The 54145-nt window shown below is 70.8% G+C and carries 39 protein-coding genes and 2 pseudogenes; 28 read left to right on the top strand and 13 right to left on the bottom strand.

The genetic code is table 11. The features are described 5' to 3' along the window. Positions 1-186 precede the first annotated feature (186 nt). Genes WH07_RS21620 through WH07_RS21635 form a run of 4 tightly spaced genes read left to right on the top strand, consistent with a single transcriptional unit; the run spans position 187 to position 3879 of the window. Positions 187-1149 carry a dihydrodipicolinate synthase family protein gene (locus WH07_RS21620; RefSeq protein ID WP_046502621.1) on the top strand — a complete coding sequence of 321 codons (963 nt, stop codon included), beginning with the start codon at positions 187-189 and terminating at the stop codon, positions 1147-1149. Between the two features lie 5 nt (positions 1150-1154). Next, positions 1155-2222, top strand: a complete 1068-nt coding sequence (locus tag WH07_RS21625) for a proline racemase family protein (protein WP_046502552.1) — start codon at positions 1155-1157, stop codon at positions 2220-2222. After that, positions 2219-3187, top strand: coding sequence for an ornithine cyclodeaminase family protein (locus WH07_RS21630; protein ID WP_079023427.1), 969 nt, complete (start codon positions 2219-2221; stop codon positions 3185-3187). The genes WH07_RS21625 and WH07_RS21630 overlap by 4 nt, the downstream gene beginning before the upstream one ends. After that, entirely contained in the window at positions 3184-3879 is a 696-nt protein-coding gene (locus WH07_RS21635) for a GntR family transcriptional regulator (protein ID WP_232789004.1), read from the top strand. Before WH07_RS21630 ends, WH07_RS21635 begins: the two co-directional genes overlap by 4 nt. Before the next feature lie 321 nt (positions 3880-4200). Here the strand turns inward: WH07_RS21635 and WH07_RS21640 are convergent, their stop codons facing one another. From WH07_RS21640 to WH07_RS21655, 4 genes are all read right to left on the bottom strand, one after another. Next, positions 4201-4854 carry a DUF305 domain-containing protein gene (locus tag WH07_RS21640; protein WP_046502555.1) on the bottom strand — a complete coding sequence of 218 codons (654 nt, stop codon included), beginning with the start codon at positions 4852-4854 and terminating at the stop codon, positions 4201-4203. Positions 4855-4952: 98 nt separating this feature from the next. Further along, positions 4953-5351, bottom strand: coding sequence for a DUF6153 family protein (locus WH07_RS21645; protein ID WP_046502630.1), 399 nt, complete (start codon positions 5349-5351; stop codon positions 4953-4955). 85 nt (positions 5352-5436) lie between these two features. Next, a complete protein-coding gene (locus WH07_RS21650; protein ID WP_232789005.1) occupies positions 5437-6492 on the bottom strand; it encodes a FecCD family ABC transporter permease in 1056 nt (351 codons plus the stop codon). After that, positions 6489-7658 (bottom strand): FecCD family ABC transporter permease, encoded by a 1170-nt coding sequence (locus tag WH07_RS21655; protein ID WP_079023432.1) that lies wholly within the window; start codon positions 7656-7658, stop codon positions 6489-6491. Before WH07_RS21655 ends, WH07_RS21650 begins: the two co-directional genes overlap by 4 nt. A gap of 31 nt (positions 7659-7689) precedes the next feature. Here WH07_RS21655 and WH07_RS21660 point away from each other — a divergent pair, with 31 nt between their 5' ends. Then, positions 7690-8748, top strand: a complete 1059-nt coding sequence (locus WH07_RS21660) for an ABC transporter substrate-binding protein (protein ID WP_046502558.1) — start codon at positions 7690-7692, stop codon at positions 8746-8748. A 125-nt stretch (positions 8749-8873) separates the two neighbouring features. On the opposite strand, the gene WH07_RS21665 is transcribed toward WH07_RS21660, so the two are convergent. Further along, positions 8874-9521, bottom strand: a complete 648-nt coding sequence (locus tag WH07_RS21665; protein WP_046502561.1) for a TetR/AcrR family transcriptional regulator — start codon at positions 9519-9521, stop codon at positions 8874-8876. Positions 9522-9735: 214 nt separating this feature from the next. On the opposite strand from WH07_RS21665, the pseudogene WH07_RS41285 reads away from it, so the two are divergent. Continuing rightward, a pseudogene (locus tag WH07_RS41285) lies at positions 9736-10212 on the top strand (peroxiredoxin-like family protein); the annotation flags it as partial. Positions 10213-10439: 227 nt separating this feature from the next. On the opposite strand, the gene WH07_RS21675 reads toward WH07_RS41285, so the two are convergent. Further along, complete coding sequence (locus WH07_RS21675; RefSeq protein ID WP_046502564.1) at positions 10440-11024, bottom strand: TMEM165/GDT1 family protein; 585 nt, start codon at positions 11022-11024, stop codon at positions 10440-10442. A 477-nt stretch (positions 11025-11501) separates the two neighbouring features. Here WH07_RS21675 and WH07_RS21680 point away from each other — a divergent pair, with 477 nt between their 5' ends. Then, positions 11502-12119 carry a COG4315 family predicted lipoprotein gene (locus WH07_RS21680; RefSeq protein WP_046502567.1) on the top strand — a complete coding sequence of 206 codons (618 nt, stop codon included), beginning with the start codon at positions 11502-11504 and terminating at the stop codon, positions 12117-12119. Between the two features lie 472 nt (positions 12120-12591). Here WH07_RS21680 and WH07_RS21685 read toward each other — a convergent pair whose 3' ends face one another. Continuing rightward, entirely contained in the window at positions 12592-13536 is a 945-nt protein-coding gene (locus WH07_RS21685; RefSeq protein WP_106409648.1) for a PRC and DUF2382 domain-containing protein, read from the bottom strand. A gap of 360 nt (positions 13537-13896) precedes the next feature. On the opposite strand from WH07_RS21685, the gene WH07_RS21690 reads away from it, so the two are divergent. The 4 genes from WH07_RS21690 to WH07_RS21705 all read left to right on the top strand — a co-directional run bounded on the left by WH07_RS21690 (position 13897) and on the right by WH07_RS21705 (position 17422). Then, positions 13897-14961 (top strand): NAD(+)/NADH kinase, encoded by a 1065-nt coding sequence (locus tag WH07_RS21690; protein ID WP_046502573.1) that lies wholly within the window; start codon positions 13897-13899, stop codon positions 14959-14961. Positions 14962-15027: 66 nt separating this feature from the next. After that, positions 15028-15702, top strand: coding sequence for an ArsR/SmtB family transcription factor (locus WH07_RS21695; RefSeq protein WP_079023428.1), 675 nt, complete (start codon positions 15028-15030; stop codon positions 15700-15702). A gap of 95 nt (positions 15703-15797) precedes the next feature. Further along, entirely contained in the window at positions 15798-16526 is a 729-nt protein-coding gene (locus WH07_RS21700) for an SRPBCC family protein (protein WP_046502636.1), read from the top strand. 221 nt (positions 16527-16747) lie between these two features. After that, positions 16748-17422, top strand: coding sequence for an HAD family hydrolase (locus WH07_RS21705; RefSeq protein ID WP_046502576.1), 675 nt, complete (start codon positions 16748-16750; stop codon positions 17420-17422). 78 nt (positions 17423-17500) lie between these two features. On the opposite strand, the gene WH07_RS21710 is transcribed toward WH07_RS21705, so the two are convergent. From WH07_RS21710 to WH07_RS21720, 3 genes are all read right to left on the bottom strand, one after another. Next, complete coding sequence (locus tag WH07_RS21710; protein WP_046502579.1) at positions 17501-18601, bottom strand: PHP domain-containing protein; 1101 nt, start codon at positions 18599-18601, stop codon at positions 17501-17503. Between the two features lie 319 nt (positions 18602-18920). Then, complete coding sequence (locus tag WH07_RS21715; protein WP_046502582.1) at positions 18921-19571, bottom strand: LAETG motif-containing sortase-dependent surface protein; 651 nt, start codon at positions 19569-19571, stop codon at positions 18921-18923. 525 nt (positions 19572-20096) lie between these two features. Continuing rightward, positions 20097-21329: an FUSC family protein gene (locus WH07_RS21720; RefSeq protein ID WP_232789006.1), complete on the bottom strand. Its 1233-nt coding sequence runs from the start codon at positions 21327-21329 to the stop codon at positions 20097-20099. A 191-nt stretch (positions 21330-21520) separates the two neighbouring features. On the opposite strand from WH07_RS21720, the gene fdh reads away from it, so the two are divergent. The 4 genes from fdh (at position 21521) to WH07_RS21740 (ending at position 27271) form a co-directional block, all read left to right on the top strand. Then, positions 21521-24847 (top strand): formate dehydrogenase, encoded by a 3327-nt coding sequence (gene fdh / locus WH07_RS21725; RefSeq protein WP_046502584.1) that lies wholly within the window; start codon positions 21521-21523, stop codon positions 24845-24847. Continuing rightward, complete coding sequence (locus tag WH07_RS21730) at positions 24844-25860, top strand: 4Fe-4S dicluster domain-containing protein (RefSeq protein WP_046502587.1); 1017 nt, start codon at positions 24844-24846, stop codon at positions 25858-25860. Before fdh ends, WH07_RS21730 begins: the two co-directional genes overlap by 4 nt. A gap of 71 nt (positions 25861-25931) precedes the next feature. Then, a complete protein-coding gene (gene nrfD, locus WH07_RS21735; protein ID WP_046502640.1) occupies positions 25932-26894 on the top strand; it encodes an NrfD/PsrC family molybdoenzyme membrane anchor subunit in 963 nt (320 codons plus the stop codon). Between the two features lie 71 nt (positions 26895-26965). Further along, complete coding sequence (locus WH07_RS21740; protein WP_046502590.1) at positions 26966-27271, top strand: hypothetical protein; 306 nt, start codon at positions 26966-26968, stop codon at positions 27269-27271. 58 nt (positions 27272-27329) lie between these two features. Here WH07_RS21740 and WH07_RS21745 read toward each other — a convergent pair whose 3' ends face one another. Beyond that, positions 27330-27839, bottom strand: coding sequence for a GNAT family N-acetyltransferase (locus tag WH07_RS21745; RefSeq protein WP_046502643.1), 510 nt, complete (start codon positions 27837-27839; stop codon positions 27330-27332). A 572-nt stretch (positions 27840-28411) separates the two neighbouring features. Between WH07_RS21745 and WH07_RS21750 the strand changes: the two genes are divergently transcribed. From WH07_RS21750 to WH07_RS21760, 3 genes are all read left to right on the top strand, one after another. After that, positions 28412-32698 (top strand): LamG-like jellyroll fold domain-containing protein, encoded by a 4287-nt coding sequence (locus WH07_RS21750; protein ID WP_408645887.1) that lies wholly within the window; start codon positions 28412-28414, stop codon positions 32696-32698. A 206-nt stretch (positions 32699-32904) separates the two neighbouring features. After that, positions 32905-39294 (top strand): RHS repeat-associated core domain-containing protein, encoded by a 6390-nt coding sequence (locus WH07_RS21755; protein ID WP_079023434.1) that lies wholly within the window; start codon positions 32905-32907, stop codon positions 39292-39294. 160 nt (positions 39295-39454) lie between these two features. Next, complete coding sequence (locus WH07_RS21760) at positions 39455-39835, top strand: hypothetical protein (protein WP_157877406.1); 381 nt, start codon at positions 39455-39457, stop codon at positions 39833-39835. 59 nt (positions 39836-39894) lie between these two features. Here the strand turns inward: WH07_RS21760 and WH07_RS21765 are convergent. After that, positions 39895-40104 (bottom strand): annotated as a pseudogene (locus WH07_RS21765) (DUF1348 family protein); the annotation flags it as partial. Between the two features lie 164 nt (positions 40105-40268). Next, positions 40269-41627 carry a DUF2252 domain-containing protein gene (locus WH07_RS21770; protein ID WP_046502594.1) on the bottom strand — a complete coding sequence of 453 codons (1359 nt, stop codon included), beginning with the start codon at positions 41625-41627 and terminating at the stop codon, positions 40269-40271. Between the two features lie 380 nt (positions 41628-42007). Here WH07_RS21770 and WH07_RS21775 point away from each other — a divergent pair, with 380 nt between their 5' ends. The 10 genes from WH07_RS21775 to WH07_RS21825 all read left to right on the top strand — a co-directional run bounded on the left by WH07_RS21775 (position 42008) and on the right by WH07_RS21825 (position 54122). Continuing rightward, positions 42008-43252 carry a methyltransferase gene (locus tag WH07_RS21775; protein ID WP_046502597.1) on the top strand — a complete coding sequence of 415 codons (1245 nt, stop codon included), beginning with the start codon at positions 42008-42010 and terminating at the stop codon, positions 43250-43252. A 70-nt stretch (positions 43253-43322) separates the two neighbouring features. Next, positions 43323-43715 (top strand): TOBE domain-containing protein, encoded by a 393-nt coding sequence (locus WH07_RS21780; RefSeq protein WP_046502599.1) that lies wholly within the window; start codon positions 43323-43325, stop codon positions 43713-43715. 202 nt (positions 43716-43917) lie between these two features. Beyond that, the gene (gene modA, locus WH07_RS21785) at positions 43918-44730 is read left to right on the top strand and encodes a molybdate ABC transporter substrate-binding protein (protein ID WP_046502601.1); all 813 of its coding nucleotides are present in this window, start codon (positions 43918-43920) and stop codon (positions 44728-44730) included. Between the two features lie 284 nt (positions 44731-45014). Continuing rightward, positions 45015-47051 carry an ABC transporter permease gene (locus WH07_RS21790; RefSeq protein ID WP_046502604.1) on the top strand — a complete coding sequence of 679 codons (2037 nt, stop codon included), beginning with the start codon at positions 45015-45017 and terminating at the stop codon, positions 47049-47051. Between the two features lie 83 nt (positions 47052-47134). Further along, positions 47135-48178 carry a LysR family transcriptional regulator gene (locus WH07_RS21795; RefSeq protein WP_079023431.1) on the top strand — a complete coding sequence of 348 codons (1044 nt, stop codon included), beginning with the start codon at positions 47135-47137 and terminating at the stop codon, positions 48176-48178. Positions 48179-48280: 102 nt separating this feature from the next. Further along, on the top strand, positions 48281-49441 hold the full coding sequence (locus tag WH07_RS21800; protein ID WP_046502606.1) for an NAD-dependent formate dehydrogenase: 1161 nt from the start codon (positions 48281-48283) through the stop codon (positions 49439-49441). Positions 49442-49561: 120 nt separating this feature from the next. After that, positions 49562-51487 carry an NAD(P)-binding protein gene (locus WH07_RS21805; protein ID WP_046502608.1) on the top strand — a complete coding sequence of 642 codons (1926 nt, stop codon included), beginning with the start codon at positions 49562-49564 and terminating at the stop codon, positions 51485-51487. 724 nt (positions 51488-52211) lie between these two features. Beyond that, a complete protein-coding gene (locus WH07_RS21815) occupies positions 52212-53096 on the top strand; it encodes a helix-turn-helix domain-containing protein (protein ID WP_046502613.1) in 885 nt (294 codons plus the stop codon). Between the two features lie 128 nt (positions 53097-53224). After that, positions 53225-53671, top strand: coding sequence for a hypothetical protein (locus WH07_RS21820; RefSeq protein WP_046502615.1), 447 nt, complete (start codon positions 53225-53227; stop codon positions 53669-53671). 250 nt (positions 53672-53921) lie between these two features. After that, positions 53922-54122: a hypothetical protein gene (locus WH07_RS21825; RefSeq protein ID WP_046502618.1), complete on the top strand. Its 201-nt coding sequence runs from the start codon at positions 53922-53924 to the stop codon at positions 54120-54122. The last annotated feature ends 23 nt before the right edge of the window (positions 54123-54145 follow it).

Consider the following 54145-nt stretch of genomic DNA (forward strand, 5'->3'; position numbering starts at 1 on the left):
GCCCCCGCCCCTGATCCCGACGACTCCGCCCCGGACGACTCCACCGTCGACGACTCCGCCCCGGGCCAGAAATCCGGTCAATAGAATGTCACATGCCGTATTGCACCCACCCTCAGTGGAATGTCACACTGCACACGCCCGGGGGCTCCCGGACACCGGAACGGGAACCATGGAGGTCGCATGAGCATGGGCACGAGCGTGCGCGCGCAACCGTGGCACGGCGTATTGGTGGCGACGGCGCTCCCCCTGCGCGAGCGCGCGGAAGGGCGGTTCGAGGTCGACTACGACGGCTTCGCCGCGCATGTCACCTGGCTCGCGGAGAACGGCTGCGACGGTGTCACCCCGAACGGTTCGCTCGGCGAGTACCAGACCCTCTCGCCCCAGGAGCGCTCCCGTGTGGTGACCACGGCGGTCGAAGCGGCCCGCCAGGCCTCCCGGGCGGCCGAAGCAGCAGCCCCGGCCGGCACCGCAACGGACCCCTTCACCGTCATGCCCGGCGTGGCCGCCTACGGCGCCGACGAGGCCCGCCGCTGGGCCGAGCAGGCCCACGAGGCCGGCGCCCACGCCGTGATGCTCCTGCCGCCCAACGCGTACCGCGCCGACGAGCGTGCGGTGATCGCCCACTACCGCGAGGTGGCCAAGGCGGGCCTGCCGGTCGTCGCGTACAACAACCCCTTCGACACCAAGGTCGACCTCGTCCCCGAACTGCTCGCCGAACTCCACGCCGAAGGGCTGATCGTCGCCGTCAAGGAGTTCTCCGGCGATGTCCGGCGCCCCTACCGGATCGCCGAACTGGCCCCCGGTCTCGATGTCCTGTGCGGCGCCGACGATGTCGCGCTGGAACTGGCCGTCGCCGGTTCCCCCGGCTGGGTGTCCGGTTACCCCAACGCCTTCCCGCGCGCCTCGGTCGCGCTCTGGCGGGCGGCCTCGTCCGGCGATCTGGAGACCGCGCTGCCCCTCTACCGGACGCTGCACCCGCTGCTGCGCTGGGATTCGAGGACCGAGTTCGTACAGGCGATCAAGCTCAGCATGGATCTCGCCGGCCGGTACGGCGGCCCGTGCCGCCAGCCGCGCGTACCCCTGACCCCCGAGCACGAGGAACTCGTGCGGCGGGCCACCGAGAAGGCGCTCGCGGAAGGGCTCGGGTAACAGGCATGCGCAGCAGCAGGGTCTTCCACGCTGTCGACTCCCACACCGAGGGGATGCCCACCAGGGTGATCACCGGCGGCGTCGGAGTCGTACCGGGCGCCACCATGTTCGACCGGCGCCGGTACTTCGTCGAACACCTCGACCACATCAGGAAGTTCCTGATGAACGAGCCCCGCGGCCACTCGGCGATGAGCGGAGCCATCCTCCAGCCGCCGACCCGCCCCGACGCCGACTACGGCGTGCTCTTCATCGAGGTCTCCGGCTGTCTCCCGATGTGCGGACACGGCACGATCGGCGTCGCCACCGTCCTGGTCGAGACCGGCATGGTCGAGGTCGTGGAACCGGTCACCACCATCCGTCTCGACACCCCGGCCGGACTTGTCGTCGCCGAGGTACGGGTCGAGGGCGGGGCCGCGAAGGCGGTCACCCTGCGCAATGTGCCGTCGTTCGCGCTCGGTCTCGACCGTACGGTACGGGTGGAGCCCTGGGGCGACGTCCCGTACGACATGGCCTTCGGCGGCAACTTCTACGCCATCGTCGCCCTGGAGAAACTGGGCATCCCCTTCGAACGTGCCGAGAAGCAGCGCCTGCTCGACGCCGGTCTGGCGATCATGGCCGCCATCAACGAGCAGGACCTTCCCGTCCACCCGGGCAACCCCGAGATCAGCGGCTGCCACCATGTCTATCTGGCCGCCCCCGGCTCGGACGCCCGGCATTCGCGGCACGCGATGGTCATCCACCCCGGCTGGTTCGACCGCTCGCCGTGCGGTACGGGTACGAGTGCCCGCATGGCCCAGCTCCACGCGCGCGGCGAACTGCCCCTGGACACCGACTTCGACAACGAGTCGTTCATCGGGACGCACTTCACGGGCCGCCTCGTCGAGCAGGGCCAACTCGGCGGACAGGACGGGCAGGAGCCCGGTGGACAGGCCGGCGGGCAGGGCGACGGGCCGGGCGCACCCGGCACGCTCACCACCGTGACACCCCTCATCACCGGCCGCGCCTGGATCACCGGCACCGCGCAGTACCACTACGACCCGGACGACCCCTTCCCCGAGGGCTTCGAACTGTGAGTGCCACGACGGCTGTCACGGCCGAGAGCGCGCCCCGGCTCCTCGGCGCCGCCGATGTCCTCCGCGCCATGCCGATGGCGTCGGCGGTCGAGGCGCTGCGGCGCGCGCTGCGGGGCGGACTGGACCCGGAGTCCGATCCGCCCCGTACGGTCGTGCCCGTGGCGTACGGCCAGCTCCTCCTGATGCCCGCGCATCAGCGGCGGTACGCCGGGGTCAAGATCGCCACCGTCGCACCGGGCAATCCGGCGGCGGGGCGGCCCCGTGTCCAGGGGCAGTATCTGCTTCTGGACGCCCCGACCCTCACCCCGCTCGCGCTGCTCGACGGGGGCGCGCTGACGACCGTACGCACCGCCGCGGTCTCGGCCCTCGCCGCCGATCACCTCGCGGAACCCGGCGCGGGTCACCTGGTGCTGTTCGGTACGGGGCCCCAGGCCCGAGGCCATCTCGACGCGCTGCGGTCCGTCCGCCCGCTGAACCGGGTGACCGTGGTGGGCCGTACGCCGGGCCGTGCCGCGGAATTCATCGAAACCGCGCGCCGGGAAACCGGGCTCGACATCGGGCCGGGGGTTCCGGCGGATGTCGCGGGCGCCGACCTCGTCGCGTGCTGTACGACCGCCAGGGCACCGCTCTTTGACGGCGCGCTGCTCCCGCCCCGTGTGACCGTCATCGCCGTCGGCTCCCATGAACCGGACGCCCGCGAGGTTGACCCGGCCACGGTCCACCGGTCGACGGTCGTGGTCGAGTCCCGCGCGGCGGCCGTACGGGAAGCAGGGGACCTGATCCCGGAGCTGGCGGACGGCAGCATCGGCCCGGACAGCCTGGTGCCACTGGCCGACCTGGTCAACGGCACCGTCCCCGTGGACGGCCGACGCCCCCGGCTCTTCAAGAGCGTCGGCATGGCGTGGGAGGATCTGGTCGTGGCCAGTGCGGTGCACGAGGCCATCAGTGAAGGAGACGGAAAATGAGCGTGGGCGACCCCATGACACCGGTACTGCCCTCGTTCAGCGCCCGGCGCAATCTTCGCGAGGAGATCATCGAGACGCTGCGCGCGGCGGTGATCTCGGGGCAGCTACGCCCCGGCGTGGTCTACTCGGCGCCCAGCCTGGCCGAGCAGTTCGGTGTGTCCTCGACGCCGGTGCGCGAGGCGATGCTCGATCTTGTACGGGAAGGCCTGGTGGAGGCCGTTCGGAACAAGGGTTTCCGGGTCACCGAGCTGTCGGAGCAGGATCTCGACGACATCACCCATCTGCGTGCCCTGATCGAGATCCCGACGGTGCGGAGGATCGCCGAGGACGGGGTCGATCCGGCGGTCGTCGAACGGCTGCGCCCGCTGGCCGCGGGTATCGAGGACGCGGCCCGCAGGCAGGACCTGATCGCGCATGTCGCCATCGACATGGAGTTCCATCTCACGCTGCTGGGCCTGACGGGCAACAGCTATCTGGTCGAGACGGTCCGCTCTCTCCGCTCCCGGTCGCGGATCTACGGCCTCAGCATCCTGGCCGCCCATGACCAGCTCGTCCCCTCCTCGCAAGAGCACGCGGAACTGCTCGACCTGATCGAGGCGGGCGACACGGACGGCGCGGAGGAACTGATGCGGCGTCATATGGGCCACGTACGAGGCATCTGGGCCGGCGAAAGCGGCGCGGAACAGCACTGACAGCACAGAGAGCACCGACCGAGCGCGGGCCCGGCGCCGGGGACCGCGGCTTGTGCGCGGCCCCCGGCCCTGCGGCTGGTACTACCCGCTAGGTCCTGTCCGGTCGATCTTCGTGGATCAGACCGCGGCGTCTGGTGGAGGGGGTCCCTCCCGTGCCGTTCAGGCCACGGGGGAGCATCGCAAGGCGGAGGATCGCCCGTGTACTGGACGTACTCGGGCGACTCCGACAACGCAGCGAGGTGCCGTGCCAGGCGTCGCGGGCCCGCGAAGATCGGCCGGACAGGGCCTAGGTGCTGTCTGCTCCCCGCCGCTTGCTCATCGCTACCGGTCGAGGAGACCGTTCATACGGGTGATCTCGGCGCTCTGAGCGGTGACGATACGGCCGGCCAGGTCCTTGGCGGCCGGGTTGGCGCCCTGGGACTGCTCCGTCTTCGACATGGTGACTGCGCCTTCGTGGTGCTTGACCATCAGCTTCAGGAACGCGGTGTCGAACTCCGCGCCCGACGCCGACTCCAGCGCGGACATGTCGTCCTCGCCCATCATCCCGGCCATGCCGTGACCGGAGTGATCCGCGCCTGCGGCCGGAATCTGTTCGCCCCAGCCCTTGAGCCAGCCCGACAGGGTCTTGATCTCCGGGTCCTGGGCCTTCTTGATCTCGGCGGCGAGTGTCATGACCTCCGCCGCGGAGGCGCGGGTGGCGGCGAGATCGGCCATCTCGACCGCCTGCTGGTGGTGCGGGATCATGCTCTGCGCGAACGCGGTGTCCGCGGCGTTGTGGGCCGTGTCCGGTGCCGACGCGGACCCCGGGGCCGCCGCCGTACCGGAGGCCGAGGCCGAAGCGGAGTGCGACGAGCCGTGGCCGGCCTGTCCCGATGGGTTGGTGTCGTTGCCGCCGCAGGCGGCCAGTGCCAGTACGGCGCCGGTGACGGCCGCGGTGGCCGCTGCCCGGCGGGCGGGGGTGCGGAATGAGGTCATGGTGAAGCGACTCCTGTGCGAGAGGTACGAAAAGGCGGAATGAACGCATGCCGAGTCGGCCCACGGCCCGGAGAACGGGGGTCGGCCGTGGTGCGGGCCTATATGCGCAGGAGTTGGAGTTCGCTCAGGGACGGCGGGGCCGGGCCGGCCGAAGCGGCTCCGGACGCCTGCCGCGGGCCGGTCGCCGGATCGGCTAGGCCCGAGGGGAGACCGGAGGCCGCCAGAGTGGAGAGCGCGGGTCCGGTACTGGTACCGGCCGCCGCGCACAGGCCGTCCGCGTGATCGAGATGCCCGCCGTCCTCATGGCCCGGCTGTACGCAGTCCCGCGCACCGTCCGGCATGACATGGGCGGTCGGCGGTGCGGCGGTGGACGAGGCCGCCGGAGGAACCGGGGCCAGGCCGTGCATGGCCAGCACTCCCGCCGCCAGGGTCAGCACCAGCAGCAGAAGGGCACGCACCCGAGCGGGCCGTACCAATCCGCGTGGTGGCCGTCTCATGCGATCATCGTAAGCCGAGACCGGATGCTTCGCCGAACCGCGCACCTCGTTCCGGAAGGCCCGACGGCCGGCCAAGTGCCTTGCGTCACGCAGGGCGTACGTTCTTCCGCTCCCTCGACAGCAGCCACAGCAGATAGACACCGCCGAGCGCCCCCGTGACCAGGCCGACCGGGATCTGGAAGGGCGAGAGGAGACGCTGGGCCAGCAGATCGGCCAGGGCCAGCACGAGCGCTCCGGTGAGCAGGGCCGAACCGATCGGGGCACCGGGGGAACGAGTGATCCTGCGGGCCAGTTGAGGCGCCGCCAGCGCGAGAAAACCGATGGGGCCCGCGACGGCGATGGCCGTACCGGCGAGCGCGACACCGAGCAGCAGCGCGAGCGCGCGGACCCGGGTGACATTCACCCCCAGCGCGCCCGCGGTGTCGTCCCCCATCTCCATCAGCCGCAGCGGCCGTCCCAGAACCAGCGCCATCACCGCGAGAACCGGCAGGGCCAGCGCCAAGGGGGTGACCTGCGGCCAGGACACGGCGTTGAGGCTGCCGAATGTCCAGGCCTTCGCACTCTCGGCCGACTCCAGATCGGCCCGGGTGAGAAGGAAGTCGTTGACCGACGCGAGCATGGCGCCGACGGCGATACCCGCCAGCACCAGCCGGCTGCCGGACACCCCGCGCGACGCGGTGAATCCGTACACGGCCCCGGCCGTGACCAGACCGCCCAGCACCGAGCCCGCCCCGACACCCGTACCGGCCGCGCCGCCTGCCCCGCCGCCCGTCAGGATCACCACGAGCGCGCCGCTGGTGGAGCCGGTGGTGAAGCCGATGACGTCCGGGCTGCCGAGCGGATTGCGCGACAGGCTCTGGAACAGCGCCCCGGACAGCCCGAGGGCCGCCCCGACGAGCAGCGCCGCACAGACGCGCGGCAGCCGCTGGCCCATGACGATGAACCGGTCGGTGCCGGAGCCGCCGCCCGCGAACACGTCCAGGATCCGGCCCGTACCGATCCGGTACGTACCGGTGAACACGGCGACCACCCACACCGCCGCGCAGGCCAGCAGCAGTACGGCCATGACGGCCGCCGTCCGCGCCGACCAGCGGAGCGTGAACCCGCCCGGAACCCGCAGCACACGCGTCGGGGCACTCACGCGGCCACCTCCCGGCGCCGTACGACGAGCCACAACAGCACGGGGGCGCCGATGAACGCGGTGACGATGCCCGCCTCGATCTCGCCCGGAGGAGCGATCACACGTCCGGCGATATCGCTGACCAGGAGCAGCACGGCCCCGCCCGGCAGTGAGAAGACCAGCAGCCGCCGGAGATCGGGGCCGATGAGCAGCCGCAGGACATGCGGAACGACCAGGCCCACAAAGGCGATCGGGCCCGCGGCGGCGGTCGAGGCACCGCACAGCAGCATGATCGAGAGAAAGCCGGCCGCGCGGACCCGGCTCACCCGGAGCCCGAGCGCCGCGCCCGTCTCGTCGCCCAGCGCAAGGGCGTTGAGGGCCGGGCCGAGCGCCAGCGCGATCAGTGTTCCGGCGGCGACGAAGGGGACGGTGGCGGTGAGCGCCTCCGTACCGCGGTTCTCCAGCGCGCCGACCACCCAGAAGCGGTACGAGTCAAAGGCCTCCGTGTCGAACATGGTGAGGATGCCCGTACAGGCCCCGAGACTCGCCGAGAGCGCCGCCCCCGCCAGTACGAGCCGGGTGTGATGGTGGCCGCGGGCGGCGCCGGAGGTCAGCGTGTACACGAGCAGGGCGGCCAGAATGGCGCCCGCGAAGGCGAACCAGACATAGCCGGACGCGCCGGTGACCCCGAATCCGGTGATCGCGATCACCACGGCGAACGACGCGCCGGCGTTGACCCCGACGAGCCCCGGTTCGGCGAGCGGGTTACGGGTGACGGCCTGCATGACGACACCGGCCAGCGCGAGCGCCGCGCCGACGACCACCGCCAGGACGGTACGGGGCATCCGCAGCCGCCGGACGATGATGGCCTCCGGACTTCCGTCGTCATGGACCAGGACATGCGCCACGGTTCCCGGCGGGATGCTCCGCGCGCCGACCCCCAGGCTGACCAGGACGAGCAGTGCGACGACACCGAGACAGAGCACGAGCGCCAGGAACAGCCGTGCGCCGCGCGGCAGTTGAGGCCTCTGTTCGGGCTTCCCCTCCGCCGCACGCCCGGCCTGCTGCTGTGCCGTCTGCTGCTGCCCCGCCGTCGGCTGCTCCGTCTCCGCCCGTTCTGTCTCCGGCTGTGCGGAGTGCGCGCTTCCGGATATGTGATCTATCGCATTGCTGCCATACCTACTCATCGACACTTAGGGAAGCCTAAGCTAAGCGCTCGTGTACCGCTTCCGTGATCTTCATCTCACCCGTGTTGTCCGTGGTGTCGCCCTGGCCGGAGCCCTGCTGCTCACCGGCTGCTCCACCGACTCGGCCGGCTCTTCGGCCACCGAACCGGCTCAGTCGGCCGAACCGGCCGACACGTCGGTCCATACCGCGCCACGCTCCGTGCCCAAGGGCATGGGCAGCGGCAGACCGGACGGCGAATTCCCGCGTACGGTCGCCCACTTCGAGGGCCGGACCACCGTCAAGGCCGAGCCCAAGCGGGTCGTGGTCATCTCCACCGGCCAGGCCGACGCGCTGCTCACGCTCGGTACGGTGCCGGCGGGCTCCACCCGGGGTGACGGCGCGGATCTCGTACCCCGGTATCTGATCGACGACTTCCCGCAGTACGCCGCCCAGTTGGCGAAGGTCGCCGATGTGGGGTCGCGGGTGGATCCCGATCTGGAGACCATCGCCAATGTCAAGCCCGATCTGATCCTGATGAACATCGCGGGCAAGAACGCCAAGGGCCTCTACACCGCGCTGAGCGCGCTGGCGCCCACCATCGCCACCCAGGGCACCGGGCTCTACTGGAAGCAGGACTTCCTGCTCGTCGCCGACGGGCTGGGCAGGACCGCCCGGGCGCGGGCGATCCTCGACGGCTTCCACACGGACGCCGCAGAGCTGGGCAAGAGTCTCGACAAGCCGGTCACGGTGTCCTTCCTCCGGCTCAACGGCGACCGCCTGCGGGTCTTCGGGGTGCCCTCGTTCACCGGCGGCATCGCCGAGGACGCCGGACTGGGGCGGCCGGAGAGCCAGCGGTTCGACGAGACGTCGGAGGACATCAGCAACGAGCAGCTCGACCGGGCCGACGCCGACTGGCTGTTCTACGGAGTCCAGGACGCCGGAGCCAAGTCCTCCGCGCTCACCGGGGCGCCGCTGTGGCCGACCCTGTCCGCCGTCGCGGGCGGGACGGCGGTCCCGGTGGACGACGATGTCTTCTATCTCAACACCGGGCCCACGGCGGCCCGCGATGTGCTGGCCGTACTCAAGAAGCACCTGGCCACGAAGGGCTGAGCCCTTAACGTCTCACCGTCCCTGGACCCGCCCACTGAGCCATGCCCGGCGGGCGGGTCCGGCCCCTCGACCCCCGATTGCTTCCTTACTTACTTCGGTACCTACTTCGGTAGCTACTTCCGTACTTACGGTCCGGTCGGCTCCGGTGCGGTCACGCACAGCGCGGCGATATGGTCCAGCATCGCGTCCAGCCCCGCTTCGAGCGCCACCGTGTCCCGGCGGATCTGGGTGAGCAGCAGCCCGCCCTGGAGTGCCGCGAGTGTGGCGAGCGCCAACTGGCCCGGATCGGCGTCACGGCGCAGCTCGCCCCGGTCGTACATGGCCTGCAGTCCGTCGTGGATGGACTGCCCCCACCGCGCGAAACCGGCGGCGACATCCTCGCGTGCCGCCTGGTCGGTCTCGGCGAGTTCACTGCCCAGCGAGCCGATCGGACAGCCGCCCGCGCAGCCCCGCCCAGCCTGGAGCGCGACCACGAAGTCCCGCCACGCCCGGAGTGCCTCCAGACTGTCGAGCCGGCTGAGCAGCGGTTCCTGCGCGTCCAGTACGGCATCGGTCGTAACCGCGATCACGGCCCTGACCAGGGCGCCTTTGTCCCCGAAGTAGTGGTAGACCTGCGAGGGGCTCACCCCGGCGGCCTTCTGGACGTCTTCGAGACTCGTCCCCGCCACCCCGCGTTCGAACATCAGCTCAGCCGCGGCCGTGACGATCCGGCCGCGCGTCGCCATGCCCTTCCGGGTCAGACGAGGGGCGGCGGTGGCTTCTTCGGTGGACATGAACTCAGGATAACCGCGCTTTGGAGTTGACCCTCCAGAAAATGAGTGACAACACGCTGAATGGAGTAAGCGGTCCATTAACTCGGCCGGCCGGAGTCTCCGTACCGCCCCTACCGAAGGGCCTCCTGTGCGCAGCGAGCAGACCAACAGGCAGAGCGGCGATCCGACCATCGCCCCGACCATCGCCGAGCAAGTCGCCGTCATGACCCAGGAAATGGCCGCACAAGTCCCGGCCGAACTGCTTGTCCCCTTCGTCGAGGAGCAGACCGGCCTCGCCGCGGCGGGGCGGCCCGCCGGCATTCCGGCCCCCGGCACCGCGATGCCCGACGGAAACCTCCTCGATGTCCATGGAGATCCGACGACCCTCGACGGAGCACGGGGCGGGCGCGCCGCCGTTGTCGTCTTCTACCGCGGTGCGTGGTGCCCGTACTGCAATCTGGCGTTGCGCGCCTAAGAGCATCAGCTCGTACCGGCCCTCGCCGAGCGGGACATCGCCCTGATCGCGATCAGTCCGCAGAAGCCGGACGGCTCGCTCACCATGCGGGAGACCAATGAGCTGACGTATACGGTCGTCTCCGATCCGGGCAACCAGATCGCGGGCAAGCTGGGCATCCTCACCGCGCCCACCGACGGCAGCCGCGCCTCCCAGGCCGCGCTCGGCCTTGATGTCGTCGGCGGGAACGCGGACGGTACGGACACCCTCCCGATGCCGGCCACTGTCCTGGTCGACGCAGGCGGAACGATCCGATGGATCGATGTCCACCCGGACTACAGCACCCGTAGCGAGCCGGCGGAGATCCTCGACGCCGTCGCGGCCCTGATCGGCCGACTCGCTGATCCTTCGCCCCGTCGAGCCGAGTACGAGCCCCCGTCCGGCGTGCCGGGCGGGGGCTCGTGGCTCACACGCGTGAGCGGGTGTCAGCCGATGAAGATCTCGACCACCGACCAGACCGCCAGCCCGAGCATGCACAGCCCGCCTATCCGCTGGACCGTCCTCAGCGGGACACGCGTGGCGATGAAACGGCCCGCCAGCAGCGCCAGTGCCGAGACCGACATCAGCGCGGCGGCCGAACCGATCGCGGTCGACCAGGGCCCGTTGCTTGCCGCGAGGTTGGCGGTGGTGATCTGGGTGAGGTCGCCCCACTCACTGATGAACACGGCCATGAAAGCGGTCGAGTAGACGGGCCAGAACCCGGTGACCGTCCTCGGTGCCGACTCTTCGCCCTCCTCACCGCCCCCGCCGCGCAGCAGCATGAAGGCGCCGAAGGCGAAGAGCAGTGCGGAGACGAGCTTGACGATCCAGCCGGGAAGCAGCCCGAGGAGACCTCCCGCACCGACGGCGATGGCGACATGCACGAGGAACGCCGTCGACGTACCGAACCAGACATAGAGCGGACGCATGCGCGTGCCCATGGCCAGGGACGCGAACATGGTCTTGTCGGGCAGCTCCGCAAGGAAGATGAGCCCGAAGGCGGTGACGATCGCCAGGGGGTCGAGAGACATTCCGGGTGGCTTTCTCTGAGGGCCGGACCGGGGTCCTCGTGACGCGCCGTACGGAGCGGGACGACCTCTCGGTCCGGCACGACGGCGCGCCCGCGGGATACGGGTGCGTCATGCCTGACCGAAGGTCTCGCCCGCCCGCCGCAACGACGGGCCCGGCCACCGGGAACCCGAAGGCTCCAGTGTGTCGACGACCGGTTCGCGGGGCTACTCCCCTTCGCGGTCAACAACACTACCCCACCGCCCGAGGCCGTCTCCCGGCCGGTACGGCACGGAGGCCGTGGCCCCACGAGCACCGGGGCACGACCGGGGCACCACGCCTCCGCCATCGGCGCTCCACGCCGCCGCCGCCCGCGGTGTGCCACCCGGACGGCCCTGTCCGGTGGCCCGGTATCGGGGTCTGTCGTGTAGTGGGTGCTGTGGCCGCGATCTGGCGGTCGGACTTGCTGCCCCTGTGGCGGCCGGACCAAAGGAGTCTTGATGAGGACCAACACCAGGACAGCCGCGGCCATGGCCGCCGCCGCACTCTGTGTCGCGGCGCTCGCAGGATGCTCGGGCAGCGGCGACAGCGGCGCCGAGTCCCAGGCCGAGGCTCCCGCGGACTTCGCGGCGGCCCCGACCACCCCCGCCCCCACGAAGACACACAGTCCCTCGGTGAACCCCTCCGACGAGGTGGGCACCATCTCCGCCAAGCGCGGGCCGCTCGGGGACATCCTCGTCGACGACAAGGGCCGTACGCTCTACCTCTTCGAGGCGGACAAGACCAAGCAGTCCACCTGCAAGGACGCCTGCGCCAAGGCCTGGCCTCCCGGACTCGTGCTCACCGGTACGCCGAAGGCCGGCACCGGCGGGGTGCGGGAGAACCTGCTCTCCACCATCACCCGCAGCGACGGCACCAAGCAGGTCACGTACAACAACCACCCGCTGTACCGGTTCGAGGGCGACAAGAAGCCCGGTGAGACCAACGGCCAGGGCCTGACCGACTTCGGCGCCAAGTGGTACGTCGTCGACACCGCGGGCAAGGCCATCACCACCCCGGTCTCCAGCGCCACCAAGAGCCCGGGCGCCACCCCCACCACCACCGCAACCGAATCCTGACCGTCTCCATGGGGCCGACAGCTCGGACACACCACGCCGCTCTCGCACGGCACCGGCCGGACATCCCCGGCCGCCCTGCGTGCCGCAGTCCGCGTGAGCGCCCTGGCCGGCTGTTCCAACAGCGACGGCGGCAGGCAGACAGGCTCCGCCACTCCCTCGCTGGGTACGGCATCCCCCTTCGGCGGCGGGCAGGAACAGGTCGTCAGCGGCGATTCCGGGTACACGCCCGGCACCCTCACCGTCGTGCCGGCACCGGTACCGTCCGCTGACCCTCCTCAAGACCTCCGGTCTCCCCACGGTGTGTGAGCCCCGCCGTGCGGACCGCCGAGTCAGTCGTACGGCAACGGACCGACCAGGCCCCCGCCGGCCACGGGAACCGTGGTGGAGGCGGGGGCGTGGAGGTACGGCACAGGTCCCGGCGTACGGCGTCAAGGAAGCTCAGGCTCCACAGGGAGCCCGGCGCCCAAGGGCCTCAGCGCCCCCGGCCGCGCCGGCCGCCGAAGTCCTGGCCCGTCTGGTCGGTGTCGTACTCGATCCGCTCCTTGCGGACGTCCGCCGAGACCTCCTTCTGCTCGGTGACCTTCTCCGTCTCCATGCGTACGCGCTCGACGGGGATGGTCTCCTTGCTGATGACCGGCTGCTCGGCGTGGAGCGTCACCTCGGTCTGGGCCTCGCTGATGGCGGAACGGCCCATCCGGGAACGGTCCTCGGGCGCGATCGCCTCATGGATGACCCGGACCTCCTCATGGCTGAGCGGCACGGACGTGGTCACGCTCTCGGTCACCACGATCTTGCGCAGCCGCGCGTGGCCGATCTCGTGCTCCTCGGTGCTGACATGGAGCTGCTCCTCGGACCGGATGAGTTCCTCGGTCTGCGGTGCCTTGCCCTCGCCCGGTTCGGCTCCGCGCATCCCCGCCATGGCCCTGTCCTGGCTTCCCGCGGTGGCCTGCCCGGTCCCGGCGGGCGTGCCCGCGCCCGCGGCGGTGCCGGCCATACCGGGGCGCGGCGCCGTACTCATCCCCGTACCCGCACCGGACTCCGTCCTGGTCCCGGCGGCCGTGCCCGGGCCCTCCGCCATGCTCATGCCGGAGTCGGCTGTCGCCAGGCCGTAGTGCTGGTAGAGCTGCTTCTCCTGGCCCGGGTCGAGATGCTCGTCGGCCGCCAGGCGCGGTGCCTCCTTGACCGTCTCCCGGGCGTACGGGACATGGATGTCCTCACCGGCGCGCCGGGCGCCGGCCAGCGGAACGAGTGTCTCGTTCATACCGAACAGACCGGTCTTCACGGTCACCCACTCAGGGCGGCCCGTGCGGTCGCCCACATAGACCTGGCCGACGTTGCCGATCTTGTCGCCGTCCTTGTCGTACACGGGCAGCCCCGTGAGCCTGCTGGGGTCGTTGAACACGCCATCGGCTGACATCAGCGATCACTCCTCGCGTGGGGGAAGCGCGTCTGCGGGTCTGGCCCCTCACGGTCAGGCGCGCACGACACCATCGCGCCTCCGTCGGGCACGGGCGGCAACCTGGGGAGAGCCGGGACGTCAAGTCCATACAGCCCGTTTACGCCGTTCGAGCGGTGTTCACCGGGGGTGGCGACACGTTGGGGTTATCGGCCATTCGGGTGAATTAAAAGCGATTGATCCGTATTCTTCAGTTGATGTGACCAATCGTCCCCGGCGTGGTGATCCTGGACGGCGGGGCGGCCGGATTCCGAGCCGACGGGCACCGCGCGTGACGGACGGAGCCCGGAGGCGGACGCATGGAGGACGGAGAGCGGGAACATGGCTGTGCAGCGGATCGGTCTGATCGTCCACCACGGCCGCTCCGAGGCCGTCGAGGCGGCCCGCGCCGTCCACGCCTGGTGCGGCGCGCAGGGCGTCCCGTACAAGGAGATCGACGTGTGGCGGGGGCACGAGCGGCGCCATGACAGCCAGGAGGAGGCGTCCTCGGCCGGCAACCCGGACCTGGTCGTCACCCTCGGGGGTGACGGTACGTTCCTGCGCGGCGCGCGGATCGCCGCCGAGAACGGCGCCGCCGTGCTGGGGGTCGATCTGGGCCGGGTCGGCTTTCTGACGGAGGTTCCGGCCGAGAAGGTCACACGGGCGCTGGACGCCGTCCATGAGGGGCGCGCCACCATCGAGGAGCGGATGACCCTCACCATGCGGGCCTCGCGCGCGCTGGAGATGCCGACCGGCATGGAGGCGCTGCTGCGCTACGGCCGCGGGCCCGCCCTGCCTCCGCCGCATGTCAGGCCCGACACCACGGAGGGCGAGGGCTGGGGCGTGGCCCTGGACATCACCGCCGTCAACGATGTGGTGGTGGAGAAGCTCGCCCGGGACCGCCAGGTCAATCTGGGGATCTATATCGCGGGCCGGCTGCTCGCCTCGTACTCCGCCGACGCGGTCATCGTGGCCACCCCGACCGGTTCGACGGCGTACAGCTTCGCCGCCGGGGGACCGGTGCTCTCCCCGCACATGGACGCCGTGGTCTTCACGCCGGTGGCCGCGCACATGACCTTCGACCGCACGGTCGTGGCCGCGCCGGACGAGCCGGTGGCGGTACGGGTGCTGCCGCACTCGGGGGAGGCGGCGCTGAGCATCGACGGCCAGCTCCGGGGCGTACTGGACCCGGGCGACTGGGTCGGGGTGTACGGGGCGGCGTACCGGCTGCGGCTGGTGCGGCTGGGGCCGGTCGACTTCTACACCAGGCTGCGTGAGCGCTTCCGGCTCTCGGACGCGCCCGCCACCGCGCCGGACGGCGAGTCGGCGCCGCTGTTCCGGCCCGACAGCCCGGTCCCCGACGACCTCGCCCATCTGCGGCTGCCGCCCGCTCCCAGCCGCCCCTGAAGGACCGCTCTCACCGACAATCAATCCGTCGTGGACAAAAAAAGTTTTCGGTGAGAGTGTGGGGCCATGCTGGATGTGACCGTGATCGAGGACGCGGCGGCAGCAGCCGTCTCACTGGACCCCATGCGGGCCCGGCTGCTCGCCGAGCTGGCCTCGGGGCCGGCTTCCGCGACGATGCTCGCCGGCCGGGTCGGACTGCCCCGGCAGAAGGTCAACTATCACCTCAAGGCGCTGGAGCGGCACGGCCTGGTCGAGCTGGCAGGCGAGCGAAGGAAGGGCAATGTCACCGAGCGGCTGATGCGGGCCACCGCGGCCTCGTACGTCATCTCGCCGCTCGCCCTGGCCGACGTGCAGCCCGACCCGGGCCGGTTCCGCGACCAGCTCTCCGCGCGCTGGCTGCTCGCGCTCGCCGCGCGGCTCGTACGGGATGTGGGCGCCCTGATCACCGGGGCGGCGAAGGCCCGCAAGGGGCTCGCCACCTACGCGCTCGACGCCGAGGTGCGGTTCCGCTCGGCGGCCGAACGCGCCGCGTTCGTCGAGGAGCTGACCCACGGCCTCGCCGCGCTGGTCGCCAAGTACCACGACGACCACGCCGAGTCCGGCCGTGACCACCGGATCGTCGTCGCGCTCCACCCCACTGTGAAGATCGACCCCGCCGTCGACACCGCCGGACCGGGCGTCGAACCGGGCGGCGCCGTGCCGGCCGTGCCGCCGGAAGGCGCCGCCACGACGGCCGGATGAGCGCCTTCGCCGGCGTTCGGCTTCAACGGTGTTCAGCACATCACCCACGCGCCACGGCGCGCCCGTAAGGAGTCACCTTTATGTCCGAGGAAGACATGTCCAAAGAATTCGAGATCGTCCGTGAGTTCGACGTCGACGCGAGCCCCGAGCAGGTCTGGGAAGCGGTCACCGCGGGTACGGCGGGCTGGCTGTGGCCCATGGAGTACGAGCCCCGCGAGGGCGGCGCCGCGCCGTTCGGCGGCACCCTCACCGCCTGGGACCCGCCGAGGCGGCTGACTGCCCGCACGGAGGACGTGGAGGGCATGTCGCAGCAGACGCTGAACCAGCTCGACCATGTGATCCGGCCCCGTGAGGGCGGTGGCTCCCATGTGCGCTACGTCCACAGCGGCATCCTCGTCGAGGACTGGGACAACCAGTACGACGGTGCCGACAAGCACACCGACTTCTATCTGCACACCCTGCGCCAGTACCTGCTGCACTTCACCGGGCGGCCCGCCGTGTTCGCCGGCGCCGAAGGACCGGCGGCCTCGACCGCGCCGGACGCGCTGGAGGTGGCGAGCCGGGGCCTCGGGCTGCCGGACGACGTGGCTGAGGGCAGCACCGTACGGGTCGAACTGCCCGGAGAAGCGGCTGCCGACGCGGTCGTGGACTACCGCAACCGGTACTTCATCGGGCTGCGTACCGACACGGCGATGTACCGGGTGTTCGGCAGGAACCACTTCGGCGCGCCGGTCGGGATCAGCGTGCACGACTTCGCCCCCGGGGCCGACGCCAAGCGGATCGAGGGGGCGTGGCAGAGCTGGCTCGACGGGGTGTTCGCGTAGACCACATGGAACCGCCTCCCGGCTTCCGTGCCCCGAGGTCCTTGCGTGACCCGAGGTCAGGGAGCGGGGAGGCGGCTGCCGGGGTGGCCGGGTGGCCGCCCGCCGGGGACGCGCCGAAGCGGTACGGGATGAGGGCGTCCCGGCCGGGGGAGGCGGCATGATCGAGGTTCTGCTCCAGGCCCGGGGCCCTGGGGCCCTGAACCGGAACGGGAGCGACACCCATGGCCACGCGCGCGGCGCTGTTCGACGTCGACGGAACCCTGGTCGACACCAATCATCTGCACGTGACCTGCTGGTGGGAGGCGTTCCGGCAGGCCGGTCACACGGTGCCGATGTCCGAGATCCACCGGTCCGTCGGACTCGGCGCGGACGAACTCATCACGCATCTCCTCGGCGACGAGCGGGATCCCGACCAGGACGCCTGGATCAGCGCCGCGCACACCACCCTCTACGGGACCTACCTCGGCCGGCTGCCGGCACTGGAGGGCGCGGGCGATCTTCTGCGGTCGCTGGACGACCGCGGCTGGCGGGTCGTACTCGCCACCTCGGCCGGAGAGGCCGAACTGACCGCGCTGCGCCGGGCCATCGACGCCGACGAGGTGATCTCCGCCGCCATCGGCTCCAACGGCGGCGCCACCGGCAAGCCCCTGCCCGACCCGGTCCACCGGGCCCTGGAGTTGGCCGGGGTGCCGGCCGAGCGCGCGGTGTTCGTCGGGGACACCGTCTGGGACATGGAAGCGGCGGGCCGGGCGGGGGTCCGCGCCGTCGCCCTGCTGTCGGGCGGTGTTCCGCGCGACGCCCTGGAGGCGGCGGGCGCGGCGGCGGTCTACGAGGACCCGACCGAGCTGCTCGCCCGCCTCGACAGCAGCCTGTTCGCGGAACTCGAAGGCCACTGAACTCGAAGGCCGCTGAATGCGAGGGCCGCTGAACCTGAAGGCCATTGAACCCGAGGGCCACCGAGGGCGCGACGGCACTCAGTCGGAGGACGAGGCCTCGCGGGACGGGGCCTCACGCGACGGCGCCCGCCGGGTGCGTGTCCACTCCCGCAGCCCGTCGGCCGTCCAGGTGTTGATGACCCGGTCCGCCGGTACACCGCACTCCTCCGCCCGCGCACAGCCGAGCAGTTGCCAGTCGAGCTGCCCCGGCGCGTGCGCGTCCGTGTCGATGGCGAAGAAGACCCCCGCCGCGACCGCCTCGCGCAGCAGCCGGCGGGGCGGATCGAGCCGCTCCGGACGGCTGTTGACCTCCACCGCCGTACCGGACTCGGCACAGGCCGCGAACACGGCCTGCGCGTCGAACACCGACTCCGGCCTGGTGCCGTCGCCCTGAGCGCGCCGGCCGCGCTGCCCCGTACCCCGGCGCGGTGTCAGCAGACGTCCCGTGCAGTGCCCGAGGACGTCGGTCAGCGGATCCCGTACCGCCGCGATCATGCGCCTGGTCATCGGGGCGGAGTCCATCCGGAGCTTCGAGTGCACCGACGCGACCACCAGATCGAGCCGGTCCAGCAGTTCCCGCTCCTGGTCCAGCGAACCGTCCGGCAGGATGTCGCACTCGATCCCGGTGAGCAGTCGGAACGGTGCCCACCGCTCGTTCAGCTCCGCGACCACGTCGAGCTGTTCACGCAGCCGCTGGGCCGTCAGGCCGCGTGCGACGGTCAGCCTGGGGGAGTGGTCCGTGAGCACCGCCCACTCATGGCCGAGCGCGGCGGCCGTACGCCCCATCTCCTCGATCGAAGCGCCGCCGTCCGACCAGTCCGAGTGGAGATGGCAGTCGCCGCGCAGCGCGGCGCGCAGTGCCTGCCCATGGTCCGCGAGCGGCGCGCCCGCCTCCCGTTCCAGCCGTTCCAGATACCCGGGGACGGAGCCCGCGACCGCCTCCGCCACGACCTCGGCCGTCCTGGGGCCGATGCCCCGTACCCGGCCCAGTGTCCCGGCGGCGGCTCGCCGCGCGACCTCGTCGGAGGGCATGCCCGCCACTGCCGCGGAGGCGGTACGGAACGCCCGTACCCGGTAGGTCTCGGCCAGCGAGCGTTCCAGCAGAAAGGCGATCCTGTCGAGAGCCTCCACCGGATCCATGGGCGCCCCCAGCCTGTCGGTCGCGTCCCGCCCATTCTCGGCGGGGGCGGCGCTCCGCGCATGGCAAGGCCCCGCAGACGGGGGATTGCCGCGGGGCCTGCCTCGACCGTGGCCCGTCGTTCACCGAGGTGGTGCTACGACGCGCACGCGTCCCGCCGTACGGAGTCCGGGCCGACACACCACAGGCAGGGCCTGGTGGCGGTCATCGGCCGGTCCATGCCTCTCGGCCGGGCGAGCGCCGTCCGGGCCGCCGCATGGTGGCGGCGAAAGGAGTGGACGGCAGCCGGCGTGGCGGCGGGGTCGTACGTGGGGCGCTGGGTCAGTTCTGTGCGGTACGACGCTTGCGCGCGGCCCACATGATGCCCGCTCCCGCGACCACCACAACAGCGGCCGCACCGGCGATCACCGGAGTGGCGCTCGAAGAACCCGTCTCGGCGAGGTTGTCACCGGCGGGGCTCGGCTCCGACGAGGGAACCGCGGCCTCGGAGCTGGTGGGCTCCTCGGTCGGCGCCTCCGAGGGCGGAGCGGACTCCGAGGGAGCCTCGGTGGGGACCTCCGTGGAGGGGCTCTCCGCCGGCGGCGGAGTCGTGGACTCCGACGGCGACGGGGTGGTGCCCTCGCAGACCGGAGCGGTCTTCTCCTGGTCGACGTTGTAACGCTCGCCGTCGGCGGCCTTCACCACGAGCCGGATGCTCAGCTCGGTCGAGTGCTCAGGAAGCGCGAGCTTCTTGTGGAACTCGTTCTTGAAGTTCTCCGTGGGCAGCAGGTCCTTGCCGTCCGCGGTGATCGTCACGGTGTTCTGGTCGCTGTTGCCGTACGCGGTGAGGTCGACACTGACCTCGGAGCACGTCACCGACCAGTTGGGCGTGTGCGCGACCGCGGGAACGGCCGACAGGCCGACGATCGCACCCGCCGTCGCGACTGTTATGAGGGCGCCTCTGCGCCGCCATGATCCGCTGAATAGAGTCACAGATTCCTCCGCTTTAACCGCGCCGCCCACGATGGCGGCGCGGGCGGCACAGTACCGCCATCTGCCAGGACCCCATCAACCGCCCCACCCAACTCACCGTCTCCACGCGCCTCATGTCCCTGGTGAGAGGCGTGCGGCCGGTCCGGCCAGCTCCGCGCGCATGACCATGATCACATCGGGCCGGGCGGCCGGATCGCGCTGTCATCGCTGATGGCGCCCTTTTCCGCCGGGTTTTGGGCGGTGGGTGCCGGGGCCCTTCCCTGAATACCGTGGGGATCATTGCAGATTGGGCAAAATTTGCGTCAATTAATGGGCGCGAGTTTCCGGTTGCGGCGAAAACGAGCGAATCGCGCCAGGACGGCGGCCGGATTTCGGAATGCGCGCGCACCGGAATTACGGCCGCGGCACGGACCGTTCCGCGCGCTCCGTACCCGTACCGCGATGCCCGTCCGCGCTCCCCGTACCCCGTGCCCCGCGTGCTCCGTACCCGCGTGCTCCGACCCCGTACCCCGTGCCCGGGCGTTCCTACGTACGGTCGCGGCGCGGGACCCGCCGCCGTACCCACTGCCGGGCGGCGGCCAGCCGCGGATGGCGCTCCCGCTGTTCGCGCGAGGCGCGGTCCAGCTCCTCCATCAGCCGCTGCGAACGGTTCTCCATGTCCAGCTCGTACAGGATCCGGTCGATCTCCGCCAGCACCGCGCCATGGAGCTGCCACTGGCGAGGATGCCGCTGGACGCCCTCCAGCAGCAGCCGCGCCACCTTCTCCCGGCTCCTCGCCGCCTCCGCGAGATCCTCGGACAGCCGTGCCTCCGCCACCCGGGCACTCTCGCTCGCCTCCGTGGTGACCAGGACCGCGAAGCTCACCACGGCGTCGGCGACGCTCTCCAGCAAGTCCTCCAGCGCGGTGCCCACTTCCGGCGGGAACAGCGCCTCCTCCCTGCGCTCCTTGGCGAGGTCGGTGAATGTCCTGGCCAGCACCCGCAGGATGACCGTACAGATCTCCAGGGTGTCGAGACCGGTACGGAGCACCACCCGGTGCAGCAGCCCCTCCCTGACCCGGGGGTTGAGCCGGAGGCTGTCCTCCGCCTGCCGCAGCGCCGCGTCCACCTCGCTGATGTCGTGGTCGAGCCGGCGCGCCTCATGGAGGCGGGCCGCCGCGCGCTCGACCGGGATCGTCCCGGTCAGCCCCTCACCGATCCGCAGCAGCAGCCTGCGCATCCGCCGTGACAGGTCCTCGATGGACTCGCCCGCGCTGGCCACCCATACCGGCGGTACGAACAGGAAGTTGAACAGCAGTCCCACCACCGCGCCGATCAGCGTCTCCAGCACCCGGTCCCAGGCCGTCGACGCCACCCGGGTGACCCCGAGCACGAGCATCGCGCTGATCGCCACCTCGGGCACGAACTCACTCACCCGGACCAGCCGCCCGACCACGAGTGAAGCCAGGATGATCAGCCCCAGACTCCACCAGGACAGCCCGACCAGCACACTGAAGGCGCTGGCCACCAGCACCCCCGCCACCACCGAGTTGACCCTGCGGATACTGGTGGTGAGCGTCGAGTAGAGCGTGACCTGTACGACCAGCAGGGCGGTCAGCGGCGCGGTGAGCGGCGCGGCCTCGCTGCTCAACTGGAGCGCGACCACATAGGCGATGGTCGCCGCGGCCGTGGAGCGCAGCGTCTGCGCCACGGCCGGCTCGCGGCGCCGCTTCACGAGTTCGGCCACCGGCGCGCTCACCGAGGATCGGACAACTCCCACGGGGACTTCCCTTCCCGCACCCGGTCCGCGCGGACCCGGCGGGGCCGCCGATAGGGCCGTGTGGATGACCCGCACCCGGTGAACGCGCCTTCGGCGCCCCGACCGGTCGCAGACCCGGGCTCGCCGGGTGAGTCTGGAGGAGCGCCTCCCCGGAAAGCCGGGGCCACGCTCCACAGACACGGGAGGAAGCGATGGGTGTCCGCAGACTGATCCACGACTGGCCCGTCCGCCGCCAGTTCACCGGCTCCGACCCGCTCGGCCGCGGCAGGGCCGCGATGTCCTCCCGTACGGAGCACCTCAGGCCCCGCACCGAGACCGCCGACCGGGTGGTCCAGTCCGTCTGCCCGTACTGCGCGGTCGGCTGCGGCCAGCAGGTGTACGTCAAGGACGACCGGGTCGTGCAGATCGAGGGGGACCCAGCCTCGCCGGTCAGCCGGGGCCGGCTCTGCCCCAAGGGCTCGGCGACGCTCCAGCTCACCACCGGACCGGCCCGTCGCCACCAGGTCCTGTACCGGCGCCCGTACGCCACCGAGTGGGAGCCGCTCGATCTGGACACGGCCATGGACATGGTCGCGGACCGGGTGGTCGAGACGCGCCGGCGTACCTGGGAGTGGGAGCGCGACGGGGTGCGCACCGCGCGCACGCTGGGCATCGCCAGCCTCGGCGGAGCCACCCTCGACAACGAGGAGAACTACCTCATCAAGAAGCTGTTCACCGGCCTCGGGGTGGTCCAGGTCGAGAACCAGGCCCGGGTCTGCCACAGCTCCACCGTCGCCGGTCTCGGTGCCTCGTTCGGACGCGGCGGCTCCACCACCTTCATGCAGGACCTCCAGCACGCGGACTGCATCGTCATCCAGGGCTCCAACTACGCCGAGGCGCACCCCGTCGGATTCCAGTGGGTCATGGAGGCCAAGGCACGCGGGGCCCGGATCATTCATGTGGACCCGCGGTTCACCCGTACGAGCGCGCTCGCCGATCAGTACGTACCGATCCGCGCGGGCAGCGACATCGCCTTCCTCGGCGGGATCATCAACCATGTGCTCACGGAGGAGAAGGACTTCCGGGAGTACGTGCTCGCCTACACCAACGCGGCCACGGTCATCAGCGAGGACTTCCGGGACACCGAGGATCTCGACGGGGTCTTCTCCGGGCTCGACGACGACCACCACCACTACGACCACACGAGCTGGCGATACGAAGAGACAGCAGCGACGGCAGGGACGGCCGGAGCGGCTCCCGGCGGCCGTCCGGACGGCCGGAGCGGGCGCCCGGACCGGCGCGGACAGAACGGACAGCCCGCGAGGGACGCGGCCGACCGGATCGCGCAGGCGCGCATCCACGAGGCGGGCGGCGCCGAGGCGTTCGGCTCCGGCGGCCCGCAGGCCACCTCGCGTCCGCTGCGCGACGAGACGCTCCGGCATCCGCGCTGCGTCTACCAGATCCTCAAGCGCCACTACGCCCGCTACACCCCCGAACTGGTCGAGCGGACCTGCGGAGTTCCGCGCGAGGCCTTCCGCCAGGTGTGCGACGCGCTGACCGCCAACTCGGGCCGGGAGCGCACCAGCGCCTTCGTCTACGCCGTCGGCTGGACCCAGCACTCCGTCGGCGCGCAGTACATCCGCGCGGCCAGTGTGCTCCAGCTTCTGCTCGGCAACATCGGGCGCACCGGTGGCGGTATCCAGGCGCTGCGCGGACACGCGTCCATCCAGGGCTCCAGCGACATCCCCACGCTGTTCAACCTGCTCCCCGGCTATCTGCCGATGCCCCACGCGCACGCCCACCCCGACCTGGAGGCGTACATCGGGGCCAGCCGTACGGAGAAGGGCTTCTGGGGCAACGCGCGGTCGTACTTCGTCAGCCTCCTCAAGGCGTACTACGGAGACGCCGCCACCGCCGCGAACGACTTCTGCTACGGCCATCTGCCCCGGCTGACCGGCTCGCACTCCACGTACGAGACGGTCGTGGCGCAGCTCGAAGGGGTCTGCAAGGGCTACTTCCTGATGGGCGAGAACCCGGCCGTCGGCTCCGCCAACACCCGCCTCCAGCGGCTCGGCATGGCCAAGCTGGAGTGGCTGGTCGTCCGGGACTTCTCACTCATCGAGTCCGCGACGTGGTGGCAGGACGGCCCGGAGATCGAGACGGGCGAGCTGCGCACCGGGTCCATCGGGACCGAGGTGTTCTTCTTCCCGGCCGCTGCCCACACCGAGAAGTCCGGCTCGTTCACCAACACCAACCGCTGGCTCCAGTGGCACCACGCGGCCGTCGAACCCGAGGGCGACGCGCGCAGCGATCTGTGGTTCATGTACCACCTCGGCCGCCGGATCAAGGCGAGACTGGCCGGTTCCACCGACCCGATGGACCGGCCCGTACAGGACCTGACCTGGGACTATCCGGTGGAGGGCCGCTTCGACGACCCGGTTGCGGAGGCCGTGCTCGCCGAGATCAACGGACGGGCCGCGGACGGCTCGCCGCTGAGCGCGTACACCGAGCTGAAGGACGACGGCTCGACCCGCTGCGGCTGCTGGATCTACTGCGGGGTGTACGCGGACGGCGTCAACCAGGCCGCCCGCCGCAAGCCCCACACCGAGCAGGACTGGGTGGCGGCCGAGTGGGCCTGGGCCTGGCCCGTCAACCGCCGCATCCTCTACAACCGGGCCTCAGCCGCCCCCGACGGCACCCCCTGGAGCGAGCGCAAGGCGTACGTCTGGTGGGACGCCGCGCGCGGCCGGTGGACCGGCCACGACGTCCCGGACTTCATCCCGGACCGCGCCCCCGGCTACGTGCCCCCGGACGGCGCGACGGGCCCCGACGCGCTGCGCGGTGACGACCCGTTCATCATGCAGGCTGACGGCAAGGGCTGGCTGTTCGCGCCCACCGGCCTGGAGGACGGCCCGATGCCGACCCACTACGAGCCGCAGGACTCGCCGTTCACCAACGCGCTGTACCCGATGGTGTCGCGCTCGCCCGTACGGCGGCTGATGGACCGCGAGGGCAACCGCTACCACCCCAGCGGCGACGAGCCGGGCTCCAGCGTCTACCCGTACGTCGTCACCACCCACCGGCTCACCGAGCACTTCACCGCGGGCGGGATGAGCCGCTGGTCGCCCTATCTCGCCGAACTCCAGCCGGAGTTCTTCTGCGAGATCTCCCCGGCGCTCGCCGCGGAGCGCGGGCTCCGGCACGGCGGCTGGGCCACCGTCATCACCGCGCGCAACGCCGTCGAGGCACGGGTGATGGTGACCGAGCGGATCAGACCACTGACGGTGCACGGCCGTACGGTCCACCAGATCGGGCTGCCGTTCCACTGGGGCCCCAACGGGATCTCCACCGGCGACGCCGCGAACGAGCTGGTGGCCATCGCGCTCGACCCCAACTCGCACATCCAGGAGGACAAGGCGCTGACCGCGGACATCATCGCCGGCCGCCGTCCCCGGGGCCCCGATCTGCTCCGGCTCGTGGCCGCGTACCGGCAGCGTGCCGGCATCACCGAGAAGACCGGAATGGAGGCCAGGACATGACGAGCCATCTGCTCAGCGGACCGGAGGCGGACCCCGCGCGCGACGCGGGCCACGAGGACGCGCCGCCGCGCGTCGGGTTCTTCACCGACACCTCGGTCTGTATCGGCTGCAAGGCCTGCGAGGTGGCGTGCAAGGAGTGGAACGCGATTCCCGAGGACGGGCTGTCGCTCACCGGGATGTCGTACGACAACACCCAGAGCCTCGGCGCCTCGACCTGGCGGCATGTGGCCTTCATCGAGCAGTCCGTGCCGGCCGGGCGGACGGCTCCGGCGCCAGGTCAGGACCTGCTGCCGGATTCGGTATCGGGTCCGGGATCGGCTTCCGTGCCTCCGTCGGTTCCGGACGGGCGTGTGCCGGCCCCTGACGGGCGTACGACACTGCCGCTCGCCTCCGGCGACGGCGAGGTGCGCTGGCTGATGTCGTCCGACGTCTGCAAGCACTGCACCCACGCCGCCTGCCTGGACGTCTGCCCGACCGGCTCCCTCTTCCGTACGGAGTTCGGCACGGTCGTCGTCCAGGACGACATCTGCAACGGCTGCGGCTACTGCGTGCCCGCCTGCCCCTACGGCGTCATCGAGCAACGGCCCTCGGACGGCCGGGCGTTCAAGTGCACGATGTGCTACGACCGGCTCGGCGCGGGCCAGGAACCCGCCTGCGCCAAGGCCTGCCCCACCGAGTCCATCCAGTTCGGTGTGCTCGACGAACTGCGCGAACGGGCCGCGCGGCGGGTCGGCCGGCTCCACGCTGCCGGTGTCACCGAGGCGCGGCTGTACGGGCACGAGCCGGACGACGGGGTCGGCGGCGACGGCGCGTTCTTCCTGCTCCTCGACCGGCCCGAGGTGTACGGCCTGCCGCCGGACCCCGTGGTCACCACCCGTGATCTGCCCGCGATGTGGAGGCACGCGGCCATGGCCGCGCTCTCCCTGGCGGGTGGCATCGCCCTGTCGTTCGCGGCCTCCACGCTCACCGAAGGGCTCACCGGAGCGCTCGCCGGAAGGAAGGAACTGCCGTGAGGGAAAGGGCAGATGTGACCGCGGACGGGACGCGGGGCACGCGCCGGCACAAGCGGAACGGCGAGGAACCGATGGTGCCCCGGGCCGACTTCGACTCGTACTACGGACGGCCCGTCATCAAGGCACCCGGCTGGTCGGCCCGTGACATCGCGGGATACTTCTTCCTCGGCGGACTCGCGGGCGCGGGCTCGGTCCTGGCCGCGGGCGCGCAGCTCACGCGGCGCCCGGCGACCGCGAAGGCGATGAAGATCTCCTCGCTCGCCGCGATCACGCTCTCCTACGCCGCGCTCGTCAACGACCTGGGGCGGCCCGGCCGGTTCGTCAACATGCTGCGGGTCTTCAAACCGACCTCGCCGATGAGCGTCGGCTCCTGGCTGCTCTCCGGGTACGGGCCCTGCGCGGGCGCCGCCGCGTTCTGCGCCGTCACCGGCCGGCTGCCCGGGGCCGGGGCCGCCGCCACCGCCGGGGCGGCCGTGACCGGGCCCGCGGTGGCCGCGTATACGGCGGTGCTCGCCGCGGACACCGCCGTACCCGCCTGGCACGGCGCCCACCGTGAACTCCCGTATGTCTTCGTCGCGTCGGCCGCCGCGGCGGCATCCGGGATGGCGCTGGTCCTCGCACCGGTCCGGGAGAACGGCCCCGCCCGGTGCGCGGCCGTACTGGCGGCGGCCGGGGAGATGTCGGCGATGTCGGCCGCCGAGCGCAGCCTGGGCATGGTCGCCGAGACCTACCGCGAGGGGCGTGCGGGCCGGCTTCTGCGCGCCGCCCGTGTGCTCACGACCGCCGGCGCGGCGGGAGCGGCCGTCTTCGGCCGGCAGAGCCGTACGGTGGCGGTCGGCAGCGGCGCCATGCTGCTCGCAGGGTCGGCCTGTACGCGGTTCGGCATCTTCGCGGCGGGGATCGCCTCCGCGGAGGACCCTGTGTACACGGTGCGGCCGCAGCGGATGGCGAAGGAGCGGACGGCGCAGGAGCGTGCGGCAGGGGAGCGGGAGGCGCGCAGGGGAGCGGCGGTTGTGCAGGACGGGGGCGGATGAGGTAAACACCTCTCCAGCGGGTCGATCGGCATTCGGGCCGCGCGGCCGCCCGACTCACCGAACGGTTGTGCATGCCTTCTTCACCGTCCCGCCGCGATCCGCTGCGGGAACCCTCCGCCGCGTCCGCGCAGTACGCGCGTCCGCAGCACCACGGCATCTTTCTGGAGCCGCGCTACACCGTCGAACTGCCCCCTCTGTACGACGGTGAGGGGGAGGACGAGGACGGCGCCGCGGACAGCGCCCCCGACCGGTCGCCCGCCACCTCCGACCGGTCGTCCTCCGGCTTCGGGCGGTCGTCCTCCGACCGCTCGCCGTCCGGCCGGTCGTCCGACAGGGGTTCCGTACGGCGCCGTACCTCCGCTCCGCGCCGAGGGTAGGGCGGGCGGCCACGGGCCGACGGCACGAGGGCGCGCGGGACGACCGACGGGCCGGGGATCACCCGGCCCGTCGGTCGTCGGCCCAGCTGATCCGGTAGTACTTCAGGTGCTCGTCCTCCCCGACCAGCCGCATGCCCGCCGCCGTCATGACACGCTGTGACGCGGTGTTGTCGTGGTCGGTGTCGCCCAGTACGGCGCTCACACCGCGGGCCCGCGCGAAGCGCAGCAGTTCGCGCAGCGCCTCGGAGGCATAGCCCTTGCCGTGCGCCGAGGGCACGAGTCCATAGCCGACCGTGACACGGAGATCGTCGTCCGGGGCGCCGTGGAATCCGAGCCCGCCGATGGCCCGGCCGTCCTCGCGCCGCCGGATCTCGTACGCGCCGAAGGGCCGGGGATCCCCAGTGATCGCACAGGTCGTCAGATAGCGCCTGGCGCCGACCATGTCGCCTTCGGCGGGGTATCCCGGGGCCCAGCGGTCCTCGGGGTCCGGCTCACCCGCCGCGACCCGCTCGGCCTCCAGAACGCTCAGCGGATGGAGCACCAGCCGCTCCGTCACAAGATCATCCATGACAGGGAGAGGTATCACGCGCCGGACCGCCGCCGCGGCGGGTTCACGGGACCGCGCGAAGCCGTCCGCCGGGCGGCCACCGCCACGTCGCCCGTACGTTGCCGCCGGAGCGGCGTCGAAGGGATGGGCCCCACCACGGCGGTCCCGGTATCCGTCCTGGTACGGAACCGGCGAGCCGGCACCATGGCCCATCCTCCGTACCCGCCATATCCGCCGCGCGACCGGATCGCCCTGGGCTCGGCACGGTCGTGTGAATCGGGCCCGTTTTCCTGCGACTTCACCCGCAGAAAACCGATCAGTGGCTTTGCGGAAGCCTTGTGGAAGTCTTAATGACTCTGGTTGTTCATCTGTGACATGAGTCACTGATCGGTTTTTGTGGTGATGTTGGTCGAAGCTCGCTGTTTGCCCAAAAAGATCTCCGTGGACGTTACTGTCGCCCGCTCTCTAGATTCCGTCCGTCCTGCGATGTGTGGGATATGTGAGGGCCAGGGGTGGGGAGCGCAATGGGTCGACGACGTCTGTGTCAAGGTCCGGCAGCGAGAGGTCTGGTGGGACTGCTCAGTGCGCTGTTGGTGTCAGGTTTGCTGAGTGCCGCCCCGGCGCTGGCCGTGGCGCCGGACAGCACACCGCGCCCGGCCTCCGATGCCGCCGCGGGCCCGGCCACCGCGTCCGGGCCCGGCGCGGGTACGGAGGAAGCGGCACTGGCCGAGGCCCGGCGTACGGGCAAGGATGTCGAGGTCACCGCGCTGCGCAGCGAGACCGGCGAGGTCTTCGCCAAGCCGAACGGCCGGATGGAAGCCGTCGAGCATCTGCGCCCCGTCCGGGCCCGCGTCGGGGGCGAGTGGCGGAATATCGACACCTCGCTGCGGAAGCGGCCCGATGGTTCCCTGGCTCCCGCCGTGGCCACGGTCGGTATCGCGTTCTCGGGCGGCGGCGCCACCGCACCGCTGATCGCGCTGGAGCGGGCCGGGCGCGAACTCTCCCTGTCCTGGCCGACCGCTCTGCCCGAGCCGGTGATCGACGGTTCCACGGCCACATATCCCTCGGTCCTGCCGGATGTGGACCTTCAGGTGCGGGCCGACACGGACGGCATCTCACAGATCCTGGTGGTCAAGTCGGCCGAGGCGGGGGCCGATCCGAGGCTCGCCTCGCTGCGTATGGCCGTGGACGCCGATGGCATGACCGTCAAGGAGACGCCCGACGGCGGGCTGGTCGCGACCGACCAGGGCTCCGGCGGACCGGTGTTCGAGGCGCAGCAGCCGCTGATGTGGGACTCCAGCATCGCTGCCGGTACGGAAACCGCCTCCGCGAAGACCGCACCGCTCACCCGGCGGATGAAGCAGGACACCGCCCGGTCGGCCGTACCGGCGGAGGACCAGGGCGCGCCCCTCGTCCCCGGCGAGTCGGCGAAAGTGGCCCCGATCGGTGTCGATGTCGCGGCCGGCGGTGACAGCCTCGTACTCACGCCGGACCGGGAACTGCTGAAGAACGCGACATACCCGGTCTATATCGACCCGCAGTGGTATTCGCCGAAGGCGTCGAACTGGACCATGGCGTCACGCTATTGGGCCTCGTCACCGCAGTGGCGCTTCAACGGCGACTCCGACGCGGGCATGGGGTACTGCGCGGGAGACGCCCGCTGTGCCCCCGAGGACGTCAAGCGTCTCTTCTACGCCATCCCCACGTCGCAGTTCGCCGGCAAGACGATCCTCTCCGCCGAGTTCGTGGTGCGCGAGACGCACTCCTACAGTTGCGACAAGACCGATGTGCAGCTCTGGCGCACCAAGGGCATCTCCAAGACCACGACCTGGAACTCCCAGCTCGCGGACGGCTTCTGGGTCGATCTCCTGCAGACCCGGTCCGAGGCCAAGGGCTACAGCGGCACCTGCCCCGGCGGTGACATCGAGTTCTGGGCGCTCCGCGCCGTACAGCAGGCCGCGGCCAACGGCTGGTCCACGACCACCTTCGGGCTGATGGCCAAGAGCGAGACCGACCGGTACTCGTGGAAGAGGTTCTCGGACGACGCCTATCTGCGTGTCCAGTACAACAAGCCGCCGGCCCAGATCAAGATGTCCCAGTTGACCCAGGACCCGGGCGGTTCCTGCTCGTCGACGGCCCGCAGGGTGCGGATTCTGCCGACGCTGCGCGCGAACGATGTCACCGACCCGGACGGCGACAGTGTGGCCGTACAGTTCCAGGGGACGTGGGACTCAGGTGACGGCAAGGGCCGGATCGTACGGTGGACCTCGGCGCGGTCCTCGTTCAAGAAGTCCGGCTCGGACTTCACGGTCCCGATGCCGTCCAGCATCACCAAGAACGTTGCCATCGGCTGGCACGCCCGCTCCTACGACGGCGCCCAGTGGTCCCCATGGTCGTACGCGGGTTCCGCGACGGACTGCGTCACGGTCTACGACACGAGTGTGCCCGCCGCGCCCCGGATCGCGTCGGGGGAGTATCCGCCCTCGGACGCCGAGAACCCCGATGATCCGTGGCACGACGGAGTGGGCCGGTACGGCACCTTCACCATCGACGCGACACAGACCGATGTGACGAAGTACTGGTTCGGTGTCAACGCCAATCCGACCAGCGCGCACACTCTGGCCACCTCGGGCGGCGTCGCGAAGACCACGACCTTCATGCCGACGAAGCCCGGGGTCAACTTCATCACCGCGCAGGCCTTCGACGCCGCGGGCAACGGCAGCAGCGTCGCGACCTACTACTTCCGGGTGCGCGCGGGACAGCCGGACCGGCTGACCATGGATCTGGACGAGCCGGCCGGCTCCACCGCGGTGAGCGGACAGGGAGGAGCCTGGCCCGCGGGCCTCTCCGGCGGAGCGAGCGCCGGAGGCGAAGGGGTCACCGGTGGCGCGCTGCATCTGAACGGCGTCGACGGAGAGGCCACCACGGTCTCCCCGGTCCTCAACACGTCGAAGAGCTTCTCCGTATCGCTGTGGGCGAAGCTGCCCGGTACCGACCAGGGACGGCCCATGACCGCCGTCGCCCAGGCCGGCAACAACACCCACGGTCTTGAGATCTACTACTCCTCGGCGCTGGGCGGCTGGTCCTTCCTGCGCCAGACCTCGGACGCGGCGTCCGGTGCGGGCGCGGTCCGGGCCACCCAGCCCGCGTGTCCCGCCGGGGACACGGCCTGTGCCCAGGCCCGGGTGAGCCGGTGGACCCATCTCGTGGGCGTGTACGACAAGGTCACCAACCAGTTGAGGCTGTACGTCGACGGCAAGCTCGTCGCCACCTCGCCCTACAGCGCCGCCGACGCGTGGGACGCCCGCAGGTCCCTGCACCTCGGCGCCAGCCATCTGCTCGGCAGAGCCGGCGGCTACTTCGCCGGTGACCTGGACGACGTACGGCTCTTCGACTACCCGCTCACGGACGCTCAGGTGACCACGGTGAACAGTGGAAACCCCGTCACCACGGGCCGCCCGGCCAAGGCGGTCTGGACGATGGACGAGGGCGCCACCGCCACCTCTGTCACCGGACGCGGGCAGCGGGTGACCGCGAACCTGCACGGCGGGACCGTTCTCGGCGGCGCGGGCGCCCAGGGCAGCGCCCTGGCCTTCAACGGCACCGACGCCTACGCCCAGACCGGGCAGTCGGTCCTCGACACGTACCAGAGCTTCTCCGTCTCCCTGTGGGCCCGGCTGCCCAAGGACAAGGCGGACAAGGCGATGACCATCGCCGCTCAGGGCGGCAAGGAACAGAGCGGCTTCGAGATCTACCACTCGTCGGCGTACGGCGGCTGGGTCTTCGTACGGGCGAACGAGGACACCGCGACCTCGGTCTACGCACGGGCCGTCTACGCGGCCTGCCCCGCGCACACCAACTGCGCGGCCGGCGGTCTCGGCGAGTGGTCGCACATCGTCGGTGTCCACGACATGGACGCGAACGAGATCCGGCTGTACGTCAACGGCGTCCTGCGGGCCACCACACCGTTCACGGGACGGTGGAACGCGACAGGCCCGCTCACCCTCGGCGCGGCCCCGTACCCCACCGGCGTCGGCGGGTTCTTCCAGGGAGACCTGGACGACACGCGGCTGTACGACCGGGTCATCTCCGATGCCGAGATCAAGGATCTCTTCGCCCAGCGCCCGGTGATCAAGGCACGCTGGAAGCTGGAGTCCGCGTCGGGCTCGCCCGCTGTGTCGCCCGACGCCTCGCCCGGCAACCGTCCGGTGACTCTCTACAACGGGGCCTCGACGGGTGGCGGTTGGGTCGACTCCGGCGCGCTCCAACTGGACGGCCAGGACGACTACGCGGCGACTGCCTCGGTACCGATCGACACCAGCCAGAGCTTCACGGTGACGGCATGGGCGCTGGCCCCGTCCGGACGGCCCGAGACGGCGGCGACCGTGCTCAGCCAGGAAGGCGCCGTCAACAGCGGGTTCATGGTGAAGTACGCGCCGGCGACGGCGACGGAACCCGCCGGGTGGCGGATCGAGATGCCGAAGGCGGACACGGCGGGCGCGGCGGTGTCGAGCGCTGCCAACGCGATGTTCGACGACTGGGGTGCCGGTGGCTGGAACCATCTCGCCCTGGTCCATGACGCCTTCGCCGACGAGATGCGGCTGTACGTCAACGGCCAGCTCGAGCAGACGGCGTGCGACGACGGAACGGTGGGCGAGGGCGAGTGCGCCGATGACGTGTCGTGGGCGTCCGATGTCACGGCGTTCAACGCCACCAAGTCCCTCCAGATCGGGCGCTCGAAGACGGCAGGCGTCTGGGGCGGCAACTGGTCCGGCTCCATCGACGACGTCTGGGCCTTCCAGGGGACGCTCAGTCAGGACCAGATCCAGCAGTTGGCGATGGGAGCGGCCGACCTGCCGACGAAGGTGCCGGGCGCATGAGCGGCGATGAGGCGCGAACAGGGGAGGGCCGTGGGGGCCACGGCGGTATTCGGCGGTACGACCAGGACCGGGCACACGGCGGATCAAGGGGTGGGACAGCGGTGAACGGGCAGCGGACGGACAGACAGCGGTGGAGACGCGTCCGGGGGCGCGTGGCGCTCGGACTGTCGGCGGTACTGGTCGCCACGGTGGTCCAGGGTGTGGGGATGGGGACCGCGGCAGCGGACCCGAGCGCGGGCCGTCCCCCGAGCGGACAGGCGGACAAACCGGTCTCCGGGCATGACGGTACGGTCGCCCCCCGCGTCCGTACCTCCACGCCTGTGACCCCCGAGGGGGACCCCAGGGCGGCCTGGCCCGCGCCGGGCACCGCGGCCGCCGCCGTGCCGACCACGCGTACGACGGCCGAGGGCAAGCCCGCTCGGGTGCGCGCGGGCACGCTGCCGATCTCACTGCGCGCGGCCCAGGGCCCGACAGCGGCATCGGCGCGGAAGAAGGCGGCGGACACCGACCGGGCGGCGCAGCCGCCGGCCGGGGCCAGGGTACGTGTGCTCGACCGCGCCGCGGCTGCCGCGGCCGGCATCGACGGCCTGCTGTTCACCGTCGAGCGGACCGACGCCGGCACGGCGGGTGATGTCGGGCTGGACGTCGACTACAGCCGCTTCGCGGAGGCGTACGGCGGTGGTTACGGTTCGCGGCTGCGGCTCGTGCGGCTGCCCGCCTGTGCCCTGACGACTCCCGGCATCGGCTCGTGCCGTGTCGCGGAACCGGTGGAGGGTGCGAACGACACCGACCGTCAGGTGCTGACCGCGGACGCCGTGCCTGTACAAGGCCGGCCGGACGGGGCCGCGCGGACGGCGGCCGCCCCGGCGACCGTGCTCGCGGTCACCGCCGAGGCGGAGAGCCCGAAGGGCGACTACAAGGCGACCACTCTGGCCCCGTCCGCCACCTGGGACACCAGCCTGAACACCGGTGACTTCACGTGGTCGTACGGAATGGCGGTACCGGACGTGCCCGGCAGTCTGGCGCCCGAGGTGGGGATCTCCTATTCGTCGGGTGCCATCGACGGGCGTACGACGACGACCAACAACCAGTCGTCGTGGGTCGGCGACGGTTTCGATCTGTGGCCCGGCTACATCGAGCGTTCGTACAAGGCGTGTTCGGACGACGGGATCACCACGGACGGGAACAAGCCGGGTGACCAGTGCTGGGGTTATGACAACGCGACGCTGTTGTTCAACGGGAAGGGCGGCGAGCTGATCCCGGCCGGTGGGAATACCTGGCGGCTGAAGAACGACGACGGTACGCGGGTGGAGAAGCTGAAGGGCTCCTCGACCGATGTGAGGGACAACGGCGACAACGACCAGGAGTACTGGAAGGTCACCACGACCGACGGTACACAGTATTTCTTCGGCTACCACAAGTTGCCGGGCTGGGTATCGGGCAAGGAGACCACGGACTCGACGTGGACCGTCCCGGTGTACGGGGACGACGACAACGAGCCCTGCCACGCGAGTACGTTCGCGGGTTCGTGGTGTCAGCAGGCGTGGCGATGGAATCTCGATTATGTCGTGGATGTCGACGGCAACGCGATCGCGTATTACTACGACGCGGAGACGAACAGTTATGGCCGTAATCTGAAGGCGGCCGATGACACTCCGTACACGCGTGGCGGGACTCTGGACCGTATCGAATACGGGCTGCGTTCTACCGCCGTCTATTCGGCGAAGCCTCTGGCCAGGGTGAACTTCACGTCGGCCGAGCGGTGTCTGCCGGAGACGGGGGTGACCTGCGCGGCGGACACGATCGACGACAAGGCGTTCTACTGGTACGACACGCCGTGGGACCAGAACTGCAAGGCGGGGACGGACTGTACGGGTTCGTACGCGCCGACGTTCTGGACCCGCAAGCGCCTGACCGGGGTCGTGACCCAGACGCTGAAGTCCGACGGTACGTATACGGATGTGGATGCGTGGAGTCTGGGGCAGCGATGGGGGATGGCGGACATCGACTACGCCCTGCTGCTCGATTCGGTGCAGCACACCGGCAGGTCCGCGACTCCGAACATCACGCTGCCGAAGGTCACATTCGCTTATCACCAGGATGCGAACCGGCTTGACCGGCAGGGTGACGGGACTGCGCCGTTCATCAAGGCGCGGCTGTCGACGGTGTCGGACGAGTCGGGCGGCCAGACCGATGTCAACTACTCGGCCGCGCCGTGTTCGTGGGAGGCGCTGCCGGTTCCGGAGTCGAATACGACACGGTGTTATCCGCAGTATTACACGGCGTCGGGTGACGCTGATCCGACCCTGCAGTGGTTCAACAAGTATGTGGTGACGTCGGTGACGCAGACGGACCGGACCGGTCAGTCGCCGGACATGGTCACGCAGTACTCCTACCTGGACGGTGCGGCGTGGCATTACGACGATGACGACGGGCTGACGAAGGAGAAGTACAAGACCTGGTCGCAGTGGCGGGGCTATCGGCATGTGCGGGTGCAGACCGGTGGAATGTCCGGTATGAAGTCGCAGACGGACCACTACTACCTGCGTGGTATGCACGGGGACCGTCAGAACAAGGCCGGTGGTACGAAGACCGTCACCCTGGACGACGGGGAGGGCGGCACACTCTCCGACTGGGAGGCCCTTCAGGGTTTCGAATACCGGACGGAGAAGTATTCGGGTCCTGGTGGCAGGGTTCTGGAGAAGACGGTCAATCACGGCTGGTTCCACGAGACGGCGAGCCGTGTCCGTGACTGGGGTACCACGACCGCCGATCACATGGGTACGGCGTCGACTGTCACATATGTCTCGCTCGATGAGGGTGCGGGGGCCAGGTGGCGGCGCACGTCGACGTACAACACGTTCGACGACGCGACCGGGCGTATCACCCGGACCAATGACCTGGGCGACTCCGCCGTCGCCGACGACGACCGCTGCACGCGTACCGAGTACGTGGACAACACCGCGGCGAACCTGCTGTCGCTGCCGTCCCGGGTCGAGACCGTCGCGGTGAACTGCGACACCACCCCCAACCGCGCCAAGCAGGTCATCTCCGACACACGCACGGCCTACGACGGACCGGTTTACGGTACGGCGCCCACCAAGGGCGCGGCCCGTTTCGTGTCCACACTGAAGAACCATGACGGCACCACGGCCACCTATCTGGAGACCGGGACCGAGTACGACACCTACGGCCGGGTGGTTGCGACCACCGACCTGACCGCGAATGTCACCGTCAACGGATCCGGCACGCTCACGCGTACCCCGCGCACGGACGGCCGTACCACGACGACCGACCGTGTGCCGGCCACCGGCACGCCGACGACGGTGAAGGTCACCGGACCACCCGCCAAGACCGGCGACATGTCCACCGCCCAGACCGTCACCACCACACTGGACCCGGTGCGCGGCCAGCCGCTGTCGGTCGTGGACACGACCGGCCGGCGCACCGACACCACGTATGACGCGCTCGGCCGCTCGCTGAAGGTCTGGCTGGCGGACCGTTCCCAGGCGAACCGTGAGACCCCGAACTACGAGTACACCTATCTCATCAAGGAGAACGAGGCCCCGGCGGTCGTCACCAAGACCCTCAGGAACGACAGCAGCCAGGAGAGCACATACTCCATCTACGACGGCTTCCTGCGACCCCGCCAGACACAGTCGCCGGGCCCGGAGGGCGGGCGCCTGCTGACGGACACGTTCTACGACGAGCGCGGTCTGACGGCCAAGACCTTCGCCGCGTACTACAACACCTCACCTCCTTCGGCGACTCCGCTGAAGCTGGACGACGCGCTGAGTGTGGAGAGCCAGACCTGGTTCAGCTTCGACGGTCTGGGGCGTGAGACGGAGAAGAAGGAGGTGGCGGGCAACGGCGACGGCGGTCCCGAGCAGGTGCTGTCCACCACGAAGACGGTGTACGGCGGCGACCGCACCACGGTCACCCCGCCCAAGGGCGCCGTCCCCACCACCACGGTCACCGACGCGCGCGGCAACAATCGCGAGCTGTGGCAGTACCGCGGCGCGGCGGCGACCGGCGCCCATGACACGACCAGCTACACCTACACCCCGGCCGGCAAGCTCTCCCAGGTCACGGACCCGGTCGGCAACACCTGGACGTACGAGTACGACCAGCTCGGCCGTACGGTGACGACGCGCGACCCGGACAAGGGCGAAGCCACCTCCGTCTTCGACGACCGCGGGCTGCTCACCTCGATGACCGACGCCCGCAACACGCTGGCGTACCTCTACGACGGCATCGGCCGCAAGACGGAGCTGCGTTCCGGCAGCGCCACCGGCACCTTGCGGGCGAAGTGGACCTACGACACGGTCCCGGGGGCCAAGGGCCAGCTCGCCACCACCACGCGCTACGACAACGGCAACGAATACACCACCACCGTCAACGCCTACGACGCCCTCTACCGGCCGACCCGCAGTACCGTCACCATCCCGGCGTCGGAGGGCGCGCTCGGCGGCTCGTACCAGTACAACAACCGCTACAACCCGGACGGCACCCCGACCGGGACCTCTTACCCGGCCGCGGGATCGCTGCCCGCGGAGGCGGTCGTCTACGGCTATGACGCGGGCCACCGGCGGGTCCGGGTCACCGGGACCTCCGCCTACCTCACCGACACGGAATACAGCCACACGGGCAAACCCCAGCAGCTCGAACTCGCCGTCACCGGCGGCAAGCACACCTGGGTCAGCAGCACCTACGAGTGGGGCACCCAGCGTCTGGCCACCTCCAGGGTCGACCGCGAGGACGTCGCCGGGGTGGACCGTTCCACGGCCTACAAGTACGACGAGGCCGGCAACATCCTCTCCATCGCGGACACGTCACGCGACGGTACGGACGGTCAGTGCTTCCAGTACGACTACCTCCAGCGCACCACCGAGACCTGGGCACAGGGCACCGCCTCCTGTGCCGCGGCCCCCTCGGTGCCGGTCCTGGGCGGTCCCGCTCCGTACTGGCACTCCTACACCTATGACGTCGGATCGAACGGCGCCTCGATCGGCAACCGCGCCAGTCAGACGGTCCACGACACCACGGGTGACACGGCCAAGGACGTGACGTACACCTACAACTATCCGGGGGCGGGCCAGAAGCGGCCGCACACACTCGGGTCGGTGGACACGGCCGGTCCCGGCGGCAGCACCGCCCGGGACGACTACACGTACGACGCGACCGGGAACACCGAGACCCGCACGGTCCGCGGCAGCAAGCAGACACTGGTGTGGGACGCCGAGGGCCATCTGGAGAAGGTCACCGAGCCGGACGGCAAGGGCGGCACCAGGACCACGTCGTACGTGTACGACGTGGACGGCAACCGGCTCCTCCAGCGGACGGACGCCGAGACCACGCTCTATCTCGGTGCCAGCGAGATCGTCCTCACCAAGGGTGCGACCAAGGCCAAGGCCACCCGCTACTACGACCTCGGCGGCGCCCAGGCGATCCGTACCGACGACAACAAGGTGTCCTTCATCCTGCCCGACCACCTGGGCACCGGCCAACTCGCGGTCGACGCCTCGACGCTGGGACTCCAGCAGCGGCGCACCACCCCGTTCGGCGCGGCACGCGGGGTCGCGCAGCCGTCCGCCTGGCCGGGGTCGAAGGGCTTCGTCGGGGGCACGGTGGACAGGTCCACGGGGCTGACGCACCTCGGCGCCCGTGAGTACGACCCGTCCACCGGCCGGTTCATCAGCGCTGACCCGGTCATGGACCTGGCCGACCCCCAGCAGATCAACGGCTACGCGTACGCCGACAACAACCCGACGACCTACAGCGACCCCACGGGCCTGGCCATCCCGGAATGCATGACGGGCGAGATCAAGTGCCAGGGCGGCAAGCCGGTCTTCGACAAGCCCTCCAAGGGCAAGGGAGGCGGAAAGAAGTCGTCTCCGCCGCCCGCCACATCGGGCCACTACCGGACGGGCGCGCCCGCCGAGCCGTATGTGCACTACGACGACAGCTTCCCCTACGACCCGAAGGCGAAGGCCACCTTCGGTGACCACCTGTCATGGGCGAAGTGGGGCAGCAAAATGGCCGGCGGCGGACTCTTCGCCTCCCTCGGCTTCTACGGGAACGGCGCGCTGGACGACGCGATCGGTACGTACTGGCATTACCGCGAAGGCAACGGCGACGACTACGAAGTCAATTACGACGAGGCGTACTTCGAGGACGACGCCATTCGCGGTGCCGTCGACGCCGAGATCACCGAGGCGCAGAAGGCCGCGGAAATCCTCGGGAAGAACAAGCGCAAGTTCAGCATGACGGGAAGCGCGGTGAAGGTGGGCAAGTATCCGGTCACCGAGAACTGGCAGAAGGCACTGGGCGGGCACCGGATATGGGGGAGCGCCGACGTCAAGGTCAAGGGGGACAAGATCTCCATGAGGGTGACCGTCCATGCCAAGGACCGATACGATTTCAACAAGGGCATGGCCGACATCGCGTCGGGCGCGTCCGACGACGAGAACGGCAGATTCGCGACCCTTGGCTGGGCCAAGCCCTTCATGGTCAGCGGTTCCCTGACACGCGTCGTCACCTGGACACGCGGTGACATCCAGCAGAGCACAGAGGTGACGCATGTCAGCACTCGGTAACGGACGGGCAGTCGGGCGGAGCCGGCGGGGGGTGCTTCTCGGGTGGGTGACGGGGGCCGTCCTGGCCGCCGTCATGGCGGGAGGCTGTGCCGCCCCGGCGGACACCGCGGCAAACGCCTCCCGGGGACGGGAGCAGGCGAGCGAGACCGCGCCGAGCGCCGTGCGGCACGAAGAGAAGCCCATCCGGGAGCGTTTTCCCCAGTTCGGCGAGATCAGCGGCACCTCCTGGGTGTCCGATGTTCTCAATGACGGCGGTTCCGGAGTGCCGGCGCCCTCGGACGTCAGGCTCACGGGAGTGGCGTCTCTGTCCGCCGCAGCGCTCGCCGAGTTGTCCGACGCGTATGCGTGGAAGAAAGCGCAACCGGCTTTCTCCGTACCCAAGAACCTCTCGCCCGAGGTGCCGAAGGACGCCGGCTGGCTCAGCAGCGCCGAATTCGACGCCGCTGTGACGGGGGGCGAATACACCGGCACGTTCTATCTGAGTACCGACCGGGGCATCGTCCTGTTCGACGCGGTGAATCCGGTGCGCCGCACGCCCTGAGCCGCCCGGAGATTCACCCGCCGCAGGTTGCTGTTTCCGCTTCGCGAGTCCTGACGGACTCAGTGGAGCGGGAACGGCACCCCGTGGTTCGCCGGGAGTCGGGGGCCGAAGACGCGGCGGTCCGACTCGCTGATGCGTACGTCGTTGATGCTGGCCTCGCGGCGGGACATCAGACCGTCCTCCGTGAACTCCCACAGCTCATTGCCGTACGAGCGCCACCACTGGCCGTCCCGGTCGTGGCTCTCGTACTGGAAGCGCACCGCGATGCGGTATCTGGCCGGGCTGGTGGCCGACGCCGGGCTTCCGGCGGGCCTCGCCGACCAGTTGCAGCTGCTCGCCGAGGGCGCCATGGTGACGTCGGCGGTCTTCGGCACCGCCGAACCTGCGTTCCAGGCGCGGGAGGCGGCGGCTGTACTGCTCGCACCGCACCGTGTCACAGCCGCCACGCCGGGGCCGGGTGCGGGGCCGGGATCCGGCCCGCCGTGACCGCCGTCGCGAGTGCCGCGTGGTCGGCCGCGTTGCGGTCCGCGTAGCGCAGGGAGAAATCGGCCATGGCCCGGTCGAAGACGTCCGAGGTGCCGAGATAGTGGGCGATGGCGATCCGGTCGCCCGAGCGGGCATGCGCGCGGGCCAGCGCCTTGCCGCACAGCCACGCGTGGTCGAGCAGCAGCGAGGGGGACATGCCCTCGACCGCCGTGGAGCCCTTGGTGTCGCGGAGCTGGCGCCAGTAGAAGTGGCGGCCCTCCGGCCCGGTGACCCAGCCGAGCAGAAGATCGCTGCCCGCCTGGAGCAGCCGCTGTCCCGCCACCACCCGGTGGCCCTGATGGGCATAGGTGCTCGGCCGCAGATGGGGTTCGAGCACCGGCCGCTCCGCCTCCTTGATCTGGAGGAGGAGCGGATCGTCGGTGTCCCGCCCGGCCAGCAGGACGATGTGACAGCGCAGTCCGACACCCGCGACCCCCACCACCTTGCTGGCCGCGTCGACGAAGCGGAACCGGTCGAGCAGGGTCCGCCGCTCCTCCGGGAGCGTGGACCGGTAGCCGATGAAGATGCGCCGGAGCACGGCCGTGTCGAGCCGTCCCACCGGTTGCAGCAGGGGAGGGTCCGGGGTGATCCTGCGCAGCCCGTCCGGTGTGTCGGTCAGCTCCTCCAGCGCCCGCAGCGTGGTGCGCGGCCGGGTCTGCGAGGGGGCCCGGTTTTCGTCATGCTGCTGCCGCCGGCTCGACCGTACGAGGGTGAGGATGTCGGCGGGGTCGATGTGGTCGTACCAGACGTCGAGTTCGCCGAGATCGGCCAGCCGGTGCATCGACGTGCGGTACGCCTCGGCCGCGGCGCGTACTGCCTGCCGGGTCTCGTCCACGGACTGGCCGTTGTCGCGGGCGGCGACCGCGATGCTCGCCGAGAGCCGCTTCAGATCCCATTCGAACGGGCCCGGATGGGTCTCGTCGAAGTCGTCGAGATCGAAGTGCAGGGCACGCTCGGCCGAGGCGAAGGCGCGGAAGTTCAGCAACTGGGCGTCCCCGCAGAGCTGCACGGTCAGGCCCGAGCGCGGCTGCGTGGCCAGATCGGCGGCCATCACGGCGGCGGCGCCGCGCAGGAAGGCGTACGGGGAGGCGGCCATCCGCTCGTAACGCAGCGGCAGCAGTTCGGGCACCCGGGTGGCGGTCTGCCGGGCCAGGACGGTGAGCGGGTCGAGCCGGTCGGCCGCCGGTATCCACAGCCCGTGCGAGGAGCGCGACGCCTCCTTCCGAGCGGCTCTGCCCTGTGCCGCCCGGTCGGCGGGGGTGGTCATCTACGGCCCCTCTCGCTCCGGTGTCGGATGGCCGCGGCACGGCCGCCGGGCCCGGTCGCCGACCGGACAGGACCAGAACGCGGCGAGCGCGAGTGGCCGCCGCGTGGCGGGCGGCGGTTCGACGACGGGACGTGGTACGAGCATTCCGCCCCGGCGGCGGGGCGGCCCGGCGAGGCGGGCATTCGGGTGGCTCCGGGGCAGGGAGGCGGTGGCTTCTGCGGGCCGTGCCCGGCGGTTTGCTGACGCATCGTCACCTCGGTGGCGGCTCGGCGGAGGAAAGGGAAGACTCGGCGGAAGCCCCGCGGAGGTACGTTTCCGCAGGCACCCGCATGATCCTCGTGGCGTACGGTCCCCCGCAGGGCGGTTAGCCTGAAGGCACGATGAACCGTTTGACGACACCCTGGGGCGAGTTCGGCCTCACGCGTTTCCCCGAGCAGCCACGTGACCCCCTCCGCGCCTGGGACACCGCAGACGAATATCTGCTGCGGCATCTCGCGGGAACCGGCACCGGGCCGGCGGCGGGAGCGCGTCCGGCGCCCGGGGCGGAGGACGCGACGGAGCGGGGTCCGGCCGGCCGGCCGGTCGACCTCTCGGGCACCGTGGTCGTCCTCGGGGACCGGTGGGGCGCCCTGACCACCGCCCTCGCCGCCCACCGGCTCGACCAGTACAGCGCGGACCCGCTCGTCCAGATCACCGACTCGTATCTCACCCAGCGGGCGACCCGCGCCAATCTGCGGCGCGGCGGCGCGGACCCGGGCGCGGTACGGCTCAGGTCCGTCAGGGACACCCCGCCGGAACGGATCGACGTCCTGCTGGTCCGGGTCCCCAAGAGCCTCGCGCTGCTGGAGGACCAGCTCCACCGGCTGGCCCCGGCGGTGCACCCGGGCACCGTGGTCATCGGTACGGGACGGGTCACCGAGATCCACACCTCCACCCTGAAACTGTTCGAGCGCCTGCTCGGTCCCACCAGGACCTCGCTCGCCGAACGGAAGGCGCGGCTGATCTTCTGCGAGCCCGCGCCGGACCGGGCGCCGACGCCCAGCCCATGGCCGCACAGTTACGCGCTGCCCGAGGGACTCGGCGCCGTGTCGGGCCGTACCGTCGTCAATCACGCGGGGATCTTCTGCGCGGAACGGCTCGACATCGGTACGCGCTTCCTGCTGCGCAATCTCCCGCACCGGAACGGCCCGGAACATGTGGTCGACCTCGGCTGCGGGAACGGTGTGATCGGTACGGCGGCGGCGCTGGACAACCCGGCGGCCCGGCTGACCTTCATCGACGAGTCGTTCTCCGCGCTCGCCTCGGCCGAGGCGACCTTCCGCAAGAACGTCGACGCCGCCGCCCCGGCGGAGTTCCTGCTCGGCGACGGACTCGCGGAGACACCGCCGGGGACCGTCGACCTGGTGCTGAACAATCCGCCGTTCCACTCCCACCAGGCGACGACCGACGCGACGGCCTGGCGCATGTTCACCGGGTCACGCGCGGCGCTGCGGCCGGGGGGCGAGCTGTGGGTCGTGGCGAACCGGCATCTCGGCTACCACATCAAGCTGCGGCGGCTCTTCGGCAACTGCGAGACGGTCACGAGTGATCCGAAGTTCGTCATCCTGCGGGCCGTCAAACGCTGAGCCGCAGAAGCGGCTGCCAGGGCAGCTCCGACATTGTAAATGCGAGCTGATCACGCATATCTTGTCGCACATGCAGTCCTACACAATCGGTCAGGCGGCCCGTCTGCTCGGGGTGAGCCCCGACACCGTCCGCCGCTGGGCCGACGGCGGCCGGGTCGCGACCCACCGCGACGAAGGCGGGCGTCGTCTCATCGAAGGCCGCGCGCTCGCCGCGTTCTCGGTCGAGGCCGCTCAGAGCGGCGGCGAGGACGACATCCCGTACACCTCCGCCCGCAACGCGTTCCCGGGCATCGTCACCGCCGTGAAGCTCGGGGATGTCGCTGCGCAGGTGGAGATCCAGGCGGGGCCGCACCGGCTGGTCTCGCTGCTCACCCGCGAGGCCGTCGAGGAACTGGGGCTGGAGGTCGGTATGCAGGCCACGGCCCGTGTGAAGGCCACCAGCGTGCACATCGACCGCACCTGACCCCGACCGCACCACCGCACCTGAATCGGACCGCACCTGAATTCGGGCCGACCGCCGCGGGCCCCGCGCCGACGGTCCGCCCGCTCTCCGGCTGTTCGTTCTCCCGGCACCACCCGGCACCACCGGCGTCGTCCGTCCCCGGCGCTCCTGTCACCGTCCGCTCACGGGCCTGTCCCGGTCCGTAACGCCAAGGAGTCCACCCATGTCCTTCGCCCTCACCCGTCGCCGCGCCGCCGCTCTCACCGCCGCAGCCCTGCTCGCACCGCTGCTGGCCGCGTGCGGCAGCGACGACAGCACGGCCGACTCCAAGAAGGAGTCCACGGCGTCCGCCTCGGCGAGCGGGGTCCCCGAAGCGGACCTCACCGTGCTCGCCGCCGCCTCGCTGACCGATGTCTTCAAGACCGCGGGCGCCGCGTACGAGAAGGCGCACCCCGGTACGAAGGTGACCTTCTCCTTCGCCGGCTCGCAGGAACTGGCCGCCCAGGTCGAGCAGGGCGCCCCGGCCGACGCGCTCGTCACCGCCGACACCAAGACCATGGACGGACTGAAGGCCGACACCGGCACCCCGACGGTCATCGCGAAGAACCGGCTGGTCATCGCCACCGCCGACGGCAACCCGGAGGGGATCGCGAACCTCAAGGACCTCGCCGACCCCAAGCTGAAGGTCGTTCTGGCCGCGCCCGACGTGCCGGTGGGCCGCTACAGCAGGCAGGTGCTCGACGCGCAGAGCATCACGGTGAAGCCGGTCTCCGAGGAGCCGAACGTCCGCGCCGTACTGAGCAAGGTCGAGCTGGGCGAGGCCGACGCGGGCATCGTCTACAAGACCGATGCCGGGACCGCGCCCGACAAGGTCGACGCGGTGGAGATCCCCGACGCTCAGAACGCCGTCGCGGAGTACCCGGCCGCCACACTCAAGACCTCGGAGCACAGTGAGGCGGCCGCGGCGTTCGTGAGCTGGCTCAGCGGTCCTGAGGCGCAGAAGATCCTCCAGGACGCGGGATTCCAGCAGCCGTAACCGCGGCGCACGGTACGAAAACCGCTGCCCCCGCGGTACGAGCGGCCATCGCGCGGGCGCCGGCCGCGGGAGCGCGTGTCGTACGCGTGTCGTACGGAGACGCTCGATACGAGCCATGCGTGCGTCATACGGGCCGTACGTGCGTTCTCACCGTGTCACAGGGCTTGTCCGGGACGTAGGACCGGGCAAGCCTGTTCTTCATCCGCAGCGCCCGTGCCACCGACCCGTACCAGCGCACCGCACCGCCCTCGCACCACCGCAGCCCCCCCCAGCCCAGGAACCCGATGAGCCGCTCACGCACCCGCAGCACCGGTACCCCCCTCGCACTCGCGGTGCCCGCGGTGCTCGCGATCGCGTTTCTGCTGCTGCCGCTGATCGGGATCCTCGCCCGTACCTCCTGGGCCGACCTCGGTACGCATCTCACCAGCCCGGAGGTCGTCCAGGCGCTCGAACTGTCGCTGCTGGTCTCCTTCTGCTCGCTCGGGCTGTCCCTGGTGCTGGGGGTGCCGCTCGCCTGGCTGCTCGCCCGGGTGCGGCTCCCCGGCAAGTCGCTGGTGCGCACCCTGGTCCTGCTGCCGATGGTGCTGCCGCCCACCGTGGGCGGTGTCGCGCTGCTGCTGGGCTTCGGCCGGCGCGGGCTGCTGGGGCCCTGGCTGGAGGAGACATTCGGGCTCACCCTGCCGTTCCACACCTCGGGCGCCGTGGTCGCCTCGACCTTTGTCGCGATGCCGTTCATGATCATCAGCCTCGAAGGCACTCTCGCCGGGCTGCGGCCCGCGTACGAGGAGACCGCCGCCTCCCTGGGCGCGCCACCGCTCCGGGTGTTCCTCACCGTCACTCTGCCGATGGTGGCCCCCGGGCTCGCCGCGGGCGCCGCGCTGACCTGGGCCCGCGCGCTCGGTGAGTTCGGCGCGACGATCACCTTCGCGGGCAATCTGCCCGGCACCACCCAGACCCTGCCGCTCCAGGTCTATCTGCTGCTCCAGGACTCGCCGGAGGCCGCGACCTCCGTGTCGCTGCTGCTGCTCGCCATCGCCATGGGCGTGCTGATCGCCCTGCGCGGGCGCTGGACCCCGGGCGCCGCCGTGGACCGTACGCCCCGGCCGGAACCCGTTTCCGGCAACGACGCGGCCGATACAGCCGACATGGCCGACACAGCCGGCGCCGCGGACACAGCCGGTACGGCAGGTACGGCGGGTACGAAGGCGCCGCCTGGCGGCCCGTCCCTGTCTACCGGCCCGTCCCTCGCCGGCATACCCGCGCCGCCCGAGCCCTGCGGGCTGCACGCCGAGGTCAGCGGCTTCAACCGGCTCACCCTGGACGCCGGCCCCGGCACCACCATCGCCGTCGTCGGCCCCAACGGCGCCGGCAAGACCACCCTGCTGCGCGCCCTTCTCGGGCTCACCCCGCGTGCCCACGCCGAACTGCGCCTCGGCGATCTGGATGTGACCGCCCTGCCGCCGCACCGGCGCGGGGTCGCCTGGGTCCCCCAGGACGGCGCGCTCTTCCCGCATCTCAGCGCGCTCGCCAACACCGCGTACGGTCTGCGCGCCCAGGGCGTGCGCCGGGCCGAGGCCCGCCGTACCGCTCAGCGGTGGCTCGACCTGCTCGGCGTCGGCCGTCTCGCCCACCGTAGACCGCACCAGCTCTCCGGCGGCCAGGCCCAGCGGGTCGCGCTGGCCCGCGCACTCGCCGCCCGGCCCCGGCTCCTGCTCCTGGACGAGCCGCTGGCCGCGCTCGACCAGACCACCCGTGCGCGCGTACGGCACACCCTGCGCGGCCATCTCGACAGCTTCGGCGGAGTCTGCCTGATCGTCACCCATGACCCGGTCGAGGCCCTCTCGCTGGCCGACCGGATCCTCGTACTCGACGAAGGGCTCGCCCTCCAGGACGCGCCGCCCGCCGAGGTGACCCGCCATCCTCGCTCGCCCTGGGTGGCCAGGATGCTCGGCCGCAACGCCTGGCCGGGCACCTACGGTCCCGGCGGGCTCGAACTGAGCGGGGGCGGGCGGCTGGTCGTCGCCGCGCACGCCGACGCCGAATCCCCGGCCGACGGTACGGGCGCGCTCGCCGTCATCGCCCCGGAGGCCGTCTCCGTACACCGTGACCGGCCCGGCGGCAGCCCCCGCAACGTCTGGACGGGAACGGTACGGGAGATCACCGCCCTCGGCAGCCGTCTGCGTGTTCTGATCACCTCGGACGAGGCACCGGACCTGGTCGCGGAGATCACGCCCGAGGCCGCGGCGGAACTCGGCCTGGCCGAGGGCTCGTCGGTGTGGACCAGTGTCAAGGCGACCGAGGTGACGCTCGTCGCCATGTGAGCCGTCCGAGCCATGTGAGCTGTATGTGCGGTGTGTGCGGTGCCAGCCGTATGAGGGCCGTACCGGAGAGCAGGGAGCGAGCGATGTTGCTGCGTCAGTTGGAGTACTTGGTCGCACTGGCCAGGGAACGGCACTTCGCCCGCGCCGCGGCGGCCTGCTACGTGTCCCAGCCGTCCCTCTCCGCGGCGATCCGCAAGCTCGAACACGAGCTGGACGTGCCCATCGTGCGCCGGGGCCGCCGCTTCGAGGGACTGACCCCCGAGGGCGAGCGGGTGCTGCTGTGGGCGCACCGTATCCTCGCCGAGCGTGACGCCCTGCGCCATGAACTGTCCGCGATGCGCGGCGGTCTGGCCGGCACGCTGCGGCTGGGCGCCATCCCCACCGCGCTCACCGCGGCCTCGCTGCTCACCACATCGTTCGTGGAACGCCACCCCCGGGCGCGGGTCTCGCTCGACTCGCTTCCCTCGCGCGACATCACCCAGCGCCTGGCCGAATTCGAGCTGGACATCGCGCTCACCTATCTGGACGACGAGAGCCTCGGCCAGGTACGCAAGACCCCGCTGTACGAGGAGCGCTACCTGCTGCTGACCCCGGCCGACGGCCCGATGCAGGGCCGGCGGACCGCCCGCTGGGCACAGATCGCCGATCTGCCGCTCTGTCTGCTCTCGCCGCAGATGCGCAACCGCCTCATCATGGACGAGTACTTCGCCGCCGACGGGGTGGCCGCGGTGGCCCCCGCGATAGAGACCGATACGGTCGCCGGTCTGTACGCGCATCTCGCCGCCGGACGGTGGTCCAGTGTGATCTCGCACGCCTGGCTCCATATGTTCGGCGTCCCGGACGGGATGCGGGTGATGCCGCTGGAGCACCCGTCGCACGGCCCCCGGGTCGGCCTGGTCATCGCCGACCGCAGCCCGGAACCCGTACTGGCCAGAGCCCTGCTGGAGATCGCCAGGGAAGCAGGCGTACGAGAGGTGCTCGACGATCTCCTCGACACTTATCTGCACCCCGCCGACCTGCCGGAACAGCGCTCGGACAGCACCGCGGAGGCAACGGAACAGCGCTCGGACAGCACCGCGGATGCGACGGAACAGCGTCCGGACAGCACCGGTACGGCGTCGGGATAGCCGGGCTCTATCCCGACATAGAAAGGTTCATTTTGACCATGGTCGCGGCTCGGAGCAGGGTGGAAAGCACCTTCCCGCAGCAATCGATGAGGAGCCGCAGTCATGGCAAAGGTGCTGTGCGTGCTGTACGACGACCCGGTCGACGGATACCCCAAGACCTACGCCCGGGACGACCTCCCGAAGATCGACCACTACCCCGGCGGGCAGACCACCCCCACCCCCCAGGGCATCGACTTCACCCCCGGCCATCTGCTGGGCAGTGTCTCCGGTGAACTGGGTCTGCGCTCCTACCTGGAGTCCCAGGGCCACACGCTGGTCGTCACGTCGGACAAGGACCGGGAGGGTTCGGTCTTCGACCAGGAACTGGTCGACGCCGACATCGTCATCTCCCAGCCGTTCTGGCCCGCCTACCTGACGGCCGAGCGGATCGCCAAGGCCGAGAACCTCAAGCTGGCCATCACGGCGGGCATCGGTTCCGACCATGTCGACCTCGACGCCGCCATCGCCAAGGGCATCACCGTCGCCGAGGTCACGTACTGCAACAGCATCAGCGTCGCCGAGCACGTGGTGATGATGACGCTGTCGCTCGTACGCAACTATCTGCCCTCGTACAAGTGGGTCCTGGACGGCGGCTGGAACATCGCCGACTGTGTCTCGCGCTCGTACGACCTGGAGGGCATGCAGGTCGGCACGGTGGCCGCCGGGCGTATCGGCCTCGCCGTGCTGCGCCGCCTCGCGCCCTTCGATGTCGGGCTGCACTACACCGACCGGCATCGGCTGCCCGAGTCCGTGGAGCAGGAGCTGGGGCTCACCTGGCACGAGAGCGCCGCCGCGATGGTCCCGCACTGCGACGTGGTCACCATCAACGCGCCCCTCCACCCCGAGACGGAGGGTCTCTTCGGTGACGAGCTGATCGCCACCATGAAGCGCGGCGCGTACCTCATCAACACCGCCCGTGCGAAGATCGCCGACCGTGACGCGATCGACCGCGCGCTGCGCAGCGGACAGCTCGCCGGGTACGCGGGCGATGTGTGGTACCCCCAGCCGGCACCCGCCGACCACCCCTGGCGGACCATGCCGCACCACGGGATGACCCCGCACATCTCCGGCTCGTCGCTCTCGGCGCAGGCGCGGTACGCGGCCGGTACCCGGGAGATCCTGGAGAACTTCTTCGCGGGCACTCCGCAGCGTGACGAGTACCTGATCGTCGACAAGGGCGCGCTGGCCGGAGTGGGAGCGCACTCCTACTCGGTCAAGAGCTGACGACGAGTCACACAGGGGTCACCGCGCGCCCCCGCGGTGGCCCCGAATTCCCCTGCCCTCCACACTGTTCGTGTGACCTCACTTCCTCACCAGGTGCAACTCGGCATTCCCACGGGCCATATGATCGTCTGCGGCGACGACACCCTGGCCCAGCGGCTCGCGGGCGAGCTGCGTGATGTGTACGGCGAGCAGGTCACGCTTGTCGTCCCGCCCGCCCGCGGACACCTTCCGCCCGCCGCCCCGCTCGTGGCGCGCGGCAGGGCCTCCGCCCTCATCGGACGGATGTCGGCGGCGGTGAACCGTACGGCCGTGGCGCCGCCCGCGGGGGACGGCACCGGGCGGGCCGACGGGCCGAGGGTCATCGAGGCGCCCGCACCCGACGAGGACGTCCTCGTGGAGGCGGGGGTACGGGAAGCCGCAGCGCTCGCCCTCGTCCATGACGACGACGGGATCAATATCCGCGCCGCCCTCGCCGCCCGCCGCCTCAATCCCCAACTGCGCCTGGTCATCCGGCTGTACAACCGCAAGCTCGGCCAGCATCTGGAGGCGCTGCTCGACCAGGCCGCCGCCGTCGCCACCCCCGGGATCGACGCCGCGGCCCTCGACGCCTCCACCACGGTCCTCTCGGACGCCGACACCGCGGCGCCGGCGCTGGCCGCCACCGCCGTCGCGGGCACCAGCAAGGTCGTCAGGGCCGATGGACTGCTGCTCCGGGCCGTGGAGCGCACCCCGCCGGGCCCGGGCGAGGTCGCCGACCCCGGGCTCTGCACCCTCGCCCTGCTCTCGGCCACCACCAACGACCCGGCGGGCGCGGAGGGTTCGGACAACAGCGGGCTGGAAGGACCCCGGCTGCTGCCCGACGACGCCAGCGCCGCCGCCGCCACCGGACGGGGCATGGTGGTCCTGGAAGCCGTGACCCACGCGGGCCCCGATCTGCCCGCACGCCGGCTCGGCGGGCGCGGGGCGCCGCTGGGCTCGCTGTTCTCCCGCCGGCTGCGCTGGTCGTTCGCAGGGATCGTGCTGGCCGTACTGGTGCTGGCCATGTGCTCGTGGATCTTCACTGGGGTCCATCTGCTGCGCGCGACCTATCTCACCCTGCTCGACCTGTTCGCCATAGGGGATCCCGCCGAGGGCGAGCCGGCGCCCCGCCAGATCCTGCAACTCCTCTCCGGCGCCACGGGACTTCTGCTGCTGCCGGTGGTGATCGCGGCGGTGCTGGAAGCCCTCGGCACCTTCCGTACGGCATCCGCGCTGCGCCGCCCGCCGCGCGGGATCTCCGGGCATGTGGTGCTGCTCGGACTGGGCAAGATCGGCAGCCGGGTGCTGGTCCGGCTGCGGGAACTGCGCATCCCGGTGGTGTGCGTGGAGGAGGACCCCGAGGCGCGCGGCATCGCGCTCGCCCGCGGGCTGCGGGTGCCGGTCGTACTGGGCGATGTGACCCAGGAGGGCGTGCTGGAGCAGGCCAAGATCCAGCGGGCGCACGCCCTGCTCGCCCTGACCAGCGCGGACACCACCAATCTCGAAGCCGCGCTCTCCGCACGCTCCCTCGCGCCCGGCCTGCGGGTGGCGCTCCGGGTGTACGACGACGACTTCGCGACCGCGGTCTACCGCACCCTGCGCGCCGCCCACCCCGAGGCGCTCACCCGCAGCCGCAGCGTGTCCACCCTGGCCGCACCCGCCTTCGCCATCGCCATGATGGGGCGTCAGATCCTGGGCGCCATCCCGGTGGAGCGCAAGGTGCTGCTGGTCGCGGCCATCGATGTGGCGGGCCATCCACGGCTGGAAGGGCGTACGGTCGCGGAGGTGTTCCGGCCGGGAGCCTGGCGGATCATCGCGCTGGACACGGCGGAGCCGGGGGACCGGGTGCCCGATCTCGCGGACACCCGGCTCGACCGCGAGGGCCGCCGGCCCGCGGGGCTGGTCTGGGATCTGCACCCCGGTTATGTGCTGCACGCCCGGGACCGAGTGGTCGTGGCGGCCACCCGCCGCGGCCTGGCGGAACTGCTCGGCCGCCGCCCGTCCCGCCGTACACCGGACAGGGCCTAGGGCGTGTCTTCAAAGTAGCGTCGTCCGCCCGAAGGGCGGGCCCGGCGGCGTCTGGTGCGTGCGATCGCAAGGCGGAGGGGCGTCCTTGTACTGGACGTACTTGGATGATCCCGACAACGCGGCGAGCGTGCGTGCCAGGCGTCGCCGGGCAGACGGGACTTTGAAGACACGCCCTAGTGATGTGCGGCGGGGTCGAAGCCCTCAGGCGCCCGGTCGAGGAACGTGGTGAGGAGGCGATCCGGCCGTCCTCGTCAAGCACGATCACATCGGTCCCCATGGCGAAGGACGTGCCTTCGCCGTCGCCGGTCAGGATCTCCCACTTCAGCCTGGCGCGGTCGTGGTGGATCTGCGGCCGCTCGCGGTGGCGGAGGGAGGCGGTGCCGACGTGAGCGACGAACTGGTTCCGGAAGTCCATCAACGCCTGGGCGCCGCTGAGGACTCCGATCTCCGCGCGGTATTCGATGCCGTCGGTGAAGGTCGAAGCCGCAAGGCGGCGCTGCTCCGGCTCCGTGGCAGCGTTCCAGAACCGCAGGTATCGCTCAAGGGTGGTTTCGGCGTGCTGCTCGGCCTGCGGTGTCGTCCCGGTCATGGCGGTGGGTCCCTTCGTCTCAGGAATCGAGCTGGTACGAACCGTTCTCCTGCCCGACTGTGGCTCCGTCGGCGAGCACTGTCGATGACCTGCCGGGTCATTGCTGTCGCCCGCACACCCGTGCAGCCTGGGCACATGACGACGACCACCGAACCGGTCGGGGTGCTCGTACGGCGTTGGCGCGAGCGTCGCCGTCGCTCGCAGCTCGACGTCTCGCTCGCCGCCGAGCTGTCCACCCGGCACCTCAGCTGCATCGAGACCGGCCGGGCCAATCCGAGCCGGGACATGATCAGGCGGCTGTGCGACGAACTCGACGTGCCGCTGCGGGAACGCAACGCGTTCTATCTGGGTGCGGGCTTCGCCCCGGTGCATCCCGAGCGGCCCTTCGCTGATCTCGGCGCGGCACGGGACGCGGTGGAGGCCGTACTGACCGGGCACGAGCCGAATCCCGCCCTCGCCGTCAACGTGCGCTGGGAATTGCTGGCCGCGAACCGCGCCATGGGGGTGTTTCTCGGTGACGCGGGCGGGGAGCCGTCGCGGCAGCCGTTCAACGTGCTCAAGGCGACCCTGCACCCTGACGGCATGGCGGGACGGATCCGGAATCTCGCGCAGTGGCGTGCGCATGTGCTGCGCCGGGTCCGCCGCCAGCTGGCCCGCACCTCGGCGTCCGGCCTGGCCGAGCTGCTGGCGGAGCTGGAAGGCTACCCGCTCCCCGACAAGGACGCGGAAGAGTCCTGGGAAGCCGGGAACAGTGATGGAGACAGGTACGGGGATGGGGCCGGGGCCGGGGACGCAAGGGCCTCCTCGGGGAACGTGGTCTTCCCGGACGACCTGGTCGTTCCGTTGAGGCTGTCGACAGCGCACGGCGAACTCGCCCTGCTGTACACCACGACGGTGTTCGGGTCGCCGCGCGACGTGACCCTGGACGAGATCGCCATCGAGACGTTCTTTCCCGCGGACGCGCACACGGCGGCCTTGCTCCGCGAGCCCGGCATGATCCAAACGAGGGGCCCTGGGTGAGTGCGGCGCGCGGTTCGGGCTCGGCGTGAGCAGGTCTTCGGCGTGCGTCTCGCACGACGGGCCCCGTCCCCGGCGACCGCGCACCAACGATCACGACGATCACAGCCACCGCACTACAGGTAGGAAACATGAGCAACGTCCCCGCCCAGGAGACCCCCGAGGAAGAGGTTCCCGCGCTGCTGCTGCGCATGATTCCGGAATCCACCGGGTTCATCGCGGAGAAGTACGACGAGCCCGCGGAAGCGGCCGTCCTGACCCGGGACGCCCTCCTCGATCTGTACGAGGTGCTGACCGAGTGCTTCGCGACGCCAGTGCTGATGCCGCAGCTGGAGAGTGTGAGCCCGGATGCGGACGTGCTGGAGCGATGCTGGGATTTCGTGGAACGCATCGTGTCCCACTCTTCCGGGCATGTCGGCGGCGCCGTGTACTTCGAGGTGCTCGAACAGCTCCTGAACGCCGACGGCCTGCTGGAGGCCGCCTGGCCCTACATGAAGGACCGGACGCGGGCGCGCACCTTGATGATGCTGGACTTCTTTGACGTCCGCGTGCCCGGTATCAATCGGGACAACCCTTAGGCCGTGTCCGGCGAATCGTTATTGGACGCAGTCCCTTTGAAGGGGAGGATCGGGGGCTGCTCGTCGGATCACCACATCCCACGCCGCCAAACGATCAAGAAAGCCGTACCGGTTCCAAGATCGATTGGGCGTTCACCGGACATGGCCCGGATCACCGGGCCTGTCCGGCCGGCGGCCGCGGGGCGCCGGGGATGCGGTGGGCGTGGCCGGGAACGAGAATGGCCACACACCGGACGAACGAGGAGGCGGCATGAACGCAGAGTCCGCTGCGCGGCCGAAGGAGCACGAGGGCATCACCCCGGACCGGCTGCTGCACACCGCCGGTGACGAGGTGACCGCGGAGGATCTCGCCCTGGCCTCGGGCCGCGATCTCACGCCGGAGAACATCGAGTGGGCCAGGCGCCGGCTGGCCGAGCGGGGCCGCGCGGCCATCGAGGAACAGCTTCCGTAGCGCCACCCCCAGAGCCCCGCCCC

The organism is Streptomyces odonnellii (assembly GCF_000981895.1).
GTDB classification, from domain to species: Bacteria; Actinomycetota; Actinomycetes; order Streptomycetales; family Streptomycetaceae; genus Streptomyces; species Streptomyces odonnellii.

Bases quoted from the DNA above. Each gene is read 5' to 3' on its own strand.
- WH07_RS21740 (WP_046502590.1), top strand. From the start codon at position 26,966: ATGCCTTCTTCACCGTCCCGCCGCGATCCGCTGCGGGAACCCTCCGCC.
- WH07_RS21755 (WP_079023434.1), top strand. From the start codon at position 32,905: ATGGGGACCGCGGCAGCGGACCCGAGCGCGGGCCGTCCCCCGAGCGGA.
- WH07_RS21730 (WP_046502587.1), top strand. From the start codon at position 24,844: ATGACGAGCCATCTGCTCAGCGGACCGGAGGCGGACCCCGCGCGCGAC.
- WH07_RS21825 (WP_046502618.1), top strand. From the start codon at position 53,922: ATGAACGCAGAGTCCGCTGCGCGGCCGAAGGAGCACGAGGGCATCACC.
- nrfD (WP_046502640.1), top strand. From the start codon at position 25,932: ATGGTGCCCCGGGCCGACTTCGACTCGTACTACGGACGGCCCGTCATC.
- WH07_RS21620 (WP_046502621.1), top strand. From the start codon at position 187: ATGGGCACGAGCGTGCGCGCGCAACCGTGGCACGGCGTATTGGTGGCG.
- WH07_RS21790 (WP_046502604.1), top strand. From the start codon at position 45,015: ATGAGCCGCTCACGCACCCGCAGCACCGGTACCCCCCTCGCACTCGCG.
- WH07_RS21815 (WP_046502613.1), top strand. From the start codon at position 52,212: ATGACGACGACCACCGAACCGGTCGGGGTGCTCGTACGGCGTTGGCGC.
- WH07_RS21640 (WP_046502555.1), bottom strand. From the start codon at position 4,854: ATGACCTCATTCCGCACCCCCGCCCGCCGGGCAGCGGCCACCGCGGCC.
- WH07_RS21780 (WP_046502599.1), top strand. From the start codon at position 43,323: ATGCAGTCCTACACAATCGGTCAGGCGGCCCGTCTGCTCGGGGTGAGC.
- WH07_RS21695 (WP_079023428.1), top strand. From the start codon at position 15,028: ATGCTGGATGTGACCGTGATCGAGGACGCGGCGGCAGCAGCCGTCTCA.
- WH07_RS21700 (WP_046502636.1), top strand. From the start codon at position 15,798: ATGTCCAAAGAATTCGAGATCGTCCGTGAGTTCGACGTCGACGCGAGC.
- WH07_RS21795 (WP_079023431.1), top strand. From the start codon at position 47,135: ATGTTGCTGCGTCAGTTGGAGTACTTGGTCGCACTGGCCAGGGAACGG.
- WH07_RS21770 (WP_046502594.1), bottom strand. From the start codon at position 41,627: ATGACCACCCCCGCCGACCGGGCGGCACAGGGCAGAGCCGCTCGGAAG.
- WH07_RS21775 (WP_046502597.1), top strand. From the start codon at position 42,008: ATGAACCGTTTGACGACACCCTGGGGCGAGTTCGGCCTCACGCGTTTC.
- WH07_RS21705 (WP_046502576.1), top strand. From the start codon at position 16,748: ATGGCCACGCGCGCGGCGCTGTTCGACGTCGACGGAACCCTGGTCGAC.
- WH07_RS21675 (WP_046502564.1), bottom strand. From the start codon at position 11,024: ATGTCTCTCGACCCCCTGGCGATCGTCACCGCCTTCGGGCTCATCTTC.
- fdh (WP_046502584.1), top strand. From the start codon at position 21,521: ATGGGTGTCCGCAGACTGATCCACGACTGGCCCGTCCGCCGCCAGTTC.
- modA (WP_046502601.1), top strand. From the start codon at position 43,918: ATGTCCTTCGCCCTCACCCGTCGCCGCGCCGCCGCTCTCACCGCCGCA.
- WH07_RS21685 (WP_106409648.1), bottom strand. From the start codon at position 13,536: ATGTCAGCCGATGGCGTGTTCAACGACCCCAGCAGGCTCACGGGGCTG.
- WH07_RS21645 (WP_046502630.1), bottom strand. From the start codon at position 5,351: ATGAGACGGCCACCACGCGGATTGGTACGGCCCGCTCGGGTGCGTGCC.
- WH07_RS21745 (WP_046502643.1), bottom strand. From the start codon at position 27,839: ATGGATGATCTTGTGACGGAGCGGCTGGTGCTCCATCCGCTGAGCGTT.
- WH07_RS21820 (WP_046502615.1), top strand. From the start codon at position 53,225: ATGAGCAACGTCCCCGCCCAGGAGACCCCCGAGGAAGAGGTTCCCGCG.
- WH07_RS21655 (WP_079023432.1), bottom strand. From the start codon at position 7,658: ATGAGTAGGTATGGCAGCAATGCGATAGATCACATATCCGGAAGCGCG.
- WH07_RS21800 (WP_046502606.1), top strand. From the start codon at position 48,281: ATGGCAAAGGTGCTGTGCGTGCTGTACGACGACCCGGTCGACGGATAC.
- WH07_RS21665 (WP_046502561.1), bottom strand. From the start codon at position 9,521: ATGTCCACCGAAGAAGCCACCGCCGCCCCTCGTCTGACCCGGAAGGGC.
- WH07_RS21805 (WP_046502608.1), top strand. From the start codon at position 49,562: ATGATCGTCTGCGGCGACGACACCCTGGCCCAGCGGCTCGCGGGCGAG.
- WH07_RS21635 (WP_232789004.1), top strand. From the start codon at position 3,184: ATGAGCGTGGGCGACCCCATGACACCGGTACTGCCCTCGTTCAGCGCC.
- WH07_RS21625 (WP_046502552.1), top strand. From the start codon at position 1,155: ATGCGCAGCAGCAGGGTCTTCCACGCTGTCGACTCCCACACCGAGGGG.
- WH07_RS21690 (WP_046502573.1), top strand. From the start codon at position 13,897: ATGGCTGTGCAGCGGATCGGTCTGATCGTCCACCACGGCCGCTCCGAG.
- WH07_RS21710 (WP_046502579.1), bottom strand. From the start codon at position 18,601: ATGGATCCGGTGGAGGCTCTCGACAGGATCGCCTTTCTGCTGGAACGC.
- WH07_RS21680 (WP_046502567.1), top strand. From the start codon at position 11,502: ATGAGGACCAACACCAGGACAGCCGCGGCCATGGCCGCCGCCGCACTC.